This is a genomic window from Mycobacterium sp. NPDC006124, assembly GCF_040614235.1.
Classification (GTDB): Bacteria; Actinomycetota; Actinomycetes; order Mycobacteriales; family Mycobacteriaceae; genus Mycobacterium.
Genome location: NZ_JBEXUA010000013.1, coordinates 1 through 57542, shown reverse-complemented (window position 1 = coordinate 57542; position 57542 = coordinate 1). Strand labels below are relative to the sequence as shown.

Here is a 57542-nt window from a genome sequence, read left to right as displayed (position 1 = left end):
GTCGTCATCGACGCCGAGGGTGCCGTGGAGGTCACCAAGGAACGCATCGCCGCACTCGCCCGCGACGTCATCGAAAGGCGTTCCCGTGATGAATCTTTCGGTATCGATGACGGGACGGTAGAGCTGTGAGCTTCCCGTACTTCATCTCGCCGGAACAGGCGATGCGCGAGCGGTCCGAGCTCGCGCGCAAGGGCATCTCCCGCGGTCGCAGCGTCATCGTGCTGGCCTACTCGGGCGGGGTGTTGTTCGTTGCGGAGAACCCGTCGCGCTCGCTGCAGAAGGTCTCCGAGCTGTATGACCGCGTCGGCTTCGCCGCGGTGGGCCGGTTCAACGAGTTCGACAACCTGCGTCGCGGCGGCATCCAGTTCGCCGACACCCGCGGTTACGCCTACGACCGTCGCGACGTCACGGGCCGTCAGCTGGCCAACGTGTACGCCCAGACCCTCGGCACCATCTTCACCGAGCAGGCCAAGCCCTACGAGGTCGAGCTGTGCGTCGCCGAGGTGGCGCACTACGGCGAGACCAAATCGCCTGAGCTGTACCGGATCACCTACGACGGATCGATCGCCGACGAGCCGCACTTCGTGGTGATGGGTGGCACCACCGAGCCGATCATCACGGCGCTGAACGAGTCGTTCACGGAGAACGCCAGCCTGAGCGAGGCGGCCAAGATCGCCGTCGACGCGCTCAAGTCGGGCATCGCGGCGGCCGCAGGCAACGGCACGGAGACCCGCACCCTGGGCCCGGCCACCCTCGAGATCGCCATCCTGGACGCCAACCGTCCGCGTCGGGCATTCAGACGCATCACGGGCTCGGCGCTGGAGGCGCTACTCCCGGTGGAGGAGCCCTAGACGATCTCGTCGAGATCGTCGCCGCGGCCGGTGGCGATCTCCTTGATCTTGTGGGCCGAGTGGGTGGCGATGTCCATGGAACTGGACACGATCCCCTCGACGCCGGCGGTGAGGTCGCCCTTGAGGATGTGACCGGCGATGTCGACGATGTCTGCGGACCGCTCGACGGCGTTCGTCGCGATGTCCTTGACCGACTCGATCGCGTCCCTGGGGTTGAAGCCCATCAGATTCTCCTCGTTCACGACGGCATTTCGCCCCTACCGTAGCCCTTCGCGGCGACGCCGCAGCCCATGGTCGCCCCGCCTGCGACGCACAACCCGTAAGCTCGACTACGTGCAGCGGCGAATCATGGGCATTGAGACCGAATTCGGTGTGACGTGCACGTTTCACGGTCACCGAAGGTTGTCTCCCGACGAAGTTGCCCGCTATCTGTTCCGACGCGTGGTCTCGTGGGGTCGAAGCTCCAACGTGTTCCTCCGCAACGGCGCCAGGTTGTACCTCGACGTGGGATCGCACCCGGAGTACGCGACGGCCGAGTGTGACAGCCTCATCCAGCTCGTCACGCATGACCGCGCTGGTGAGCGCGTGCTGGAGGACCTCCTCGTCGACGCCGAGCAGCGGCTGGCCGACGAGGGCATCGGCGGCGACATCTACCTGTTCAAGAACAACACCGACTCGGCGGGCAACTCCTACGGGTGCCACGAGAACTACCTGATCGTGCGCGCCGGCGAGTTCTCCAGGATCTCCGACGTGCTGCTTCCGTTCCTGGTCACCCGCCAATTGATCTGCGGCGCGGGCAAAGTGCTCCAGACGCCGAAGGCGGCGACCTTCTGCCTGAGTCAGCGCGCCGAGCACATCTGGGAGGGCGTCTCGAGCGCGACCACCCGCAGCAGGCCGATCATCAACACCCGCGACGAGCCGCACGCCGACGCCGAGAAGTACCGCCGTCTGCACGTCATCGTCGGGGACTCCAACATGTGCGAGGCCAGCACGATGCTCAAGGTGGGCACCGCCGCGCTGGTGCTCGAGATGATCGAGGCCGGCGTTCCGTTCCGGGACTTCTCGCTGGACAATCCGATTCGCGCGATCCGCGAGGTCAGTCACGACCTCACCGGCCGCCGCCCGGTGCGCCTGGCCGGTGGACGCCAAGCCAGCGCGCTCGACATCCAGCGCGAGTACTACAGCCGTGCCGTCGAGCACCTCCAGACCCGTGAGCCCAACGCCCAGATCGAGCAGGTGGTGGACCTGTGGGGGCGTCAACTCGACGCCGTCGAGAGCCAGGACTTCGCGAAGGTCGACACCGAGGTCGACTGGGTGATCAAGAAGAAGCTCTTCGAGCGCTACCAGGACCGCTACGACATGGAGCTCTCCGATCCGAAGATCGCCCAGCTCGACCTGGCCTACCACGACATCAAGCGCGGTCGCGGCGTGTTCGACCTGCTGCAGCGCAAGGGGCTCGCCGCGCGGATCACCACCGACGAGGACATCGACGCCGCGGTCGACGAACCGCCGCAGACCACCAGGGCCAAGCTGCGCGGTGAGTTCATCAGCGCGGCACAGGCTGCCGGCCGGGACTTCACCGTCGACTGGGTGCACCTCAAGCTCAACGACCAGGCGCAGCGCACCGTGCTGTGCAAGGACCCGTTCCGTGCCGTCGACGAACGCGTGAAGCGACTCATCGCGAGCATGTAGACCCGCGGGCATCCGGCGAGCGGTGCAGGGCCCGGTCGGCATTAAGCTCGCCGGGTGGGGATCTCCAAAGTCGAGCGCTTGATGAACCTCGTCATCGCGCTGCTGTCGACTCGTTCGTTCATCACGGCCGAACGCATCCGCGAGACGGTCTCCGGGTATGCGGAGAGCCCCAGCGACGAGGCGTTCTCGCGAATGTTCGAGCGCGACAAGAACGAATTACGGGACCTCGGCATCCCACTGGAGACGGGCCGCGTGTCCACCCTGGACCCGACCGAGGGCTACCGCATCAACCGCGAGGCCTACGCGTTGGCGCCGGTGGAGTTGACCGCCGACGAGGCCGCCGCCGTCGCCATGGCGACGCAGCTGTGGGAGTCCCCGGAGATGGTGACGGCCACCCAGGGTGCGCTGCTGAAGTTGCGGGCCGCCGGGGTGGACGTCGACGCACCGGAGTCCGCGGTCGCCATCACCACGACCGCTGCACTGCCGGGATTGCGTGGCTCGGAGGACGTGCTGGGAATACTGTTGGCGGCGATCGACTCTGGGCAGGCCGTGCAGTTCAAGCACCGGGCCTCGCGCAGCGACCCCCACACCGAACGCACCGTCGAACCCTGGGGTGTCATCACCTATCGCGGCCGCTGGTACCTGGTGGGCCACGACCGCACTCGGGAGGCCACCCGGACGTTCCGGTTGTCCCGGATCGACGCCGACGTGCGCGCGATCGGACCGCGGCACGCGGTGCGCCGCCCCGACGGCGTCGACCTGCGCCACATCGTGCACCTCGCGGTCTCCGTCGCCGACGCACCGGTGGGCGCGGAGGCCCGGGTGTGGGTCGCCGAGGGCCGCGGCACGGCATTGCGGCGCCAGGCCGTCACCACGACGCCGCGCACGTTGGGCGGGCGCGCGGGCGACGAGATCGCGTTCGACTTCGGCCGCGAGGATCAACTGGCCCGCGACGTCGCGAGCTGTGGGGCCGACGCCATCGTGCTGGAGCCGGCGTCGCTGCGCGACAACGTCGTCGGGCGACTGCGGGCCCAGGCGGGGGATCGCTCGTGAGTAGCGTCTCCACGCGGCTGGTGCGGCTGCTGAACATGGTCCCGTACTTCCAGGCCAACCCCAGGATCACCCGCGCCGAGGCCGCCGCCGAACTCGGGGTGAGCGAGTCTCAGCTCACCCAGGATCTCGACCAGTTGTGGATGTGCGGGCTTCCGGGATACGGCCCCGGCGACCTGATCGACTTCGAGTTCACCGGCGACACCATCGACGTCACCTTCTCGGCGGGGATGGATCACCCATTGCGACTGACCTCCCCGGAGGCGACCGGAATCCTGGTGGCGCTACGGGCTCTGCTCGAGGTCCCCGGCATCGTCGACCCCGAAGCCGCGCGCAGTGCGATCGCGAAGATCGAGTCGGCCGCGGGCACCGCAACCGGGGCCCGGGTGGGGTCCGACGCCGCCGTCGAGGAGCCTGCTCCCATCGAGAGCGGGATCGCCGCCGCCGTCCGTGGCGCGGTCCGCGACGGCCGCGCGCTGGCCATCGACTACTACTCGGCCAGCCACGACACGCTGTCGAGTCGCGTGGTCGACCCGATCCGGGTGGTGCTGGTCGCCGACCACACCTATCTGGAGGCGTGGTGCCGCACCGCCGACGCCGTACGGCTCTTCCGCTTCGACCGCATCGTCGACGCGCGGGTGCTCGACGAGCGGTCCGCACCGCCGGGGCCTGCCGTGGCCGCAGGCCCGGACACCTCGTTGTTCGACGCCGACCCGTCGCTACCCGCGGCGACGTTGTCGATCGACCGGTCGGCGGCGTGGATGTTCGACTACTACCCGCTGCGCGTGGTGCGCGAGCACCCCGACGGTTCGGTCGAGGCGGCGCTGACCTACGCCTCGGAGGGGTGGATGGTGCGTCTGGTCCTCGGTTTCGGCTCCGCGGTGCGCATACTGGAACCGCGGGCGTTGGCCGAGCGGGTCCGGGACTCGGCGGCGGCCGCACTGGAGGCCTACGAGACGATGGGCCACAACGCGGACGGGTAGACTCGTCCGCAACACTTGGAGGTGTTGAAATTGGGTGGTCTACAGCCGTGGCACTGGTTGATCGTCATCGCGGTGTTCGTCTTGCTGTTCGGCGCGAAGAAGCTTCCGGACGCTGCGCGTTCGCTCGGCAAGTCGATGCGAATCTTCAAGTCCGAGATCAAGGAAATGCAGTCCGACGGCAAGGAGCCCGAGGGCACGGAGGCGGCCAAGCCCGCCACGTCCCCGACGCCGATCTCCTCGGAGCGCGTCGAGCCCTCGCCGGCGCCTGCGCCCCACACCACCGAGCAGCGACCGGCCTGATCGGCTCCTACCCCCGGCGCGCCGCGAGGCAGCGCCAGTAACTGGCGTCCAAACACCCCGTGCGCACTCCCGAAATCCTCAAACGGCTCGATCCCCGTCGTCGGCGATCGCAAGCCAATCCCGACGGCACCATGTCGTTGGTCGACCATCTGCACGAGCTGCGCAACCGCGTACTCATCGCGGTGGCGGCAATCCTGCTGACCACGATCTTCGGCTTCGTCTGGTACAGCCACGGTTTCTTCGGTCTGCCCAGTCTCGGTGACTGGCTCAGGGCGCCCTACTGCTCGCTACCGGCGTCGTCGCGGGCCGACATCGCCCCCGACGGGCAGTGTCGCCTGCTCGCGACCGCCCCGTTCGACCAGTTCATGCTGCGCTTCAAGGTCGCCCTGACCGCCGGTGTCGTGCTGGCATGCCCGGTGTGGCTGCAGCAGCTGTGGGCGTTCATCACCCCGGGGCTTTATCAGAAGGAGCGCCGGTTCGCCTCGGTGTTCGTCGCCTTCGGCGCGGCGCTGTTCATCACCGGCGCGATCCTGGCCTACGTCGTGCTGTCGCAGGCGTTGGCCTTCCTGCTGACCGTCGGCAGCGACGTGCAGATCACCGCGCTCAACGGTGACCAATACTTCGGGTTCCTGATCAACCTGCTGCTGGTGTTCGGCATCAGTTTCGAGTTCCCGCTGCTGATCGTGATGCTGAACCTGGTCGGCATGCTGCCGTACGAGAAGTTGCGGTCGTGGCGGCGCGGCCTGATCTTCGGGTTGTTCGTCTTCGCGGCGTTCGCGACGCCGGGTTCGGACCCGTTCTCGATGCTGGCTCTTGCGCTGGCGTTGTCGCTGTTGTTGGAGTTCGCGATCCAGATCGCCCGGTTCAACGACAAGCGCAAGGCGCGTCGGGCCGCACTGGAGGAGGTGCCCGACGACGAGGCGGCCCCGATCGGGGTGGCGGAGTCCATCGAGGCGCCCAGTGCCGTACCGACCCCGTCGCGGCTGGGCATCGATGACCAAGCCACCTGAGACACCGCAGCTCGACGACTTCACCGCGGGATTGCCCTTCAGCCTCGACCCGTTCCAGATCCGCGCCTGCCGGGCGCTGGAGAACGGCCACGGCGTCCTGGTCTGCGCCCCGACCGGTGCGGGCAAGACCGTCGTGGGGGAGTTCGCGGTGCACCTCGCGCTCGCCGCGGGCCGAAAGTGCTTCTACACCACGCCCATCAAGGCGCTGAGCAACCAGAAGCACAACGACCTGGTGCAGCGGTACGGCGCCGAGCGCATCGGGCTTCTGACCGGTGACCAGAACGTCAACGGCGACGCCCCGATCGTCGTCATGACCACCGAAGTGCTGCGCAACATGCTCTATGCGAACTCCGATGCGCTGCAAGGCCTTTCCCACGTCGTGATGGACGAGGTGCACTTCCTGGCCGACCGGATGCGCGGCGCCGTCTGGGAGGAGGTCATCCTGCACCTCTCCGAGGACGTGCGGCTGGTGAGCCTGTCGGCGACGGTGAGCAACGCCGAGGAGTTCGGCGGCTGGATCCAGACGGTTCGCGGTGACACCACCGTCGTGGTCGACGAGCACCGGCCGGTTCCGCTGTGGCAGCACATGATGGTCGGCAAGCGCGTGTTCGACCTGTTCGAGGGCGCCGAGGTCAACGGCGACCGCAGCCTCGTCGACCCCGAGCTGATCCGCCACATCTCGCACCGACGGGAGGCAGACCGGCTCTCGGACTGGCAGCCGCGCGGCAGGCAGGGGCGCGGCCGCGACGGTCAGCGCCACGGGGGTGGCGGCCGGCCCACCATCTACCGACCACCGGCGCGGCCCGACGTCATCGGCGTCCTCGACCACGAGGGGCTGCTGCCGGCGATCACGTTCGTGTTCTCCCGGGCCGGCTGCGATGCCGCGGTCAAGCAGTGCCTGCGGTCGTCGTTGCGCCTCACCGACGACGCCGAGCGGGCCCGCATCGCCGAGGTGATCGACCGCCGGTGTGCCGAGCTCGACGACGCCGACCTGGTGGTCCTCGGGTACTACGAATGGCGCGAGGGGTTGCTCCGCGGCATCGCCGCGCACCATGCTGGACTGCTGCCGGTGTTCCGGCACACCGTCGAGGAGTTGTTCACCGCAGGGTTGGTCAAGGCGGTGTTCGCCACGGAGACATTGGCTCTGGGCATCAACATGCCCGCGCGCACCGTCGTGCTGGAGCGGCTGGTCAAGTTCAACGGCGAGCAGCACGCCCCGCTGACGCCGGGGGAGTACACCCAGCTGACGGGGCGCGCCGGTCGGCGCGGCATCGACGTCGAGGGCCACGCCGTGGTGCTGTGGCACCCCGACGTCGAACCCGCCGACGTCGCCGGACTGGCGTCGACGCGTACGTTCCCCCTGCGCAGTTCGTTCGCGCCGTCGTACAACATGACGATCAACCTGACCAACCACATGGGCCCCGAGCAGGCGCATCAGCTGTTGGAGCGGTCCTTCGCGCAGTTCCAGGCCGACCGCTCCGTCGTCGGCCTGGTCCGCGGAGTGACGCGCGGGGAGAAGATGATGGACGAGATCGCCGCGGAGTTCGGCGGTCGCGACGCCCCGATCCTCACCTATGCTCGGCTGCGCGCCACGATCGCCGACCGCGAACGCGCACAGTCCCGGGCCTCTCGGGTGCAGCGCCGGCAGGCGGCCAACGACGCGCTGGCCGCGTTGCGCCGCGGCGACATCATCACCATCGGGCAGGGCCGACGCGGCGGACTCGCGGTCGTCCTCGAACCGGCCGGTGACCGCGACGATCCCCGGCCCCTGGTGCTCACCGAAGATCGTTGGGCGGGCCGCATTTCGTCGACGGACTTCTCCGGGTCCTCGCTGCGGGTGGGGTCGATGACGTTGCCCAAGCGCGTCGAGCACCGCCAACCCCGGGTACGCCGCGACGTCGCGTCGGCGTTGCGCTCGGCCGCGGCGGGGTTGCCCGTGCCCGCCACGCGGCCCAAACGTGGTCAGCCGGGCCAGGATCGGGAGCACGACGTGGATCCCGAACTCGCCGGTCTGCGCGAACAGATGACGGCCCATCCCGCTCACCAGCTCGCCGACCGAGACGAACGGGTCCGGCTCGCCGAGCGGTTCCTGCGCATCGAGCGGGACAACGCGGACATCCAGAAGAAGGTCAACACCGCGACCAACTCGCTGGCCCGCACCTTCGACCGAATCGTGTTGCTGCTCATCGGCCGTGGCTTCATCGAGCGGACGGCGGACGGCGATCTCAAGGTCACCGACGACGGGCGTCTGCTGTCGCGGATCTACAGCGAGAGCGATCTGCTGGTCGCGGAGTGTCTGCGCAGCGGCACCTGGAACGGTCTCGACGCGGCCGAGTTGGCCGGGGTCGTCTCGGCGGTGCTGTTCGAGTCGCGGGGCGACACTCCGGGTGCGTCAGCGCTTGTCGAGGGTGCGACACCGGGCATGCGGCGGGCACTGTCGCAGACCCGCCGGTCGTGGGCGGAGATTCGGGCCGAGGAACAGCAGCACCGGCTACCGGCGAGTCGCGAACCCGACGTCGGTTTCGTGGCCGCAATGCACCGGTGGACGACTACGGGTGACCTGTCGGCGTCATTGGCCGCATCGGACGCCTCGGGTAGCGGATCACCATTGTCGGCAGGCGATTTCGTGCGCTGGTGCCGTCAGGTCCTCGATCTGCTCGACCAGGTGCGAAATGCCGCCCCGACACCGGCGTTGCGGACCACGGCGAAACGCGCGATCGAGGCCATTCGGCGCGGCGTCGTGGCCGTCGACGCGGGGTAGGGTGTGGCAGGCGTTTCGACGTCGACGGCAGACGCAACCAAGGAGAGACGATGAGTGGACCCCAGGGATCCGATCCCACCCACCCGTGGGCGGGTCAGCAGCCGGCCGATCCCGCGTGGCAGCCGCAGGCTCCCGAACAGGCGCAACCGGAGCAGTCGCCCTGGGGTCAGCAACCTCCGGCCTACGGTCAGCAGCCGCCGGCGTACGGCGGACAGCCCCAGTACGGGCAGCCCACCTACGGGCAGCCGCAGTACCAGCAGCCCGACCAGTACGGGCAGCAGCCGACCGCATACGGTCCGTCGTCGTACCCGCAGCAGCCGCAGTACGGACAGCCGCCCCAGTACGGTCAGCAGCCGCAATACGGTCAGCCCCAGTACGGCCAGTACGACCCGAATCAGCAGCAGTTCTCGCCCTACTCCTCGACCGACGCGGGATCAAAGAAGTCGAGGGGCCTCATCCTCGGCGTGGTGGGTGCGCTGGTGGCGGTCGTCGTCGTCGTGGTCGGCATCCTCGGCTTCTGGAAGCCCGGCTTCTTCATGACCACCAACCTCGACGTCAAGGCCGCCCAGTCGGGTGTGCAGCAGATCCTCAGCGACTCGACCAACGGCTACGGCGCCAAGAACGTCCAGGACGTCTCGTGCAACAACGGCGCGAACCCGAAGGTCGTCAAGGGCGCGACGTTCGACTGCGAGGTCAGCATCGACGGCACCAAGCGACAGGTCACGGTGACGTTCCAGGACGACAGCGGAACCTACGAGGTCGGCAGGCCCCGCTAGCGCCTAGCGCGACGGCAGGCCGTCGAGCGCCTTCTGCAGGCGTCCGATCGACGACGTGACGCCGTATTCGCCGGCGAGTTCGGCGACCCGGCGGGGGTCGCGGGCACTCAGGGGCAGCACGTCGGAGTCGGTCGAGCTGGTGACCTCGGCGTCGGTGGCCACTCGCACCACCTTCTCCGCCGCCGCGACGTAGTCCGTGGCCGCCACGAGCTTCTTGCGTTGCGCGGCAGGCATCTTCGACGACGGGTCACCGGCTGCGGCCATGATCCGCTCCAGCGAGCCGTACTGCCCGAGCAGGGTCGACGCCGTCTTGTCGCCGATGCCCCCGACGCCGGGCAGACCGTCGGAGGGGTCGCCGCGCAGCAGGGCCAGCTCGGCGTACGCGGCGCCGGCGCGCTGCAGGGTCACCCCGTACTGCTCGGAGACCTCGCGGGGTCCGAACAGCGTGGCCTTGGCCAATCCACGTCCGATGTAGAGCACTCTGACCTGAACGGGGTCGTCGGCCACCAGTTGAAGTAGGTCGCGGTCCCCGCTGACCACGACGACCGGGTCGACGCGCTCCCGGGCGGCCAGCGTGCCGAGGACGTCGTCTGCCTCGAATCCGCGTGCGCCCGCGGTGGCGATGCCGAACGCGTCGAGCATCGCCATGATCATGTCGACCTGCGGGGTGAGGTCGTCGGGCACCTCTTCGACGTCGGGCTCACCGGAAGCGCGTTCCTCCTCCACCCGATGCGCCTTGTACGACGGGATGAGGTCGACCCGCCACTGCGGTCGCCAGTCGAGGTCCAGGCACACCACCAGTCGACCCGGGCGGTGGTTGGCGACCAACGTGGCCACCGCGTCGAGGAAGCCGCGCAGGGCGTTGACGGGCCGGCCGTCCGGGGCGGTGATGGAGGACGGCACGCCGAAGAAGGACCGGAACCACATGCTGGCGCCGTCGAGCAGCAGGACGGGTGGGGTCGGCATCGATTGACAGTAGCGTGCGGTATTCATGGAGCCATGGGCTTGTCCGTGGACCGCATCGATCACGTCGTCGTGAACACCGCCGACGTCGACCGCACCGTCGAGTGGTACGTGCGCGTGCTCGGCATGACGCGCGAAGTCTTCGGCGAGGGCCGGGTCGCGTTGCGGTTCGGCGAGCAGAAGCTCAACGTTCGGCCGACCGGCGCGCCTAACTGGGAGACGGGGGCCACCGACGCACCGGGCGCCCTGGATCTGTGCTTCATCGTCGATACCGAGGCCGACGTGGTCGGCGACCATCTGCGGGCGTGCGGCGTCGAGGTCACGCAGGGACCGGTCACCAAGACGGGCGCGCTGGGGCCGATGACGTCGCATTACTGCCGAGACCCGGATGGCAACCTGATCGAGGTCGCCACCTATCGGTGGGCCGATTAGCCTCGACGGCATGGACACCGGCAGATTCGGGACGGACGTGTACGCGGGACGCTTGCGGGCGGCGACGGCTGCGGCCGTCGAGGCTGGCCTGGCCGGGCTGGTCATCACGCCCGGTTACGACCTGCGCTACCTCGTCGGGTCGCGGGCACAGACCTTCGAGCGGCTGACGGCGTTGGTGCTGCCCGCCGACGGTGAGCCGACGGTGGTGGTGCCGCGCATGGAGTTGGCGGCGCTCAAGGATTCCGCGGTGATGGAACTTGGCCTGCGAGTGCGGGATTGGGTGGACGGTGAGGATCCGTACGCGCTGGTCGCGGAGGTCTTCGGCGGCGGCCCGGTCGCCACGGCGGTCACCGATGCGATGCCGGCGCTGCACCTGCTGCCGCTGGCCCAGGTGTTGGGCACCGTGCCGGTGCTGGCCACCGCCGTGCTGCGGCGGCTGCGGATGATCAAGGACGCCGCCGAGGTCGACGCGCTGCGCAAGGCAGGGGCGGCGATCGACCGCGTGCACGCGCGGGTGCCGGAGTTCCTGGTGCCTGGGCGCAGCGAGGCCGACGTGGCGGCCGACATCGCCGAAGCCATTGTCGCCGAGGGGCATTCGGAGGTGGCGTTCATCATCGTCGGGTCGGGCCCTAATGGCGCCGATCCGCATCACGAATGCTCCGACCGTGTACTGCAGGCTGGCGACGTCATCGTCGTGGACATCGGTGGGCCGTATGAGCCTGGCTACAACTCGGATTCGACGCGGACGTACAGCATCGGCCAGCCAGCCGACGACGTCGCGGGCCGCTACGCGGTGCTGCAGCGGGCCCAGCAGGCGGCAGTGGCCGCTGTGCGCCCCGGCGTCACCGCCGAGCAGATCGACGCCGCCGCGCGCGACGTGCTCGCAGCCGAGGGCCTGGCCGACGCCTTCGTGCACCGCACCGGCCACGGCATCGGCCTGTCGGTGCACGAGGAGCCCTACATCGTCGCGGGCAACGACTTGCCGCTGGAGGAGGGCATGGCCTTCAGTATCGAGCCGGGAATTTACTTCCCCGGCTCGTGGGGCGCTCGTATCGAGGACATCGTGATCGTCACCAGCGACGGCGCGCAGTCGGTCAACGATCAACCCCGCGACCTGGTCGTGGTTCCCGTCTGACGCTCCCGGTGAACCCGGTCGGCCCGCTCGTGGGCGCGTCTTGAGCAGGTGGTGTCGACGGCATGGGCATGTGAGGTTGGATGCCGTGGTAGGTCCGTGGGGCCAGGGGATGGTGTGGTCTATGTCGGTCTGGGTGGCGGGCACGCGGCAGCCGGGGAAGCGGCAGGTCATGTCGCGGCAGCGAACGAAGTCAGCCAGCTTCTTCGACGGTCGGTACCGGTTCTCCGGTGGGGCCTGTCCGGGGTGCACGATCGGGGTGATGGTCGCTCCGATGGTGGCGCGGCAGGCGATCGCCCCGGGCAGGAATTGGCCGCCCATCAACGCTGCGGGGCGCAGGTTGGCCAGCCTGCCGGGACTGGGGGTCATGGCCGCGGTCAGGGTGAGGTCGCTTAGCGGCGTATCGAATAGCGGTGGTTGGTCGCCGTCGAGGGCGGCGCGCTCGTCGGCGGGCGGGGTCTCGGGCGTCGGCTCAGGCGTCTCGGGCGCCGGCGGTGTCGGCGGTGTCGGCGGTGGCGGTGCGGGAGTCTCGGGTTCGGGGTCGGTCAGTGTCTCTTCGCTGGCGATGACGTAGACCACCACTCCCGACGCGGGTGGGTTCTGCGCGGCGGGGCAGTCATCGGTGCCGCAGAGGCAGGCCATGCGGTCGTTCCCACCAGCGCCGAAGGCGTCGGCGCGGAGTTGATCAGCGGTCCTCGGATCAGCCGGGCACACCGTGGCGGCCAGGGCTCGTAGCCGGGCCTGCAACGCCTTGGCGTCGTGGGCGAACAGGGTGGCGTACAGGGTGGCCAGGCCGCTGCCGTCCTCGTCGATGGAGATCTCCACCGACCGACTCCGCGCCTTGGTCTCGGTTCGCCGGACGGCTTGCGGGTCGACCTGCGCCACCAGCGCGTCGATCGTCTTCTCGGTCTTGTCCACCGACATCGGCTCCCACTCACCAAACGCCTCGGCCAACGATGCGTCCAGGGTCCGCAGCGCGTCGGGGTCGACGACCAGGGCGGCCCGCGTCACCACGGTGCGGACCAGCTGGTAAGTGATCAATCCTTCGGCGAAGACCGCGGCCACCTTCGGGAACCGTTCGTGCAGTGCGACCGCGATCAGCAGTTGATTGCCCGCTGCGCCGGGGGTGATGCGTTGGGCGGCGCCGATGTGGGCGGCGACGGCGTCGAAATTGTCCAGACACCATTGGTCCCGATCCGCGGACCCGGACAAGGCGTGCGCCTCGTCGAGCATGGCGGCCATCGTCGCCACCCGACGGGCGCACGCCGCGTTCTCCACCCGCGACCACGACCACAGCGCCCCGGCACCGCGGGTGCTGGTCGTGACGTCCACCAACTGATCGAACATGTGTTCGATTCTATCGGTCGACACCGATGCTTGACAGACGGCGAGTCAGGCCTGTGGATAACGTGAAAGCACCTTCGCCGCAGGCGAAGAAGACTACGACTCAGTCGTCGTGGCTGCGATCGAGCAACTCCGACGACCCGAGCACTCGCTCGATCCGCACCTCGATGACCACGCGGCGAGGGTTGACCCGCGGAGTCCGATAACGCTGGGCGTAACGAAGCTCGGCGTCGCGCACGGCTTCGGGTTCGGCGCTCACCGTCGAGCTTCCCTCCAGGGACAGCCACCGGGCGCCGTCGACCTGGCTGAGCACTGCGACGCCGCGCTGGTCGGCGTTGACCGCCTTTTGCGAGCCGCCCGTGGTGATGACCCGGGCGATGTGCGTCTTCGGGTCGAAGGTGAATCCGACGGCCACGACGTGCGGGGAATTGTCCGATCGCAAGGTGGTCAGCATGGCGAGGTGTCGTTCGGTCAGGAACGCCAGCGCATCGTTCGTCAGTCGCGTAGTTGCCTTCGCCATCGGGGTCCAACCTAGCGCAGGACATAATCGCTCCCATGGAGGACACGGCGGACAACCGCCTGGTGGTCGTATTCGGCGGACGAAGCGAGATCGGGATCGAGCTGGCGACCCGGTTGGCCAGTGGCGCGACGGTGGTGCTGGCGGCGCGCGGCGCCGATCGGTTGTCCGGTGAGGTGGCTGCCGTGACGAAGGCCGGGGCCGCTGCGGTCCACGTCAGGGAGTTCGACGCCGACGCGCTGGATTCGCACACCCCGCTCGTCGAGTCCCTCGTCGCGGAGTTCGGGCCGATCGACACCGCGGTGGTGGCCTTCGGCATCCTCGGTGACCAAGCCCGCGCCGAGACCAATCCCGCTCACGCCGCCGCGATCGTGCACACGGACTACACCGCTCAGGTCAGTCTGCTGACCGTGCTGGCCTCGACGATGCGCTCGGCGGGCACGGGCACCATGGTGGTGTTCTCGTCGGTGGCCGGGGTGCGCCCGCGGCGGGCCAATTATGTGTACGGCTCGGCGAAGTCGGGTCTCGACGCGTTCGCCCGCGGGCTCGCCGACGCCCTCCACGGCTCGGGCGTGAGGCTGCTGCTCGTTCGCCCGGGGTTCGTCGTCGGCCGGATGACCGAGGGCATGTCGCCTGCTCCGCTGTCGAGCACCCCGGCTCAGGTGGCCGAGGCGGTGGCGACGGCTTTGGCCAAGGGGCGCAACGAGATCTGGGTACCGCGATCGCTGGCCGTGCTCGTCCTCGCCTTCCGGCTGATGCCGAGGCCGTTGTGGCGGAGGTTGCCTCGATGATCGTCGTCGTGGGAATCGGGGCCGACGGGATGTCGGGTCTTCCCACCGCATCTCGCACCGAATTGTCAAGGGCGACGGTGATCTACGGGTCACCGCGCCAGTTGGACATGCTCGACGGCTCCGTGTCGGGGCGTCGGCGGGCGTGGCCGTCCCCGCTGCTGCCCGCCCTGCGTGCTCTGCTCGACGACGCGGATGGAGTCCACGACATTCATGTCGTCGCCAGCGGCGACCCTCTGCTACACGGCATCGGCAACACGTTGATCCGGATGTACGGCGCCGAGCGGGTCGCGGTCCTGCCGCACGTGTCGTCGGTGACGTTGGCGTGCGCGCGGGTCGGCTGGGCGGTGCAGGACACCGAGATCATCAGCCTCGTCACCGCCAAGGTGCACACCGCCGTGCGACGTGGCGGCCAGGCCGTGGTGTTGTCGCGCGACGCCGACAGTCCTGCCACGTTGGCCCGTCTCTTGGCCGAGACCGGCCGCGGTGACTCCGAACTCACCATCCTCGAGCAGCTCGGCGGCCCGTTGGAACGTCGCCGCTCGGCCACCGCCCGGGAATGGGCGGGCCGCCCGCCGCACGACGTCGACAAGCTGAACGTGATGGCCGTGCGATATCTGCCCGACGAGCGGGTCGGCCAGGCGTTGCCCGACGACGTCTTCGCCCACGACGGTCAGATCACCAAGCAGTCGGTGCGGGCGGTCACCCTCGCGGCGCTGAGCCCGCGTCCCGGCGAATTGCTGTGGGACGTCGGGTCCGGCTCCGGGAGCATCGCCGTCGAGTGGTGCCGCAGCGCATCCGGTTGTGCGGCAGTCGCGTTCGAGCGGGATGACGTCCGTCGGGCGCGCATCGAGGGCAACGTGACCGCCTTTGGCGCCGCAGTCGACGTGCGGGGGGCGGCGCCGGCCGACTTCGACGGCGCCGCCGAGCCCGCCGCGGTGTTCGTCGGTGGCGGCCTCACCCGACCCGGGGTGCTCGAGGGTTGCTTCGACCATCTGCCGGTGGGCGGCCGACTGGTCGCCAACGTCGTCACTGTCGAGTCCGAAGCCGTGGTGGCGCAATGGTATTCGCGACTGGGTGGGACGCTGCGCCGATTCCAGCACTACCACGGCGAGCCCGTCGGCGGCTTCACCGGGTGGCGCGCCGCGATGCCCGTGACCCAGTGGGTGGTGACCAAGCCATGACCGTTTACTTCATCGGCGCCGGACCGGGCGCGGCCGACCTGATCACCGTCCGCGGGGAACGCCTGCTGCGGCGGTGTCCGGTGTGCCTCTACGCGGGTTCGATCATGCCCGATGACCTGCTGGCGCTGTGCCCGCCGGACGCCAAGGTCGTCGACACCGGCCCGCTCACGCTGGAGCAGATCATCGCCGAGCTCGCCGACGCCCACGCCGCCGGTCTGGACGTCGCCCGCCTGCATTCGGGGGACCCGTCCATCTACAGCGCGCTGGCCGAGCAGTGCCGCCGGCTCGACGCGGCCGGCGTCGACTACGAGGTGGTGCCCGGGGTGCCCGCCTTCGCGGCCGCCGCGGCTGCCCTGGGTCGCGAGCTTACCGTGCCCGGCGTCGCGCAGACCGTGACCCTGACCCGGGTCGCGACGCTGTCGACGGCCATGCCCGAGGGCGAGGATCTGCAGACCCTGTCGCGGCCCGGGGCCACGCTGGTCCTGCACCTGGCGGCCGCCCAGGTCGACGCCGTCGTCCCCGACCTGCTCGCCGGTGGCTACGACACCGAAACACCCTGCGCCGTGGTCGCATTCGCGTCCTGGCCGCAGCAACAGGTGCTACGCTGCAGCCTGGGGGAGCTGGCCGAGCGAGTTCATGCCGCCGGCATCACGCGCACGGCCGTCATCGTCGTGGGCGACGTGCTGGCCGCCGACGGCTTCTCCGACAGCTACCTGTACTCGTCGGGCCGCCGGCGCGGAAGCCGGCACTGATGCGGGTGCTCATCCTCGGCGGCACCGCCGAGGCGCGGGCACTGGCGGCCGAACTGAATCCCGATGTCGCAGTGATCAGTTCGCTCGCAGGCCGCGTCCCGAATCCGGCGCTACCGGTGGGTGAGGTGCGGATCGGTGGCTTCGGGGGAGTCGAGGGATTGGTGCGCTGGCTCCGCGAGGAGCGCATCACCGCCGTCGTCGACGCCACCCACCCGTTCGCCGCCCAGATCACGGCCAACGGAACCCGCGCCTGCCGTCAGGAAGGGCTGCCGCACGTCGTCCTGGCCAGGCCGGCGTGGCCGCCGGGTGACGCGATCCACGTCGGGTCCGACGTCGAGGCCGCCGAGGTCGTGGCCCGCCTCGGCTATCGCCGAATCTTTCTGACCACCGGGCGTTCCGGCAGCGCCGCGTTCACCGGCGTCGACGCGTGGTTCCTGATCCGCGCGGTCACGCCGCCGGACGACGTCGAGTTGCCGCCGCGGCACGAGCTGCTGCTCTCCCGTGGCCCGTACCGCTACGACGACGAGCGAAAGACATTGGAACAGTACGGCATCGACGCACTGGTGACCAAGAACAGCGGCGGGGACATGACGCGGGACAAGGTCACCGCCGCCACCGATCTCGGCATCCCGGTCATCATGGTGCAACGGCCGCCCTTGCCCGCGGGCGTCGACGCCGTGACGACGGTCGGTGACGCCGCGGCGTGGGTCAGAGCCCTCTGATCAGATCCAGACTGCCGAGCTCGCGGATGGCCTGGCACCCACGCGCCATCATCGTCAGCATCATGTCGTCGCCGCGTTCGGTCGACACGGAGAACGCACACCCCAGCACCGACAGGAACGGCACCTGCACCATCCCGATCCGGTAGTCGTGCCAGCACGTGTCGAGGTCGTAGTCGGTGATGCCGTACCCGGACAGTTCCACGAAGTAGGCCTCGACGAGGTCGTGGTCGACGACGGACCGCAGCTCGGGCATCAGGCTGGTGCCGGTGAAGTAGGCCAGGTCGCGGGTGGGCGACCCGACGCCCAACGTCTGCCAGTCCACCACGGTGACGTGCCGTCGGTCGGGAGTGAAGAGCAGGTTGTCGAGGCGATAGTCGCCGTGCATCAGCGCGAAACGGTCCCGGGTGGCCACGAGCCAGGGCGCCACCAGCGACGTCGACTCGGTGATCGTGTCGCGATCCTCGGCCGTCATCCGGGATCCCAAGCGGTCCAGGGTCATCTGGGCGGCCAGCACGGCGACATCGCCGAGGCCCTTCATGGCATCCTCGGTGGCCGTCGACATCACCAGACCCTCGAACTCGGGCCACCGCGGGTCACACCACGTCGGGCCGTGCAGGCCGGCGAGCGCGCGGACGGCCAGCTCGGCCTCCTCGGCTGGGCACCCGGCGATCTGGTCGCCCTGGACCGCTGGCGCCATGTCGGCGAGCAGGAGCACGAAATCGCCGCCGTCAGAGGAGATCTCGCAGTGGAAGTGGGTGGGAATGGGCACCCGGACGACGTCGGCGACCTCGGTGTAGAAGGCGTGTTCGGAACGGTACCCGAGGGCCACCCGCTCGCGGACGGCGTCGTCCTGGGAGGAGAGCTTGATTGCAAAGCTGCGTGGCAGGTCCGGCACGTCGGCCGCGTATCGCACCGCGAGCCGGTAGGTCGCGCCGGTCTGACCCGTGCCGATCGGCGTGACGTCCACCGAGCGAATCTCGGTGGCGAGTACGGATTCGACCCACTGCGGCGTCACGTCCAGCGGACTGCGGGGGATCGAGACGGCCGGCGGGATGCGCCCAGTCATGAGGCCGGACACTAACCGGCCCACTGGACACTTGTCCAGTAGGTGTCTACTCGCGCTCGGTCGCGACGGCGTTGACGGCGGCCGCGGCCATCGCGCTGCCCCCCCGCCGCCCGGTCACGACCAGGTAGTCCATCCCGCGCGGACGGTCGACCAACTCGTCCTTGGACTGCGCGGACCCCACGAAGCCGACGGGTCCGCCCAGGACCGCAGCGGGTACGGGAGCGCCCTGGTCGATGAGTTCGAGCAGCCGGAACAGTGCGGTCGGCGCATTGCCGATGGCGACGACGGCACCGCCGAGGCGGTCGGCCCACAGGTCGAATCCCGCCGCGGACCGGGTGTTGCCCATCGTCGCCGCGAGATCGGCGGCCCGGGGGTCGGCGACCAGCGAGACGACCTCGTTGTCGGCGGGCAGCCGGGACCGGGTGATGCCCGCGGCGACCATCGACGAGTCGCACAGGATGGGTGCGCCGGCCGCCAACGCGCCGTGAGCGGCCTCGACCACGCCCGGGCTGAAGGCGACGTGCTGGGCGACGTCGACCTGACCGCAGGTATGGATCAGCCGCACGACCACGCGTGAGACGTCGTCGGGAAACCTCGCCAGGTCTGCCTCGTCGCGGATCATCGCGAACGATTGACGGTAGATCTCGGCAGCGTCGCGGGTGTAGTCGAGCACTCGATCACCCTACGGGCGGCGTGGCTGATAGCCGTCCGCGGTGGCGACCAGGACCTCGCCGACCGGGGGGCTGCCGCAGGCCCGGTCACATCCCACGAAGTGCCGATGCCCGCCGTCGGATTCGTCGTGGACGGCCGCGGCGGCGTCGCGCCGGACGTCGGCCGCGGAATGCGCACACCCCGGGCTCCCCGTGCAGGAGCTGACGTCGAGCCAGGGCGAATTCTCGTCGAAGACGAGGCCCAACGGGGCCAGGACGCGCAGCGATGCATCGGCGACGTCCTCGTCGAGGTCGAACACCAGTACCGATCGCCACGGCGTGATCACCAGCGGCGAGCCGACCGCCGCGAGGTACTCCGCGACCCTCGTCCGCAGGACGCCGAGGGGGACGCCGGCGCCGAGGGTGACCCGACCGTCGTCCTGCTGGATCCAGCCCACCGGGGGACGGATCACGGGCGGCCAGGCCGCGCCCGCATCGGCGGTCGGCGTCAGACCGTCGAGCAGCGGGGTCACGTCGTCGAGTTCGGCCGTCCGCCAGGCCTTTCCGCGAATCGCGTCGAAACGCCGCGCCACCTCGATCAGCACCGCCACGCCGTCGCGGGTGCGCACCCCCGTGTCGACGCCGGCGATCAGCAGGGCGGCGGTGTCGTCGTCGACGAAGTGCAGGCCGACGTCGGCACCGAGCCCGGAGACGTCACCGCGGCCGTCGTCGAGGGCGAACATGAAACGACCCGGCAGGCGGGCCAGCGCGTCGTGGCTCTGGATGGCGGCGTCCAGCGCCCGCACCAGCCGACGCACGTCGGCGATTCCGTCGCGGCGACCCGTCAACGGCGAGGCGACGACGTTGCGCACCCGTTCGTGGGTGGGAGAGGGCAGCAGGCCCGCGTCGGCGATCGCGCCGGCAAGGGCGTCGGCGTCGGTGATCCCGCGAATCTGGACGTTGCCACGCGAGGTCAGTTCCATTGCCGGCGAACCGAACCGGGCGGCGGCCAGGGCCAGCGCCTCGAGCTGCGGCGCCTCGATCATGCCGCCGGGCAACCGGACCCTGGCCAGAGCGCCGTCGGCGGCCTGGTGCACGGCGAGCGCGCCGGGGCACGCGTCCTCGTCGCGGGTTCTGGCCATCCCCCTACGGTACGGCGACCAGCCGGGCCGGCGCCACGACCTCCGAGTAGTGCGACGCATCGCCGGTGATCACACGGCTGGGCGTGCCGTTGACGTCGACCGGCACGTCGCCGGCCAGGGTCACCCGGCTCAGGCGGCGGTACTGGTCGTCGTAGTCGGACACCGCATAGTGCTGGGTGGAACGGTTGTCCCAGATGGCCAGGTCGCCCGGGCTCCAATTCCACCGAATCGTGTTCTCCAGCTTCGTCACCCGGGCCTGCAGCAGTTGCAAGAGCGTCGTCGACTCGTTGGTCCCCAGGCCGACGAACCGCTTGACGAAGTGTCCGAGGAGCAGCACGCGCCGGCCCGTCTCGGGGTGCACGCGGACCACGGGATGCTCGGTCTCGAAGCGCTCGGAGACGAACTCCTCGCGGTATTGCCGGACCGTGGCGGCGTCGCGCTCGTCTGCGGTCTCTGCGAAGTCCTTGACGTAGTCGTAGTCGTTGGTGTGAATGGCCCACAGGTTCTCGGCCAGGGCCGCCAATGGAGGCGGCAGCTGCTCGTAGGCGGCCCGGGTGGACGCCCACGCCGTGGTGCCGCCGTACTCGGGCAGCGTGATCGCCCGCAGAAGCGACGCCTTGGGGATCCGGTCGACGAAGGTCACGTCGGTGTGCCAGGAGTTGGCCTTGTCGTACCGCGAGTCGATGGGCAACACGTCGGCACCACGCGAGGTCACCGTGGGATGGGCGATGGTGGGCGTGCCCAGGGCCCTGGCGACGTCGAGTTGGCCTTCGTCGTCGAGGTGGTGCTGGTTCCGGAAGAAGATCACCTGGTGTTCGACGAGGGCGGCGTTGATCGTCTCGACGGTCGACGACGGGAGGTCGCCCGACAGCCGTACGCCGTCGACGCGGGCGCCGATGTTCGCGCCGAGCTTCACGATCACGGGGGAGTTGGCCATGGGCCCATTGCCTCACGGTCGACCGGCCGAGGAAAGCGTTCGACTACCGACGATTCGAATTGCGGTGACGCTCGTCACATCATCGACGGGCCTGTCTGCTCCCGCACCAAACCCGTCGAACCGGTACCGCCGGTACTACCTTCAACTCGACTGATCGGCTTCGACTCGACTGATCGGCTCGACGCAGGAGGAAGACGATGCTGGGACTCATCACGTTCACGGCGGTGGTGCTCGGAATACTGGCGCTACTGGGACGTCCGTACCAACAATCGTGGTACGGCCGTTGGGGGAACTCCGACCGGTAACCCACATGCGGTACGAATGGTAGGTGCACCAGCCCACCGTTCTCCTGCTGTCCACGTCGGATACCGACCTGATGACGGCGCGCGCCAGTGGTGCGCGGTACCGCTGGATGAACCCCAGCCGCCTCGTCGACGGTGAGCTCGACACCCTGCTCGACGGCGCCGACGTCGCCGTCATCCGGATCCTCGGCGGATACCGCAGCTGGCAGGACGGCATCGACGCCGTGGTCGCCAAGGGCATCCCCACGGTCGTGATCAGCGGCGAACAATCCCCGGACGCCGATCTGATGAGCCACTCGACGGTGCCCGCCGGCGTCGCCCTGCAGACCCACGTCTACCTGGCCCAGGGTGGTGTCGCGAATCTTCAGCAGCTGCATGCCTTTCTGAGCGACACCCTGCTGATGACGGGGTTCGGCTTCTCGCCGCCCGAGGCAACCCCGACCTGGGGAGTGCTGCAGTGCCCGGCCGGCCACGTCGCCACCAACGACGGCCCTCGCGTGGCGGTCCTCTTCTACCGAGCCCAGCATCTGGCCGGCAACACTGCCTACGTCGGCGCGCTGTGCCACGCGATCAATGCCGCGGGCGGCCGACCGGTCCCCGTCTACGCCGCCTCGCTGCGCACGCCGGAACCCGAACTGCTCGAACTCCTGAGCACCGTCGACGCGCTGGTGACCACGGTGCTGGCGGCCGGCGGCGCCGTTCCGGCGACGGTGACCGCCGGTGGTGCCGACGACACCTGGAACGTCGCGCACCTCGCGGCACTGGACATTCCGATCCTGCAGGGACTCTGCCTGACCAGTTCGCGCCAGCAGTGGAGTGACAACGACGACGGGATGAGCCCGCTCGACGTCGCGACCCAGGTGGCCGTGCCGGAGTTCGACGGTCGCATCATCACCGTGCCGTTCTCGTTCAAGGAGATCGACGACGAGGGGCTGATCTCGTATGTGGCCGACCCGGAGCGCTGCGCGCGGGTCGCGGGCCTCGCCGTCCGCCAAGCTCGGCTGCGGCGCATCGCGCCCGCCGACAAGCGGGTGGCGCTGGTGTTCTCCGCATACCCCACCAAGCACGCGCGCATCGGCAACGCCGTCGGACTCGACACCCCGGCCAGCGCCGTCGCACTGCTGCACGCGATGCGTGACGCCGGCTACCAGATCGGCGAGGTGCCCGGCGTCGACGCCGGCGACGGTGACGCGCTCATCCACGCCCTGATCGAACGCGGTGGGCAAGACCCCGACTGGCTGAGCGAAGAACAGCTGGCCCGCAACCCGATCAGGGTGTCGGCCAAGGACTACCGGGCCTGGTTCGCCACGCTGCCCAACGGACTGGCCGATGCCGTCGTCGAACACTGGGGGCCGCCGCCCGGGGACCTGTTCGTCGACCGCACCCACGATCCCGAGGGCGAAATCGTCATCGCCGCAATGCAATCGGGCAACGTCGTGATCATGGTGCAGCCGCCCCGCGGGTTCGGCGCCAATCCGGTCGCGATCTACCACGACCCCGACCTGCCGCCCAGTCACCACTACCTGGCCGCCTACCGATGGCTCGACGCCGAGTTCGAGAGCGGGTTTCGGGCCGACGCGGTCGTGCACCTCGGCAAGCACGGCAACCTGGAGTGGTTGCCCGGCAAGACACTTGGCATGTCGTCGACCTGTGGCACCGACGCCGCGCTGGGCGACCTGCCGTTGATCTACCCGTTCCTGGTCAACGATCCGGGAGAGGGTACCCAGGCCAAGCGCCGGGCCCACGCGGTGCTGGTGGACCACCTGATTCCGCCGATGGCGCGCGCCGAGAGCTACGGCGACATCGCCCGCCTCGAGCAGCTGCTCGACGAGCATTCCAACATCGCGACGCTGGACCCGGGCAAGCTGCCGGCCATCCGCCAGCAGATCTGGACGCTGATGCGGGCCGCGAAGATGGACCACGACCTCGGTCTGGAGGACCGCCCCGACGAGGACGTCTTCGACGACATGCTGCTGCACGTCGACGGGTGGCTGTGCGAGATCAAGGACGTCCAGATCCGCGACGGTCTGCACGTACTCGGCCAGGCGCCCGTCGGGGACGCCGAGCTGGACCTGGTGCTGGCGATCCTGCGGGCGCGCCAGCTCTTCGGCGGCGAACACACCGTGCCGGGCCTGCGGCAGGCACTGGGCCTGGCCGAGGACGGCACCGACGTCAGGGGCGCCGTCGACGCAGCCGAGGAACGCGCCCGGGGTCTGGTCGCGGCCCTCGCCGAGGCCGACTGGGACGCCGCCGCCGTCGAGCGCATCGCCGAGACCCCGGAGGTGGCCAGCGTGCTGCGCTTCGCGGCCACCGAGGTCGTGCCGCGGCTGCGCCAGACCAACGGTGAGATCGCCCAGATCCTGCACGCCCTCGACGGCGGCTTCATTCCCGCCGGCCCCTCGGGCTCGCCGCTGCGAGGGTTGGTCAACGTGCTGCCCACGGGCCGCAACTTCTACTCCGTCGACCCCAAGGCCGTGCCGTCCCGATTGGCGTGGGAAACCGGTGTGGCGCTGGCGGATTCGCTGGTCGAGCGGTACCTCGCCGACAAGGGCGAGTATCCCCGCTCGGTCGGCCTGTCGGTGTGGGGCACCTCGGCGATGCGCACCTCGGGCGACGACATCGCCGAAGTGCTGGCGCTGATCGGGGTGCAGCCGATCTGGGACGACGCGTCGCGGCGGGTCGTCGACCTGGAACCCATCGACCTCGACGAACTCGGACGCCCGCGCATCGACGTGATCGTCCGGATCTCGGGGTTCTTCCGCGACGCCTTCCCGCACGTGGTGGCGATGATCGACGACGCCGTGACCATGGTGGCCGAACTCGACGAGAGCGACGAGCAGAACTACGTCAAGGCCCACGCCAGGGTCGACTTCGCCGATCACGGCGATCAACGCCGCGCGACGACGCGGATCTTCGGGTCGAAGCCGGGCACCTACGGGGCGGGCCTGCTTCAGCTCATCGACAGCAAGAACTGGCGCGACGACGCCGACCTCGCCGAGGTCTACACCGCCTGGGGCGGTTTCGCCTACGGCCGCGGCCTCGACGGCGCCGCGGCCAGCGACGACATGAACCGGCAGTACCGCCGAATCGCGGTCGCGGCCAAGAACATCGACACGCGCGAGCATGACATCGCCGACTCCGACGACTACTTCCAGTACCACGGCGGCATGGTTGCGACCGTCCGCGCGCTGACGGGCAAGGATCCCGAGGCCTACATCGGGGACAACACCCGGCCCGAGGCCGTGCGCACCCGGACGCTGTCCGAGGAGACCACCCGCGTGTTCCGCGCGCGGGTGGTCAACCCGCGCTGGATGTCGGCGATGCGCAGGCACGGCTACAAGGGCGCCTTCGAGATGGCCGCCACCGTGGACTACCTGTTCGGGTACGACGCGACCGCCGGCGTGATGGCCGACTGGATGTACGAGCGTCTCGCCGGGGAGTACGTGCTCGACGAGGAGAACCGCAAGTTCATGAACGAGTCCAATCCGTGGGCGCTGCACGGAATGGCGGAGCGGCTGCTGGAGGCCGCCGGGCGTGGAATGTGGGCGCAGCCGGAGTCGACGACCCTCGACGGGCTGCGGCAGGTGCTGCTCGAGACCGAAGGCGACCTGGAGGGCTGAGTTAGATTGGCGACATGCCCGCCACGTTCGCCGAGGTCGCGAAGTCCGAGTACGTGTTGTTGACGACGTTCACCAAGGACGGTCGCCCCAAGCCGACCGCAATCTGGGTCGCGCCCGACGCCCGAGGTCGCGTCGTGGCGATCACCCAGGAGAAGTCCTGGAAGGTCAAGCGCATCCGCAACACCCCGCGGGTGACCATCGCCGAGTGCGACCGTGGCGGCAAGCCCAAGGGCGAGGCCGTCGAGGCCGTGGCAGCGATCCTCGACAAGTCCGAGACGCAAACGGTCTACGACGCGATCAGCAAGCGCTACGGCATCGTGGGCAAGCTGTTCAACGTCTTCAGCAAGCTTCGCGGCGGCATGAAGAACAACGTCGGCATCGAGCTGAAGGCCATCTAGGTGCCGAGCTTCGAGGACGTCTACCGCGAGAAGTACCTGCTGCTGACGACCTTCACCAAGGACGGCAGGCCCAAGCCGACGCCGATCTGGGGCGTGCCCGAGGGTGACAAGCTGTTGATCAGCACCGACAAGGGATCCTGGAAGACCAAGCGCATCAACAACACTCCGCGCGTGACGATCCAGAAGTGCGGCGTCCTCGGCAAGGTGAAGGGTGAACCGGTCGAGGCCGTGGCCCGGATGCTGCCCGAGTCGGAGACGCGCCGCGTGTTCGACCTGGCGACCAAGCGATTCTGGTATCACGCCTGGTGGTGGATTCCGCAGGCGCTCATCCGTGGTGGTGTGGACAAGGTGCACGCCGCGATCGAAGTCCGCGCCGTCGACTCATCCGCTTCGGCGGGTTAGGAACCGCGACGTCCTGCGAGACGTTGACCAGACATGGCAATGCGGCTCTTCTTGATCTACGTCGTCGTCGAGTTGGCGGTCGTGGTCGCCCTGGTGTCCACGATCGGGTTCGGGTGGACGTTCCTGCTGGTCGTCGGCACCTTCGTGGCGGGTCTGGTGTTGGCCGGTTCGCAGGTCAAGAGCCAGATCCAACGGCTGCAGCGGGGACTCGCCGAGCCCAGGGGCGCGGTGTCCGACGGTGCCCTGGTCGCGTTGGGCGGCGTGCTGACCGTGGTACCCGGCCTGGTCACCTCGGTGTTGGGGCTGTTCTTGCTGCTGCCGCCGACGCGCGCCCTGGCCCGCCCGGTCGTGGCGGCCGTCGCCGCCCGTAGCCTCGGTCGAATGCCAGTCATCGTCACCACGACCGGCGGTGCGCCGTTTCGCGCCCCCCGGAGCACCGAATACGTCGACGGCGAAGTGGTCGACGTGACCGACGTGCAGCAGGCGCGCCTGCCCCGGCATCCCGACGTCGCTTGACGACGCTCCTGCTCGGCGGTCGCGTCTACAACACGGCCATGCCGGACGCCACGGCGATCGCGATCAGCGACGGGCCCGACGGGGTTGTCGCCTGGCTGGGGACCGACGACGTCGGCCTCAGGCAGTTCCCCGACGCCCGGGTGGTGGACCTCGACGGTGGCTTCATCACCCCGGCCTTCGTCGACGCCCACGTCCACGTCACCGCCACCGGGCTCGCGCTGGTGGGCCTGGACCTGCGACCCGCGACGTCGCGGAAGCACGCGCTGCGTCTCGTTGGCGACTACGCCCTGCGTCATCCCGACGGACCCATCTGGGGCCACGGCTGGGACGAGTCGCGCTGGCCCGAACCCGCGGCGCCGACCACCGCCGACCTCGACGGCCTGCTGGGCGACCGCCCCGCGTACCTAGCGCGCGTGGACGTGCACTCGGCGGCCGCGACGACGGCGCTGCGCAGGACCGTTCACGGGTTGACCGACGCGACCGGCTACCACGACCAGCTGCCGCTGACCGCCCACGCCCACCACCTGGTGCGCGCCGCCGCCCGCTCGTCGCTGACCCCCGCGCAGCGGCGGCACGCCCGGGTGGCGGCGCTAGATGCGGCGGCCAGCCTCGGCATTGCCGCCGTGCACGAATGCGCCGGCCCCGACATCGGCGGGGTCGACGACTGGCGTGAACTCCGCGCGCTACCGCACGGTGTCGAGGTCGTCGGCTACTGGGGCGAGGCGGTCGCCACCGCCGCACGCGCTCGCGACCTGGTCGAGGAGCTCCAGGTTCGCGGGCTTGCCGGTGACCTGTTCGTCGACGGTGCCCTCGGGTCACGGACCGCATGGCTGAGCGAGCCCTACGACGACGCCCCGGGGTGCGTCGGCAACGCCTACCTCGACGGCGAGGCCGTCGAGGCCCACCTGAACGCGTGCACCGAGGCGGGGATGGCCGCCGGCTTCCACGTCATCGGCGACGCGGCCGTCACCACCGTGGTGGACGCCGTCGCCCGGGTGGTCGAGCGGCACGGCGCCCCGGCCGTCGCCCGGTGCGGCCACCGGCTCGAACACCTCGAGATGGTGTCCGAGGTGCAGGCCGCCCAGCTCGGCAGCTGGGGCGTGATCGCCAGCGTCCAACCCAACTTCGACGCTCTCTGGGGTGGCGTCGACGGCATGTACGCCCGGCGGTTGGGAGCCCGACGAGCCGGTCGGCTCAACCCGCTGGCGCTGTTAGCATCCCAAGGCGTGCCCCTCGCCTTCGGTTCCGATTCGCCGGTCACCGGCATGAACCCGTGGGATACCGTCCGGGCCGCGACCACCCATCACACCGTGGGAAGCGCGCTGTCGGCGCGGGCCGCGTTCGCCGCCGCCACCCGTGGCGCGTGGCGAGCCGGTGGCGTCCGCGACGGCGTGGCCGGCACGTTGGCTCCCGGTGCGCCCGCGACCTACGCGGTGTGGGACGTTCCCGGCGGCCTCGACGCTCTCGAGGTGGCCACTCCCGCCGACACCGTGGCGCGGTGGTCCACCGACCCACGGTCACGAATCCCCGCCCTGCCGCGGCTCGCCCCGGATGCGCCCCTGCCGACCTGTCGTCAGACGGTGCACCGGGGTGTCACCATCCATGGCTGAGCGTGCCTTCGTCGCGCGCCTGCGGGGTGCTCTGCAACCGCGGGCGGTGCGCCTCGCCGCGACGATTGCCGCCGGGATCCTGGTGTGCGTCAGCTTCCCGCCGTTCGGCTGGTGGCCCACGAGCTTCGTCGCGTTCGGACTCCTGGCGTGGGTGCTGACCCGACCGGCCACCACGACGGCCGGAGGGTTCGGTTACGGATTCCTGTTCGGGTTGGCGTTCTACGTGCCGCTGCTGCCGTGGATCAGCGGGTTCGTCGGAGCCGTGCCGTGGTTGGCGCTGTCGGCGATGGAGGCGCTCTTCCCGGCCATCTTCGGACTCCTCGCGGTCGTGGTGCGGAAGCTGCCCGGCTGGCCGGTGTGGTTTGCCTGCCTGTGGGTGCTCGCCGAATGGCTCAAGTCGACCGTCCCGTTCGGCGGATTTCCCTGGGGGGTGGTCGGCTACGCGCAAGCCGACGGCCCCCTGCTCGTCGTCGCCCACTTCGGCGGCGTCCCGCTGGTGTCCTTCGCCGTGGCACTCGTCGGCTTCGGCCTCGGAGCCATCGTCTTGGAGGCCGCCCGCTGGTGGCATACCGACCACCACGCCGGTCGGGTCGACCTGCCGGCGATTCTGGTGCCCGGGGCCAGCGTCGCGCTGGTGCTGGTCGTCGTCGCCCTCGGCACGCCATACGTGCGGCAGTCCGGCGTGGGTGCCGGCGACGACCCCACCACGACCGTCGCCGCCGTGCAGGGCAACGTCCCGCGACTCGGCCTCGACTTCAACTCCCAGCGCCGTGCCGTGCTCGACAACCACGTGCGGGAGACGCTGCGCCTGGCCGAGGACGTCCGAGCCGGCCGCGCGCCCCGGCCCGCCGTCGTGGTGTGGCCCGAGAACTCCTCGGACATCGACCCGATCGTCAACCAGGACGCCGCCGACCAGATCGCCAGCGCCGCCGATGCCATCGGGGCGCCCATTCTGGTCGGAGCGGTCGTCGCGGCACCGGGGTACACCCCGCAGGACCCGCAGGCGACCAACACGGTGATCGTCTGGGACCAGGCGACCGGGCCCGGCGAGCGTCACGACAAGAAGATCGTTCAGCCGTTCGGCGAGTACCTGCCCTGGCGCAGCTTCTTCCGGAAACTGTCGTCCTTCGCCGACCGCGCGGGTTACTTCGTGCCCGGCGACGGCAATGGCGTCGTCCATGCCGCGGGCATCCCCATCGGGGTGACGACGTGCTGGGAAGTCATCTTCGACCGCGCCGCCCGGGAGTCGGTGCTCAACGGCGCGCAGTTCCTCGCCGTCCCCACCAACAACGCGACGTTCGACGAGTCCATGAGCGTCCAACTGCTGTCGTTCGCGCGGCTGCGTGCCGTCGAGCACGACCGCTTCGTCGTCGTCGCAGGCACCGTCGGAATCAGTGCGGTGATCAGCCCCGACGGTCGCGTGCTGGACCGCACCGACTTCTTCACGCCGGGCTACCTGGACTCCCAGATCAGGCTGAAGTCCACCCTGACGCCCGCCACGCGCTGGGGGCCGATCGTGCAGGGCGTGATCGTGATCGCCGGTGTTGCCGGTCTCGCCTGGGCAATGCTGCACAATAGGTCGCTGGCGGATATGTTCGCGCGGTGCCGACAGAAGGCGTCGGCAGCGGCGAAGTCCAAGACGAAGGAGTGACATGACCGACGAGCGGGCCCGCGCATGATGCCGGGTGGCGACCGCCCCAGTCAGCGCACGCTGGTCATCATTCCGACCTACAACGAGCGCGAGAACCTTCAGTTGATCGTCGGCCGGGTGCACGCCGCCCGCCCGGACGTGCACGTCCTGGTGGTCGACGACGGCAGCCCCGACGGCACCGGGGAACTGGCCGACGAACTGTCGCTGGCCGACCCGGACCGCATTCACGTGATGCACCGCACCGCCAAGAACGGTCTTGGTGCGGCGTACCTGGCGGGCTTCGCCTGGGGGCTTGGCCGGGCGTACTCCGTGCTGGTGGAGATGGACGCCGACGGCTCCCACGCGCCCGAGGAGCTCTACCGCCTGCTGGACGCGGTCGACGCGGGCGCCGATCTGGCCATCGGCTCCCGCTACGTGGACGGCGGCACCGTGCGAAACTGGCCGCGGCGGCGAATGGTGTTGTCCCGCACGGCAAACGGATACTCCCGCATCTCACTGGGAGTGGACGTCAACGACATCACCGCCGGCTACCGCGCCTACCGTCGCGAAGTCCTCGAGAAGATCGACCTGGCGGCCGTGGACTCGAAGGGCTACTGCTTTCAGGTCGACCTGACCTGGCGCACGATCAGCGCCGGGTTCATCGTCAGGGAAGTGCCCATCACGTTCACCGAACGCGAGTTGGGAAAGTCGAAGATGAGCGGTTCGAACATCCGCGAGGCCATCTTCAAGATCGCCGAGTGGGGCATCCGCGGGCGCATCGATCGCGCCCGCGGCGTCATCCGCTAGCTGCTGGCTCCGCGGCGCCGAGTCTTGATGATGTCGAGGCGCTCCTTGAGCAGTTCGTCGAGTTCCTCGACCGAACGTCGCTCCAGCAGCATGTCCCAGTGGGTGCGCGGGGGCTTGACCTTCTTGGGCTCCGGCACGTCGCCGTCGATCAGCGTGCCCTCCATGCCGTTACGGCAGGGCCACGTGCCGGGGATCTCGGCCTCGTCGGCGAAGGGGACCTCGAACTCCTCGCCGTTGTCGGTCCGGTAGCGCGCCATCTGCCTGGGCGCCAGGTCGTGGTTGCGGTCGGTCTCGTAGCTCACGGCTCCGAGTCGACTACCTCTCAAGACACGATCAGCCATAGTCACCACTCCTCTTCCGACAAACGTTCCCGGGGATGACAACGCAGCCGTATGGCACGAAGTTCCCGACGCAGGTGTCCATGATACCGGGGTCACGGGCGGGAGCCGTTTACAGTCGAGTGCCGTGGCACCAGAAACACGACGGCGACGCCGAGTCCAACCGTGCCGTTGGTGTGGCCGCGAGGTTCCCGACGCGGGAATGGGCCGGCGCCGCCAGTACTGCCGGCAGTCGTGCCGCCAACGCGCCTACGAGCAGCGCGCCATGGTGAAGGGCACCTCGCTGGCTCCCGATTCGGTGGTGCTGACCGCCGACGAGGCCGCTCAGCTCTCCGATCGCGTCTACCAGGTCCGGTGTGCCGCCGAGGACGTGGCCACGGCGCTGGAGGAGGGTGCCGACGGGTCGGAACTCCGCGATCTCTGCGATGCCCTGATGCGGGCCGCGAAGGCGGCCGACGGCTGGCGCTGAGAATTCGTGGCGATCCGACTGAACCATTGGTCGGGTTCGCCCGTCGTTCCTCCTGACAGCGCCTCCAACGGGCGCGACGCCAGAAGGGAAACACCGTGACCGTGCTATCGCCGCTTCCGTCGGCTGACTCCGCGATCGAACCCGCCGTGTGGTGCTTCGGTGACTTCGTCCTCGACCTGCCCCGATACGAACTGCGGCGCGACGGGGTCTCCGTTCCCGTCGAGCCGCAGGTGTTCGACGTCCTGACCCAGCTGGTGAAGCACCACCACCGGGTCGTCACCAAGATCGAGCTGTTCGACGCCGTCTGGGGCGGACGGTTCGTGGGGGAGGCCGCCCTGTCCAGCCGCATCAAGGCGGTCCGGCGGGCGCTCGGAGACGACGGCGTCTCCCAGCACGTGATTCGCACCGTCCGCGGACGGGGATATCAGTTCGTCGGGGTGCTGCACGGCGACGACGAGCCCGCAGCGACGGCCGACGCGACCGACCACGTCGGCTCGGAACTGGTGCTCGACATGCGATGCCTGCGGTCGCGCCGCGTGCGCGGCCACGGCAACCGGTACCGCGTCGCACGGTCGACGCGGCGACGTGAGTTTCACGGGCCGCCGCGGTGACGACCGGGTCGCAGCACGCATCGTAGGACCTGGAATCAAACGGGAAGGTGGGTATGTTTCACGGACGGACGTCGCCGCGACGCGCAGCGTTAGCCGTCAGCCGCGTGAACCACGGACCGACAGAGGAACTAGCTCACGATGACGGACTCTTCACCCGAGCCGCGGCAGACGGACGATCCGGCGAACGCCGAATTGCTGCGGTTCATCCACGACGAGCACGGGCCCGGGTTGAACCGGTTCGTCCTGCGCTTGACCCGTGGCGACCGCGAATTCGCCGAGGACGTCGTCCAGGAGTCGCTTCTGCGGCTCTGGCAGAACGGCACCATCCTCGGCACCTACTCGCAAGACTCGACGCGGGCGTGGCTGCACACCGTCGCCAGGAACCTGGTGATCGACGACCGGCGGAGCTCGCGGTACAAGCGCGAATTCCAGACCGACACCGTCCCCGAACGCAGCGCGCCGGACATGTTCGGCCCCGCGGTCGACAAGTGGGTCGTCTCCGATGCCCTGCGCTCGTTGAGTCCTGAGCATCGGACCGTGCTCGTGCGCGCTCACTATCTGGGACAAACCGCCGTCGAGATCGCCCGTCACGAAGGCATCCCGCCGGGAACGGTCAAATCGCGGCTGCACTACGCACTGCGCGCGCTCCGCGTCGCCTTGGAGGAAAGGGGTGTCGTCCAATGACCTCCGAACGCGACATGGCCGAATGGGATGCCGCCTACCTGCTGGGCGCACTCTCGGCCGAGGAGGCCGCCGAATACGAGCGGTACCTCGCCCGTTCGCCCGAACCCACCGGCCTGCGGGACTCCGCCGACCTCCCCGCGATCCTCGACGTGCTGTCGCCGGAGGAGGCCATGGCCCTGCTCGCCGACGAACCGGGCGAGCAGCGTGACGGGGCCGCTTCCGCACCAGCGTCGTTCGCCGACGCGACTCGGCGACGCCACGATCGTGTCCGTGGCTCCCGCCTGATGACGATGCTGGCCTCCGCGGCCGCCTTCCTGCTCATCGGCGGCCTGGTCGGGTACGCGGTCATCCCCCATCCGTCCTCGGACGGCGTTGCGCTGCAAGCGATGGCAGCCGGTCAGCGAGAAGGTGTGACGGCCTCTCTGGCCCTGTCCGACGAGCCGTGGGGCACGCGCTTGGATTGGGAGTGCCAGTACACCAAGGACTGGGCGGTCAAGGCGACCGGCTACGACCTGGTGGTCACCACGAAGCAGGGATCGGAGACCACCGTCGCCTCCTGGCGCCCGTCGGGCGTCGAGAAGCGGGCGTCGAATCTCGCTGCAGCCACGGTCATTCCGAAGTCCGACATCCGCACCGTCACGATCCGGGAGGCCGGATCGCCGACGCCGCTGGCGGTCTCCAACTTCACCTGAGCCGACGCTCGTCGCGCTGTTGGCACTCGTGACCCTCGGCGTCCTCTCGGCCTGCTCCGGCGGATCAACCCCGCGGCCTTCGAGTCAGCGCGAGCGGAAGCCTTCCTCGTCGCCCCCGGGCTCCGTAGCGTCGTGCCATCGTGACCACCATCGTCGTCCCACCAGCGCCCCCCAGCCGTGTGAAGCGGCGACGGTGGGGGCTGATCCGGTTGGCCTCGCCGATCGTCCTGCTCGCGCTGTGGCAACTCGGCAGCGCGCTTGGACTGATCCCTCAGGACGTCCTGCCCGCACCGTCCCTGATCGTCGAGGCGGGCGTGGAGCTCGTCAGGAGCGGCGAGCTGGCCGACGCTCTGGCCGTATCGGGGGTCCGGGTGATCGAGGGCTTGCTCCTCGGTGGCGTGATCGGCGTCGCCCTCGGCACCGCCGTCGGGCTGTCGCCCTGGTTGGAGGCCACCGTCGACCCGCCCATGCAGATGGTGCGCGCGTTGCCCCACCTCGGTCTGATTCCGCTGTTCATCCTGTGGTTCGGCATCGGCGAACTGCCCAAGGTGCTCCTGGTCGCCCTCGGCGTCAGCTTTCCGCTGTACCTCAACACGTTCTCCGCGATCCGGCAGGTCGACCCCAAGCTGTTCGAAACCGCTCAGGTGCTTGGCTTCTCGTTCGGGCAACGCTTCCGCAGCATCATCGTTCCCGGGGCCGCACCGCAGGTGCTGGTCGGGTTGCGTCAGTCCCTCGCAATTGCCTGGCTGACGCTGATCGTGGCCGAGCAGATCAACGCCGACAAGGGCATCGGCTACCTCATCAACGACGCCCGCGACTTCCTCCGCATCGACGTGATCATCTTCGGGCTCGTCGTCTACGCCATGCTCGGCATCGGCACCGACGCGATCGTGCGCGCCGCCGAACGCCGCGCGTCGAGGTACCGGTCGTGACCCTGACCTCCGAACGGCGAACCGGAGTCGCCGGCGAACTGCGCGGCGTCGACAAGTGGTACGGCGAACGTCACGTCTTGGCCGACGTCTCGGTGCGGATCGGACGGGGAGAGATCGTCGCGCTCATCGGCCGCAGCGGCTCCGGCAAGTCGACCGTGCTGCGCGTCATGGCCGGGCTGTCCACCGATCACACCGGCGAGGCAGTGGTGACCGGCCCGCCGGCGTTGGCCTTCCAGGAGCCGCGGCTCTTCCCGTGGCGCGACGTGCGAACGAACGTGGAGTACGGGTTGACGCGAAGTCGACTGTCAAAGGTGCGGAGGGTGATTCGCGTCGATAAGGCCTTAGCCGACGTCGGTCTGGGCGATCGTGGCGCGGCCTGGCCCCTGACGTTGTCCGGCGGACAGGCGCAGCGGGTGTCGTTGGCGAGGGCGCTGGTGGCCGAGCCGGAGCTGCTGCTGCTCGACGAGCCGTTCGGTGCCCTCGACGCACTGACACGGTTGACGATGCGGGCGCTGCTGCTCGACCTGTGGCGCGAACACCGCTTCGGCGTGCTGTTGGTGACCCACGACGTCGACGAGGCGGTCGCCCTGGCCGACCGGGTGCTGGTTCTCGACGAGGGCCGCGTGTCCCACGAGCTCGTCGTCGACGACGTGCGGCGTTCGCCGTCGGATCCCTCGCCGCTCACCGCCCGCTACCGCGCCGAACTGCTCGAGCAGCTCGGCGTCGAAGTCTGACCAACGTGCCGTCGATTCACGAGGGGGAACCGTCATGCCCACATCCAGACGAATGATCGGCCTGCGGGTCGCGGCCGTCCTGGCGCTGGTCGCACTGCTCGCGGGATGCGTCTCCCGCCAGGAGAACTCCGGTGCCCAGCAGGCGCCGGCCACGGTGCCGCTGTCCGAACTGTCGGACGTGACGCTGCAGATCGGTGACCAGAAGGGCGGCACGGAGTCCCTGCTGAACGCCGCGGGTGTCCTGAACGACCTGCCGTACCGGATCGTGTTCTCCACCTTCACCTCCGGGCCACCGCAGATCGAAGCCGCGACCGCAGGCAAGATCGACTTCGCGATCACCGGCAACACCCCGCCGATCTTCGGCGCCGCCTCCAACGCCCGAGTCAAGGTGGTGACTGCCTACGAGAACGGCGGCGACGGCGACCGCGTCCTGGTGCGCTCCGACTCACCGATCACCTCCGTCGCCGACCTGCGCGGCAAGAGCGTGGCCGTCGGCAAGGGCAGTTCGGCCCACGGGCACATCCTGGCCCAGCTGCAGAAGGCCGGTTTGACGCCCGCCGACGTCAAGCTGGTGTTCCTGCAGCCCGCCGACGCGTTGACCGCCTTCACCAGCGGACAGGCCGACGCATGGGCCATCTGGGACCCCTACACCGCCCAGGTCGAGCAGCAGGTGCCGGTGCGCAGCATCGCCCAGGCCACCGGGGTCACCAACGGGGCCGGTTTCGGCATCGCCTCGGACGCCGCGCTCGCCGACCCGAAGCGCAACTCGGCTCTCGGTGATCTGCTGGTGCGCTACGCCAAGGCGACCCGCTGGGCGACAGACCACCCCGACGAGTGGGCGGCCAAGTACTCGGCGGCGGTCGGTCTCGCACTGCCCGTCGGGACCGTCGCCCAGGGTCGCAGTCTGCGGTCGTCGGTCGCGCTGTCGGACCAACTGGTCGACTCCGAGCAGAAGCTGGCCGACCTGTTCGCCGAGACCAAGCAGATCGCGACGGCGCCGACCTTCGCCGACTGGGTCGACCACCGCTACGACGCCGTGCTCAAACCCCTTGCGACGAACGGAAGTTGAGAATGGCGCGCGCGAAGTTCTTCTGGTTCCTGCCCACCAGCGGCGACAGCCGCTCGATCGTCGCGTCGTCGCATGCGTCGGCGAACCAGGTCCTGCCGCCGAACTACCGTCCCCCGACCCGCGGGTACCTCGCCGAGGTGGCACGCGCGGCCGACCGGCTCGGTTACGAGGGCGTGCTGACGCCGACCGGAACATGGTGTGAGGACGCGTGGTTGACCACGGCGGCCCTGCTGGCCGAGACGGAGCGGCTGAAGTTCCTGGTCGCCTTCCGGCCCGGACTGGTGCCGCCCACGTTGGCCGCCCAGCAGGCGGCGACGCTGCAGCGCTTCTCCGGCGGGCGCATCCTGCTCAACATCGTCACCGGCGGCGACGACGTCGAGCAGCGACGCTTCGGTGACTGGCTCGACCACGACGAACGCTATGCCCGCACCGGCGAATTCCTGCACATCGTCGACTCGATCTGGCGCAACGGCCCGCTGGACTTCCAGGGCGAGCACTACCGCGTGGCGAACGCGATGGTGTCCGCTCCGCCGGACCCGTTGCCGCAGTTCTACTTTGGTGGCTCGTCCCCGGCGGCCCTGCCCATCGCGGCCCAACACGTCGACGTGTACCTGACGTGGGGCGAGCCGCCGGAGGCCGCAGCCGCCAAGATCGAGAAGGTGCGCGAACTCGCCGCGGCGCGGGGGCGCACGCTCAGATTCGGCATTCGTCTGCACACGATCAGCCGGGACACCTCGGCGGCCGCGTGGGCGGTGGCCGACGAGCTCGTCGCCGGGCTCAGCGAAGACCAGATCGCCAAGCAGACTGCGCTACACGCCAGTTCGCAATCGGAGGGGCAGCGTCGGATGACGGCGCTGCACGGTGGCCGGCTCGACGGGCTGGAGATCTACCCCAACCTGTGGGCCGGGGTGGGCCTGGTGCGTGGGGGAGCGGGCACGGCGCTGGTGGGCAGCACGAGGAAGTCGCCAACCTCATCGTCGAGTACCACTCCCTGGGGTTCGACGAGTTCATCCTCTCCGGCTACCCCCACCTCGAGGAGGCGCACTGGTTCGCCGAGGGCGTGCTGCCGCTGCTCGTGCAGAAGGGTGTCGCCTGAGGGTCGGTTGGCTACCCTCCAGGGGTGGACGAGTGGTTTGAACACAGCCCCTTCGTCGGGTTCGTGCCGTGGATCATCTACTGGGTGGTGGCCGAGGGGCCCAGCACGTGGATGTTCGGCGCACTGTGTGCCGTGCTGTCGGCGATCATCCTCGGCATCTCCATGGGTCGCGGGGGACCGAGGCTGCTCGAGATCGTCACGATCGTGTTCTTCGTCGTGGTGACCGCGGTCGGGATCGTGCTCGGAGCGAAGGACCGGGACTGGATGGACACCTACGCGACGACGCTGTCCAGTGGCGTGCTCGCGGTGATGGCCCTCGGGTCGATGGCGTTCACTCCCTTCACCGAGCAGTACGCGAAAGTCGACCGGCCCCTGCAGGATTGGGAGAAGGCGGCCTTCCGGCAGACCAACAAGGTCCTGACGTTGATGTGGGCGCTGGTGTTCGCGCTGATCTCCGTGCTGGGCTACTACGCCGCCCGGGTTCCGCAGACAGTCGACTGGACCAACTGGGTGATCCCGGTCGTCGTCATCGTCGGCGCGGTGGGCATGACGCAGACCTATCCGACACGGGTTCGCGAACGGGCCCGACCCACGGCGTAGCCAGAGGGTAGCGCGGCTCACACGTCACCCCTGGCTATGATCGCCGGGTGGTAAATCAGCCGGATTCGTCGGGACTTTCGCAGGAAGCGCTGGCCACCGCCGTCAGTGCGGCCCGCCAGGCCTTCGAGCTGGCGGCTGACCTCGACGCCCTGGCACGCGCCAAGACCGAACACCTCGGCGACAAGTCGCCCATCGCGCTGGCCCGCCAATCTCTCGGCGCGCTCGACAAGGCCGAACGAGCCGAGGCCGGGCGCCGCGTCAACGTGGCGCGCACCGGTGCGCAGGAAGCCTTCGACGCCCGCATCGAGGTGCTGCGCGCCGAGCGTGACGCCGCCGCCCTGGTTGCCGAGCGCATCGACGTCACGTTGCCGTCGACGCGGCAGCCGGTCGGCGCCCGGCACCCCATCACCATCCTCGCCGAACACGTCGCCGACGTCTTCGTCGCGATGGGGTGGGAGCTGGCCGACGGGCCCGAGGTCGAGACCGAGCAATTCAACTTCGACGCTCTGAACTTCCCGCCAGACCATCCCGCCCGCAGCGAGCAGGACACGTTCCAGATCGCCCCGGACGGGTCCCGCCAGGTGTTGCGCACCCACACCTCCCCGGTGCAGATCCGGGCACTGCTCGAACGCGAGCTGCCCGTCTACATCGTCTCCATCGGTCGGACGTTCCGCACCGACGAACTCGACGCGACCCATACGCCGGTCTTCCATCAGGTCGAGGGCATGGCCGTCGACCGCGGTCTCACGATGGCCAACCTGCGCGGCACGCTGGATGCGTTCGCGCGCGCGGAGTTCGGGCCGGAGGGTCGCACTCGACTGCGTCCCCACTTCTTTCCCTTCACCGAACCCTCGGCCGAGGTCGACATCTGGTTCGAGGGCAAGAAGGGCGGACCGGGCTGGGTGGAGTGGGGTGGCTGCGGGATGATGAACCCCAACGTCCTGCGCGCCTGTGGCATCGACCCCGACGAGTACTCCGGGTTCGCGTTCGGCATGGGCTTGGAGCGAACCCTGCAGTTCCGCAACGGTATTCCCGACATGCGGGACATGGTCGAGGGTGACGTCCGGTTCTCGCTTCCGTTCGGGGTGGGTGCCTGATGCGCGTTCCCTACAGCTGGTTGCGTGACGTCGTACGCGCCGGCACTCCAGGCTGGGACGTGTCTCCCGAGGAACTCGAGCGTGCGCTCATCGCCATCGGCCACGAGGTCGAGGAGATCATTCCCGTCGGCCCGGTGTCGGGGCCGCTGACCATCGGTCGGGTCGCCGACATCGAAGAGCTCACCGAGTTCAAGAAGCCCATCCGGGCCTGCAAGGTCGACGTCGGCGAGGACGAGCCGCGCGACATCGTCTGCGGCGCAACCAACTTCGCCGTCGGCGACCTGGTCGTCGTGGCGTTGCCCGGCACCACGTTGCCCGGTGACTTCACCATCGCCAAGCGAAAGACCTACGGCCGCACGTCCCACGGCATGATCTGTTCGTCCTCGGAGCTCAACCTCGGCAGCGACCACGCCGGAATCCTGGTCCTGCCGGAGGGCACGGCCGAGCCGGGGGATGCCGCGGCCGAGGTCCTCGGCCTCGACGACGTGGTATTCGACCTTGCCATCACCCCGGATCGTGGTTACTGCCTGTCGATCCGCGGCATGGCGCGCGAGCTGGCCTGTGCCTACGACCTCGACTTCGTCGACCCGGCCGACGTCGCCCCCTTGCCCGTCACTGGTGAGGCATGGCCGCTGAAGGTCCAATCCGGCACTGGCGTACAACGATTCGGGCTCCGTCCGGTCGTTGGCATCGACCCGACTGCGGTCTCGCCGTGGTGGATGCAGCGTCGGCTGCTGCTCAGCGGCATCCGCGCCATCTCGCCCGCGGTCGACGTGACGAACTACGTCATGCTCGAACTCGGTCACCCGATGCACGCGCATGATCGCAGCCTGATCACCGGCGGCTTCGACGTTCGGTTCGCCGAGCCGGGGGAGAAGGTCGTCACCCTCGATGACGTGACGCGCACCCTCGACCCGGGTGACGTCCTGATCGCCGACGACGTGGCAACGGCTGCCATCGGCGGCGTGATGGGTGCAGGCACCACCGAGGTGCGGGACACCACCACCGACATCCTGCTCGAGGCGGCCGTCTGGGATCCGGCGACGGTGTCGCGTACCCAGCGGCGTCTGCACCTGGTGTCCGAGGCCAGCCGGCGCTACGAACGCACCGTCGATCCGGCCATCTCCATTGCCGCGCTCGACCGCAGTGCCGTCCTGCTGGCCGAGATCGCCGGCGGCGCAGTCGAACCCACGCTCACCGACTGGCGCGGTGACCCGCCACGCGAGGACTGGTCGCCGCCGGCGGTCAGCATGCCGGTCGACCTGCCCGACCGCTTGGCCGGTGTGGCCTACCCGGCGGGTGCCACCGTGCGGCGGCTGACGCAGATCGGGTGTCGCGTCACGGAGTCCGAGGGCATCGTCACCGTCGTCCCGCCGAGCTGGCGGCCCGACCTCAAGCAGCCCGCCGACCTCGTCGAAGAAGTGCTGCGCCTCGAAGGACTCGAGAAGATCCCGTCGGTCTTGCCGACCGCTCCCGCGGGACGGGGTTTGAGTGCCATCCAGAAGCGCCGTCGTGCCGTCGGAAAGTCGTTGGCGCTCAACGGCTACGTCGAGGTGCTGCCGACGCCGTTCCTGCCCGCGGGCGTCTTCGACGCCTGGGGGCTGCCCGTCGACGATCCCCGTCGCGCCACCATGACCGTGCTCAACCCGCTCGAGGCCGACCGGCCTCAACTCGCCTCGACTCTTCTGCCCGGCCTGCTGGAGGCGTTGACGCGCAACGTCTCCCGCGGTGCCACCGACGACGCACTCTTCGGCATTCAGCAGGTGGTGTTGGCGACGCCGGAGACCAAGGCGATCGAACGGCTCCCCGTCGACCGCCGCCCCACCGAGGCCGAGATGGCGCTGATCGACGGCTCCCTGCCGCGGCAACCGTTGCACGTCGGCGTGGTCCTGTCCGGCCTGCGCCAGCCCGCCGGCCCGTGGGGGCCGGGCCGACCGGTCGACGCGATGGACGCCTTCGAGGCGGTGCGCGTCATCGGACGGGCCTGCCACGTCGAGTTCGAGTTCCGCGTCGCTCGACAGCTGCCGTGGCACCCGGGTCGGTGCGCCGAGATCGTCCTCGACGGGGCCGTCATCGGATATGCCGGTCAGTTGCATCCCGCGGTCATCGAGCGGTCCGGTCTGCCGAAGGGCGTCTGCGCCCTCGAGCTCGACCTCAGCGCCGTGCCGGTCGTCGAGCCGCTGCCCGCTCCTGCCGTGTCGCCGTTCCCCGCGGTGTTCCAGGACGTCAGCCTGATCGTCGCCGACGACGTGGCCGCCCAATCGGTGGTCGACGCGGTCCGCGACGGGGCGGGGGATCTGCTCGAGGACGTCCGCATATTCGACGTGTACACCGGCCCGCAGGTGGGCGAGGGGCACAAGTCGCTGGCCTTGGCGCTGCGGTTCCGAGCCCCCGACCGGACGCTGACCGAGGACGAGGCAAGCGCGTCGCGCGACGCCGCCGTCGAGGTCGCGGCCGCCCGGGTCGGCGCCGTCCAACGCCGCTGATAAATGAATTTGCACCGGCACGCATAAACATGCAGAATCGCTGCATGACCTCAGTGGCGGTGGCCGGTGCGAGCGGCTATGCGGGCGGCGAGATCCTCCGACTCCTCCTCGGTCACCCCGCCCTGGCGGACGGACGCCTCGTCATCGGCGCGTTGACGGCGGCGGCCAGCGCAGGCACCGGGGTCACCGAGCATCACCCCCACCTACTTCCGTTGGCCGACAGGGTGCTCGAGCCGACCGACGTCGACGTGCTGGCCGGGCATGACGTGGTGTTCCTCGCGCTGCCGCACGGGCATTCCGCGGCACTCGCCGAGCAACTCGGGCCCGACACCCTGATCGTGGACTGCGGCGCCGACTTCCGGCTCACCGACCCTGCGGCTTGGGAGCGGTTCTACGGCTCGGCCCACGCGGGTAGCTGGCCCTACGGACTGCCCGAGCTACCGGGTGGCCGCGACGCGCTGCGCAGCACCAAGCGCATCGCGGTGCCCGGCTGTTACCCGACGGCCGCCCTGCTCGCCCTGCTGCCCGCACTCGCCGAGGATCTCGTCGAGCCCGCAGTGACCGTCGTCGCGGTCAGCGGCACCTCTGGGGCTGGCCGCGCGGCCAAGGTCGACCTGCTCGGCTCCGAGGTCATCGGCTCGGCGCGGGCCTACAACGTCGGCGGCGCCCACCGCCACACCCCGGAGATCGCCCAGGGGCTCAGGACGGTCACCGACAAGGACGTCACCGTGTCCTTCACCCCGGTGCTGATTCCCACCTCCCGCGGCATCCTCGCGACGTGCACCGCCAAGACCAAGGCCACGGTGTCTGAGATCCGGGCCGCCTACGAGAAGGCCTATGGCGGCGAGCCATTCGTCCACCTTCTTCCCGAGGGACGACTGCCGACGACCGGCTCGGTGATCGGCAGCAACGCCGCGCAGGTGGCCGTCGCCGTCGATGCGGACGCCGGGGTCCTGGTGGCGCTGTGCGCGATCGACAACCTCGTCAAGGGAACCGGAGGGGCGGCCGTGCAGTCGATGAATCTGGCGCTGGGCTGGGCTGAAACGGAAGGACTTTCGATCGTGGGGGTGGCGCCGTGATGTTCGGTGGGCAGGAGCGAAGCGACTCGGGAATCGGCAACATGACGCGCAATCAGGGCGTCACCGCGCCGTCGGGCTTCCGGGCGACCGGCATCGCCGCGGGCATCAAGGCCTCCGGTAAGCCCGACCTGGCCCTGGTGGTCAACGAGGGTCCCGACCTCGCCGCGGCCGCGGTCTTCACCCGCAACAAGGTCAAGGCCGCGCCGGTGCTGTGGACCCAGCAGGTGATGACCACCAAACGGTTGCGCGCGGTCATCCTCAATTCCGGGGGCGCCAACGCCTGTACCGGCCCGCTCGGCTTTCAGGACACCCACGCCACGGCCGAGGCCGTCGCCGACGCACTGTCGAACTGGGGCACCGAGACCGGCGCGATCGAGGTCGCGGTCTGCTCGACCGGGCTGATCGGGGACCGGCTGCCCATGGACAAGGTGCTCGGTGGCGTCAAGGACGTCGTGCAGGAGATGGCCGGCGGGTTGACCGGCGGCGCCGAAGCGGCCCAGGCCATCATGACCACCGACACCGTGCCGAAACAGGTTGCGCTGCATCACCACGGCGACTGGACGATGGGCGCGATGGCGAAGGGCGCCGGCATGATGGCGCCGTCGCTGGCGACGATGCTCTGCGTGATCACCACCGACGCCGTCGCCGACTCCGACGCCCTCGACCGGGCACTGCGCGCCGCGGCGGGACGCACCTTCGACCGGCTCGACATCGACGGTAGCTGCTCCACCAACGACACCGTGTTGCTGCTGGCGTCGGGCGCCAGCGAGATCACGCCCACGCAGGACGAACTCGACGCCGCCGTGCTGGCCGTCTGCGACGACCTCTGCGCGCAACTGCAGGCCGACGCCGAGGGCGTCACCAAGCGGGTGTCGATCACCGTCACCGGCGCGGCCGACGAGACCGACGCGGTCACCGCCGCCCGGGTCGTCGCCCGCGACAGCCTGGTCAAGACGGCGCTGTTCGGCTCCGACCCCAACTGGGGTCGGGTGCTCGCCGCGGTGGGCATGGCCCCCGTCGACATGGCGGCCGACCGAATCAGTGTGTCGTTCAACGGCACTCCGGTGTGCGTCGACGGTGCCGGCGCCCCGGGTGCGCGCGACGTGGACCTCTCCGACGCCGACGTGTCCGTCGTGGTCGACCTGGCCGTCGGGACGGGGCGGGCCACCGTGCGGACGACCGACCTCTCCCACGCCTACGTCGAAGAGAACTCGGCCTACAGCTCGTGACGACCTCGACCCGGACCAAGGCCGCCGTGTTGGCCGAGGCGCTGCCGTGGCTCAAGCAACTCCACGGCAAGATCGTCGTCGTCAAGTACGGCGGCAACGCCATGACCGACGACACCCTGAAGGCGGCGTTCGCTGCCGACATGGTGTTCCTGCGCAACTGCGGCATCCATCCGGTCGTCGTGCACGGCGGCGGCCCGCAGATCAGCGCGATGCTCGCCAAGCTGGGCATCGCCGGAGACTTCAAGGGCGGGTTCCGCGTCACAACGCCCGAAGTGCTCGACGTCGCCCGGATGGTGCTCTTCGGTCAGGTCGGCCGCGAACTCGTCGGCCTGATCAACGCCCACGGTCCATACGCGGTCGGCATCACCGGAGAGGACGCCCAGCTGTTCACCGCGGTGCGGCGCAGCGTCCTCGTGGACGGGGTGGCGACCGACATCGGACTCGTCGGTGACGTCGCCAAGGTCGACGTCACCGCCGTCATGGATCTCATCAACGCCGGGCGCATTCCGGTGATCTCCACCATCGCCCCCGACGTGGCCGGGGTGGTGCACAACGTCAACGCCGACACCGCCGCGGCCGCCCTGGCCGAGGCCCTGGCTGCGGAGAAGCTGCTGATGCTCACCGACGTCGAGGGTCTCTACACCAGCTGGCCAGACCGCACCTCGCTGGTCAGCGAGATCGACGCCGTCACCCTGACGGGGTTGATGCCGTCCCTGGAGTCGGGCATGGTGCCCAAGATCGAGGCCTGCCTGCGGGCGGTGGCCGGCGGGGTACCCAGCGCACACGTGATCGACGGCCGCGTCGCGCACTGCGTGCTGGTGGAACTGCTCACCGACGAGGGCTCCGGAACCAAGGTGACCCAGGGCGAGCGGAGCGACGGGAAGGGTGGGACGGCATGACGAACACCGAAGCCCTGCAAGCGCGTTGGCGGGCCGTGATGATGGACAACTACGGCACGCCGGCGGTGGCCCTGGTCAGTGGGGACGGTGCCGTCGTCATCGACGCCGACGGCAAGTCCTACGTCGACCTGCTCGGTGGCATCGCGGTCAACGTGCTCGGCCACCGGCACCGCTCCGTCATCGACGCCGTCACCACCCAACTCGAGACCCTCGGGCACACGTCGAACCTGTACGCCACCGAACCCGGTGTCGCGCTGGCCGAGGCGCTCGTCGCGCACCTCGGTGGCGACGTGGCGGCGCGGGTGTTCTTCTGCAACTCCGGCACCGAGGCCAACGAGGTCGCCTTCAAGATCTCCCGGCTGACCGGTCGCACCAATCTGGTGGCCGCCGAGAACGCCTTCCACGGCCGCACCATGGGGTCGCTCGCACTCACGGGCCAACCCTCCAAGCAGGCGCCGTTCGCGCCACTGCCCGGCAACGTCACCCACGTGCCGTACGGCGACGTCGACGCATTGGCCGCCGTGGTGGACTCGTCGACCGCGGCGGTGTTCCTCGAACCGATCATGGGGGAGGGCGGGGTCGTCACGCCGCCTCCCGGCTACCTGGCCGCGGCCCGCGAGCTCACCACCAGGCACGGCGCGCTGCTGATCCTCGACGAGGTCCAGACGGGTGTGGGTCGGACCGGAACGTTCTACGCCCACCAGCACGACGGCATCACACCCGACGTCGTCACCTTGGCCAAGGGTCTTGGCGGCGGCCTGCCCATCGGCGCCTGCCTGGCGATCGGCGAGGCGGCCACCCTGTTGACGCCGGGCCTGCACGGCAGCACCTTTGGCGGCAACCCGGTCTGCGCGGCCGCTGCCCTCGCGGTGCTCCGGACGCTGGCCGAGGAGGACCTGGTGACGCGCGCCGACGTGCTCGGAAAGGTCATCAGCCACGGCGTCGAGGCCATCGGTCACCCTCTCGTCGACCACGTCCGCGGCCGTGGCCTGCTGCGCGGCATCGTGCTGACCGCACCAAAGGGCAAGGCGGTCGAGGCCGCGGCGCGCGACGCCGGTTTCCTGGTCAACGCCGCGGCACCCGACGTCATCCGACTGGCGCCACCGTTGGTCGTCACCGACGCCCAGATCGACGCGTTCCTCGCCGCGCTGCCCGCCGTCCTCGACACCGCCCAGGAGAGCTCGTGACCGTCCGGAACTTTCTGCGCGACGACGACCTGTCGCCCGCCGAGCAGGCCGAAGTGCTCAGTCTCGCAGCGGAACTGAAGAAGGCGCCGTTCAGCGCCCGCCCGCTGGAGGGTCCGAGGGGCGTCGCTGTCATCTTCGAGAAGAACTCCACCCGCACGCGGTTCTCCTTCGAGATGGGCATCGCCCAGCTCGGCGGTCACGCAGTCGTGGTGGACGGCCGCAGCACCCAGCTGGGCCGCGAGGAGACGCTGGAGGACACCGGTGCGGTGCTCTCGCGCTACGTCGACGCCATCGTCTGGCGAACCTTCGCCCAGGAACGCTTGACCGCGATGGCCACCGGTGCCACCGTCCCGATCGTCAACGCGCTGTCCGACGAGTTCCACCCCTGCCAGGTGCTCGCCGACCTGCAGACCCTCGCCGAGCGCAAGGGGGAGCTGAAGGGTCTGCGCATGACCTACTTCGGCGACGGCGCCAACAACATGGCGCATTCGCTGATGCTGGGCGGCGTGACGGCCGGTATTCACGTGACCATCGCCGCGCCAACGGGTTTCGAACCGGCGAGGCAGTTCGTCGCCGCCGCCGAACGTCGGGCTGCCGAGACCGGGGCCAGCGTGACCGTCACCTCCGACGCCACGGCCGGCGCCAAGGGTGCCGACGTCCTGGTGACCGACACCTGGACGTCGATGGGCCAGGAGAACGACGGCCTGGACCGCGTGCGGCCGTTTCGGACGTTCCAGGTCAACGACGCGCTGCTCGCGCAGGCCGACCCGGATGCGGTGGTGCTTCACTGTCTGCCCGCCCACCGCGGTCACGAGATCACCGACGACGTCATCGACGGTCCGCGCAGCGCCGTATGGGACGAGGCGGAGAACCGGCTGCACGCGCAGAAGGCGTTGCTGGTGTGGCTGCTGGATCAGTCGTGACCACCGCGACCAGGGCGGGCCGACAGGCTCGCATCGTCTCGCTGCTGTCGTCGCACTCGGTGCGCAGCCAGAGCGAGCTCGCGGCGATGCTGGCCGCCGACGGCATCGAGGTCACCCAGGCGACCCTGTCGCGTGACCTCGAAGAGCTCGGGGCGGTGAAACTGCGGGGCGTCGACGGCGGCACCGGGGTGTACGTCGTCCCCGAGGACGGCAGCCCCGTGCGCGGTGTGTCCGGCGGCACCGAAAGGGTCACCAAGCTGCTCGGCGAGCTGCTGGTGTCCACCGACGCCAGCGGCAACCTCGCGATCCTGCGCACCCCGCCGGGAGGGGCGCACTACCTGGCCAGCGCCATCGATCGCTCGTCGCTGCCCTACGTCGTGGGCACGATCGCCGGGGATGACACCATTCTGGTCGTGGCACGCGAACCCATGACGGGCGCTGAACTCGCCAGCACCCTCGAACGACTTCAGTAACGGCCCGAGAACCTAACAAGGAGAACGATCTACATGTCCGAACGCGTCATCCTGGCCTACTCCGGCGGACTGGACACGTCCGTCGCGATCAGCTGGATCGGCAAGGAGACCGGGCGCGAGGTGGTGGCCGTTGCCATCGACCTCGGTCAGGGCGGAGAGGACATGGAGGTCGTCCGGCAGCGCGCGATCGACTGCGGTGCGGTCGAGGCCGTGGTGGTCGACGCCCGCGACGAGTTCGCCGACGAGTACTGCCTGCCGACCATCCAGAGCAATGCGCTCTACATGGATCGCTACCCGCTGGTGTCGGCCATCAGTCGGCCGCTGATCGTCAAGCACCTCGTGGCGGCCGCGAAGGACCACGGCGGCGGCATCGTCGCGCACGGTTGCACCGGCAAGGGCAACGACCAGGTGCGCTTCGAGGTCGGATTCGCCTCGTTGGCACCGCATCTCGAGGTGCTGGCCCCGGTGCGCGACTATGCCTGGACCCGGGAGAAGGCCATCGCGTTCGCCGAGGAGAACGCCATCCCGATCAACGTCACGAAGCGCTCGCCGTTCTCGATCGACCAGAACGTGTGGGGCCGCGCGGTGGAGACCGGATTCCTGGAGCATTTGTGGAACGCCCCGACCAAGGACGTCTACGACTACACCGAGGACCCCACGGTCAACTGGAGTTCACCCGACGAGGTCGTCGTCGGCTTCGAGAAGGGCACGCCGGTCTCGATAGACGGCCGCCGGGTGTCGGTGCTCGAGGCGATCGTCGAACTGAACCGGCGGGCCGGCGCGCAGGGTGTGGGTCGTCTGGACGTGGTGGAGGATCGATTGGTCGGCATCAAGAGCCGCGAGATCTACGAAGCCCCGGGCGCCATGGTGCTGATCACCGCGCACACCGAACTCGAACACGTGACGTTGGAGCGCGAACTCGGCCGGTTCAAGCGCCACACCGACCAGAAGTGGGGTGAACTGGTCTACGACGGACTCTGGTACTCGCCGCTCAAGCGCGCCCTGGAGTCCTTCGTCGCCGAGACCCAGGAGCACGTGACCGGTGAGATCCGCCTCGTGCTGCACGGCGGCCACATCGCCGTGAACGGGCGGCGCAGCGCGGAGTCGCTCTACGACTTCAACCTCGCCACCTACGACGAGGGCGACACCTTCGACCAGTCCAGCGCCAAGGGCTTCGTCCACGTGCACGGGCTGTCGTCGAAGATCGCCGCCCAGCGCGACCTCGCTGGCAAGTGAGCACCACCAACGAGGGCTCGCTGTGGGGTGGCCGGTTCGCCGACGGCCCGTCGGATGCGCTTGCCGCACTGAGCAAGTCGACCCACTTCGACTGGGTGCTCGCGCCGTATGACGTGCGGGCGTCCAAGGCCCACGCGCAGGTGCTGTTCCGTGCCGGGCTGCTGAGCCAGGAGCAGCGTGACGGGTTGCTCGCCGGGCTGGATGACCTGGGCTCCGACGTCGACGACGGCAGCTTCGAGCCGCTGTCGTCCGACGAGGACGTGCACGGCGCCCTGGAACGCGGTCTCATCGACCGAACGGGTGCCGACCTCGGCGGGCGGCTTCGTGCCGGACGGTCGCGAAACGACCAGGTGGCCACCCTGTTCCGGATGTGGCTGCGCGACGCCATGCGGGCCGTCGGCGCCGGCGTGCTCGACGTCGTCGGGGCGCTGGCCACTCAGGCCGCCGCCCATCCCACCGAGATCATGCCCGGCAAGACGCACCTGCAGTCGGCTCAGCCGATCCTGTTGGCGCACCATCTGTTGGCCCATACGCACCCGCTGCTGCGCGACGTCGACCGGATCATCGACCTCGACGACCGCACCGCGGTGTCGCCGTACGGCTCTGGTGCGCTGGCCGGTTCATCGCTGGGTTTGGATCCCGACGCGATCGCCGCCGATCTGGGTTTCACCGCCGCCGCCGACAACTCACTCGACGCGACGGCCTCGCGCGACTTCGCGGCCGAGGCCGCGTTCGTACTGGCGATGATCGCCGTCGACCTGTCCCGGTTGGCCGAGGACGTAATCCTCTGGAGCACAACGGAATTCGGCTACGTCAAGCTGCACGACTCGTGGTCGACGGGCAGTTCGATCATGCCGCAGAAGAAGAATCCCGACATCGCCGAACTGGCCCGCGGCAAGTCCGGGCGGCTGATTGGCAACCTGACGGGGCTGCTGGCCACGCTCAAGGCGCAACCGTTGGCCTATAACCGCGACCTGCAGGAGGACAAGGAACCGGTCTTCGACTCGGTGGCCCAGCTGCGGCTGCTGCTGCCCGCGATGGCGGGCCTGGTCGCCACGCTGACCTTCGACGCCGAGCGGATGGCCGCGCTGGCCCCGCAGGGCTACACGTTGGCCACCGATGTCGCGGAATGGCTCGTCCGCCAGGGTGTTCCGTTCCGTGTCGCCCACGAGGCGGCCGGCGCCGCCGTCAAGGCGGCCGAGGCGCGCGGCGTCGGTCTCGAGGAACTCACCGACGACGAGCTGGCGGGCATCCACCCAGGGCTGACGGCCCAGGTGCGCGAGGTTCTGACCGTCGAGGGGTCGGTCAGCTCGCGCGACGCCCGTGGTGGAACCGCGCCGGTGCAGGTGGCCAAGCAGCTGAAGGTGGTGCGCGACACGGCAGATCGCCTTCGCGTCTCGCTTGGATCCGACGTCAGCCGATCTGCTCGTTGAGCTCGAGCCACCGTTCCTCCAGGGTGCCGACCTCGGCCTCCAACTCGCGCAGGCTGGCGGCCAAGCCCCTGAGCCCCTCGTAGTCGCCCTGGTCGTGTTCGGCCTGACGCTGCTGCGCGCCCTTGATCTGATCGTCGAGCTTGGTCAACTTGCGTTCGATGGCCGCGATCTCCTTCTGCGTCGACCGCAGATCGGCACCCGCGAGGACGGCGGGTCCCTTCGGAGTCGACTTGGCGGCCGCGCCGGTCGTGTCCGCGTGTGCGTTGCGCAGCCGCAGATATTCGTCGACGCCACCGGGTAGGTGCCGCAGGTGTCCGCCGAGAATCCCGTACTGCTGATCGGTGACCCGCTCCAGGAAGTACCGGTCGTGGCTGACCACGATGAGAGTGCCGGGCCAGGAATCCAGCAGATCCTCCATCGCGGCCAGCATGTCGGTGTCGAGGTCGTTGGTCGGCTCGTCCAGGATGAGCACGTTGGGTTGGTTGAGGAGGATGAGCAGCAACTGAAGCCGGCGGAGCTGCCCGCCGGAGAGATCCTTGACCGGAGTCGACAGCTGGGCGCTGGCGAAGCCGAGCCGCTCCAGCAGCTGTCCGGGCGTCAGTTCCTGAGACTTGGAGCCCGACCCGAACGTGTACGTGGTGGCCAACCGGCTCAGCACGATGCGGACCGGCTCGTCGAGATGGTCGGCCAGTTCGTCGACGCCCTGGGTGAGGGTCGCGATCTGCACGGTCTTGCCGTGCTTGACCCGGCCCTCGCTCGGCTCCACGGATCCGTCGACGAGGCCCAGGAGCGTCGACTTGCCGGCGCCGTTGACGCCGAGGATGCCGGTGCGCTCGCCCGGAGCGATCCGCCATTCGACCTGCTTGAGCACCTCTCGCTCGCCGTAGCGCACCGACACGTCGAGCAGGTCGACGACTTGCTTGCCCAGTCGGTTCACCGCCAGTGACTGCAGCGCCACCTTGTCGCGAATCTCGGGCACGTCGGCGATCAACGCGTTGGCGGCGTCGATGCGGAACTTGGGCTTCGACGTGCGTGCGGGCGCGCCGCGTCGCAACCAGGCCAACTCCTTGCGCGCCAGATTCTGGCGGCGGGCCTCGCTGGAGGCAGACTGCCGGTCACGTTCGACCCGCTGGAGGATGTAGGAGGCGTACCCGCCGTCGAAGGGTTCGACGATGCGGTCGTGGACCTCCCACGTCGTCGTGCAGACCTCGTCGAGGAACCAGCGGTCGTGGGTGATCACCAGAAGACCCGCTGACGACGGCGACCAGCGCCGCTTCAGATGCTCCGCCAGCCAGGTGATCCCCTCGACGTCGAGATGGTTGGTCGGCTCGTCGAGCGCCAGCACGTCGTGGTCACCGGAGAGCAGCTGGGCCAGCGCGACCCGACGGCGCTGTCCACCCGACAGCGTCCGGAGTTCCGCGTCCCAGGGCAGGCCTCCCAGCAACCCGGCGACCACGTCGCGCGCGCGAGGGTCGCCGGCCCACACGTGTTCGGGAACGTCGCCGACGACGGCGTGCCCGACGGTGTCGTCGTCGTCGAGGGTGTCGGCCTGGTCCAGCACGCCGACGCGTACCCCGCCGCGCACGGTCACGCGCCCCGAATGCGGGGTGACACGGCCGGCCAGCATCGCCAACAGGCTGGACTTTCCGTCGCCGTTGCGGCCGACGATGCCGATCCGGTCGCCCTCGTTCACGCCCAGGGATACCGAATCGAAGACGACTTTCGTCGGGTATTCGAGATGGAGGGCTTCAGCCCCCAGAAGATGTGCCATGTCCCCACCAGGCTAGGCCGAGAGGCGGCGTACCTTTACAGCGGCCGACCAGCAACGCTGTGCCATGATGTCGTGGCGTTCGGGGGATCGGGTTCACAGTCAGGGAGCGACCGTTGGTGCACATTCCGTTGATCACCAGTCCGGTGAGCCGTCTCCTGGCGACTGCCCAGAACGGTTTGGAGGTGCTGCGGTACGGCGGGTTGGAGACCGGCGCGGTGCCGTCGCCGTTCCAGGTCGTCGAGAGCGTGCCGATGTACCGGCTGCGCCGCTACTTCCCACCGGACAGCAGGCCGGGCGCGACACCGCCCGGTGCGCCGGTTCTGATGGTGCACCCGATGATGATGTCGGCGGACATGTGGGACGTCACCCGCGACGAAGGCGCGGTCGGCATCTTGCACGCCGCCGGTCTCGATCCCTGGGTCATCGACTTCGGTTCGCCCGACGAGGTCGAGGGCGGCATGCAGCGCAACCTGTCCGACCACGTCGTCGCGTTGAGCGAGGCGATCGACACCGTGAAGAAGGCCACCGACCGCGACGTCCACCTGGCCGGTTACTCCCAGGGCGGCATGTTCGCCTACCAGACCGCGGCCTACCGGCGGACCAAGGACGTGGCGAGCATCATCGCGTTCGGCTCGCCGGTGGACACCCTGGCGGCGCTGCCCATGAACCTGCCTGCCGGCCTCGCGGTCGGGGCCGCCGACTTCATGGCCGACCACGTCTTCAGCCGCCTCGACGTGCCCGGCTGGCTGGCCCGCACCGGCTTTCAGTTGCTCGATCCGGTCAAGACCGCACAGTCACGGCTCGACTTCGTCCGACAGCTGCACGACCGCGAGGCCCTGCTGCCCCGCGAGCAGCAGCGCCGCTTCCTGGCGTCCGACGGTTACATCGCCTGGTCGGGACCGGCCATCGCGGAACTGCTCAAGCAGTTCATCGCGCACAACCGGATGATGAGCGGCGGGTTCTCCATACGCGGTGACCTCGTCACCCTCGCCGACATCGACTGCCCCGTGCTGGCGGTCGTGGGCGAGGTCGACGACATCGGCCAGCCCGCCTCGGTGCGCGGCATCAAGCGGGCCTCTCCTCAAGCCGACGTCTACGAATACCTCATTCGCTCCGGCCATTTCGGGCTCGTCGTGGGCTCCAAGGCGGCCACCCAGACTTGGCCGACGGTCGCCGCGTGGGTGAAGTGGCTCAGCGGCGAGGGCGACACCCCCGACGGGGTCGTCCCGATGCCGCTCAAACCCTCACAGACCAGTGACACCGGTGTCCCAATGGCGTTGCGCATCGCGCACGGCGCCGGTGCGGCGGCCGAGATGACCTTCACCGTCGCGAAGTCGGCGGCCAACACCCTGCTTGCCGCCAACAAGTCGGCCCGCGCGTTGGTCGCCGAGACCGCGCGCACCCTCCCGAGGCTGGCGCGGCTGGGTCAGGTCAACGACCACACCCGTATCTCCTTGGGCCGCATCATGACCGAGCAGGCGCGGGCGACGCCGGACGGCGAATTCCTGCTGTTCGACGGCCGGGTGCACACCTACGAGGCGGTTGATCGGCGTGTCAACAACGTCGTCCGTGGTCTCATCGACGTCGGCGTCCGTCAGGGCGCGCACGTGGGCGTGCTGATGGAGACCCGGCCCAGTGCGCTGGTGGCGATCGCGGCGCTGTCTCGGCTGGGTGCGGTCGCGGTGTTGATGCCGCCGGACGCCGACCTGCTCGAGGCCGCCCGCCTCGGCGCCGTCTCCGACGTCATCGCCGACCCCCTGCACCTCGAGGCGGCGACGGCCCTTCCGCTGCGGGTACTCGTGCTCGGTGGTGGCGAGTCGCGCGACCTCGACCTGCCCGAGGATGCCGACGTCGTCGACATGGAGAAGATCGATCCCGACGTCGTGGCCCTTCCCGGTTGGTACCGCCCGGATCCCGGTTTCGCGAAGGACTTGGCCTACATCGCCTTTGCGACCGTCGGCGGGGAACTCGTCGCGCGCCAGATCACCAACTTCCGGTGGGCGCTGTCGGCCATCGGCACCGCGTCCGCGGCCAACCTGGGCACGGGCGACACCGTCTACTGCCTGACGCCGTTGCACCACCAGTCCGGCCTGCTCGTCAGTCTCGGCGGGGCGGTCGTCGGCGGTACCAGGATCGCGCTGTCGCGCGGACTGCGCCCCGACCGGTTCGTCCACGAGCTGCGGCAGTACGGCGTCACCGTGGTGTCCTACACGTGGGCGATGCTGCGTGAAGTGATCGACGATCCGGCCTTCGTGCTCAACGGCACTCATCCGGTTCGGTTGTTCATCGGTTCCGGCATGCCTACGGGGCTGTGGAAGCGCGTCGAAGGGGAATTCGCACCTGCCCACGTCGTCGAGTTCTTCGCCACGACCGACGGGCAGGCGGTGCTTGCCAACGTCGCGAGCGCCAAGATCGGCAGCGAGGGCCGGCCGCTGCCCGGGGGTGGCCACATCGAACTCGCCGCATACGACGCCGACGACGACTTGATCCTCGAGGACGAGCGCGGCTTCGTCGCGCTTGCGGCCACCAACGAGGTCGGCGTCCTGCTGGCCCACCCGCGGGGTCCGGTGGACCCGACGGCGTCGGTGAAGCGCGGCGTCTTCGCCCCCGCGGATCTGTGGGTGTCGACCGAGTACCTGTTCCGGCGTGACGAGGACGGCGACTACTGGCTCGTCGCCAACCGCGGTTCGGTGATCCGCTCCCCGCGTGGCCCGGTGTTCGGCGACGCGGTGAACGACACGCTCGGCCGGATCGACGCCGTCGACCTCGCGGTCACCTATCGCGTCGCGGTCGGGGAGCGCGAGCTCTCGGTCTCGGCGCTGCAGCTGCGGCCCGGCGGCAGCGTGACGACGGCCGATCTCAACACGGCGATCGCCAGGTTGCCGGTGGGGGCGGCGCCCGACGTGGTGCACGTGGCCTCGGAGATGACGCTGTCCGCCAGCTATCGGCCGCTGTTGGGGCCGTTGCGAGCGGCCGGAGTCCCCAAGCCGTCCCGACACGCGTGGCACCTCGACGAGGACGGGACGTACAAGCGGCTGACGGCGGCGACCCGTGCGGAGCTCACCGGCTCCGAGGAGTGACGCAGAGCGATGCGAGTGAAGCGAGTGACATGCTGCCGCGCTCGCCCGGCTTTGTTAGGCTCCGCCTGGCTGTACGTGGCCACCCGGGTCGGGCCGGATACACGTGGACGCTCGACGATGGAGGATTGATGGCCGAACGAATCAGCACCAGCCGCTGGCGTCGCGCCGTGGTGGGCGCCGCAGCCAGTGCTGCTCTGGCAGCTGGATTGGTTACCGGCGTGAGCTCGGCGACGGCCGGGGCCGACCCGGCCGCGGATGCCGCGGCGAGCAGTGACGCCGCTCCCGAGATGACCGCCGACCAGGCGCTGGCGATCATTGCCACGGACTACGACACCGGTTCTGGCGGCGGCCAGATCTCCAACTTGATCGAGAAGATCATGAAGCTGCGCGCGGCGGGCTTCCGGCCGTCGACGTCCAACCGAGAGGCCATCGTGGCGGCGCTGGACAAGCGGCCGAACCAGGGACCGTTGGTCGAGGCCCTCGAGGCCACGCTGTCCTATCAGATGCGGCAGGCGTCCCGGCAAACCGGCGGTGGCCCCGTGCTGAACCCGCCGACCATCGGCATCGGTGGCAACGGCGGCGGAGCTCCGGTCCCCAACAGTGGCGGCGGCGTCAACATCCCGCTCGGCTGAGACCGTGATCGACCAACGCCTCCGCAGCCTCCTGGTGTGTCCAGAGGACCGTGGCCCCCTGCTGCTGGTGGGCGACGAGTTCCTCTACAACCCGCGGCTTCGCCGTGCCTATCGCATAGAGGCGGGCGTGCCCGTCCTGCTGATCTCCGAAGCGGTCGCGATCACCGACGACGCCGAGCACGAGAGTCTGCTGCAGCGCGCCGAGCCGTGATCAGCCCCAACCAGACCGGCGGGCAGAATCGTGGTGATGAGTGCCCAACGGTTGGCCGTCGACCCGGTGTCAGCGGCGCAAGCGCTGCTCGGCGCCACGCTGACCTCGCGCGGAGTGGTCGCGACGGTGGCCGAGGTCGAGGCCTACGGCGGGCCTGACGACGGCCCGTGGCCGGACGCCGCCTCGCATTCGTTTCGTGGCCGTGGCGGGCGTAATGAGGTCATGTTCGGGCCGGCGGGGCGGATGTACACCTATCGCAGCCACGGCATCCACGTGTGCGCGAACGTGGTGTGCGGCGACGTCGACGTGGCCGCGGCGGTCCTGCTGCGCGCCGCGGTGGTGACCGACGGCTTCGGCGTCGCCCACGGCAATCGTGGTCCCGTGCTCACGGCGGCGTTGGCCCGCGGGCCGGGGAACCTTTGCTCGGCGCTCGGAATCACCATGCAGGACAACGGAATCGACCTGTTCGACGCCGACGGCCCCGTACGTTTGACCCTCGGTGAGCCCCGCGCCGCGGTCAGCGGGCCGAGGGTGGGGGTCAGCAAGGCCGCCGACCGGCCATGGCGGTTCTGGTTGGCTGAGCATCCCGAAGTCTCTGCCTACCGGCGCAGTCCCCGGGCACCCGCGCCGGGCGAGAGTGACTGATGCGAGAGGATTGACGGCGTGACTTCTCCGGGCGCCGGCATCCTCGACGAACTGGACTGGCGCGGCTTGATCGCCCAGTCCACCGACCGCGACGCATTGGCCGCTGCGGCGACAGCGGGACCGCTAACCCTCTACGCCGGCTTCGACCCGACGGCACCGAGTCTGCACGCCGGGCACCTGATCCCGCTGTTGACGTTGCGTCGCTTCCAACGCGCCGGCCACCGACCGATCGTGCTGGCAGGCGGGGCGACGGGGATGATCGGCGACCCTCGCGACACGGCCGAGCGCACGCTGAACACCGTCGACGTCGTCGCCGAGTGGTCTGAGCGCATCCGCGGCCAGCTGGAGCGGTTCGTCGAATTCGACGAGTCGGCGACCAGCGCCGTCGTTGAGAACAACCTGACCTGGACCTCGCAGCTGTCGGCCATCGAGTTCCTCCGCGACCTCGGCAAGCACTTCTCGGTGAACGTGATGCTCGACCGCGACACCATTCGCCGGCGCCTCGAGGGCGACGGCATCTCCTACACCGAGTTCAGCTACATGCTGTTGCAGGCCAACGACTTCGTCGAACTCCATCGCAAGCACGGGTGTTCGCTGCAGATCGGCGGTTCCGACCAGTGGGGCAACATCATCGCCGGCGTGCGACTAGTGCGCCAGAAGCTCGGAGCCACGGCTCATGCGCTGACGGTGCCGCTGGTGACGTCCGCCGACGGCAAGAAGTTCGGCAAGTCCACCGGCGGCGGAAACGTGTGGCTGGACGCCGAGCTGACCACGCCCTATGCCTGGTACCAGTACTTCGTCAACACCGCCGACGCCGACGTCGTGCGGTACCTGAGGTGGTTCACGTTCCTCCCGGCCGAGGAACTCGCGGAGCTGGAGGTCGCGACCACCGAACGCGCGCACGAACGCGCCGGCCAGCGCCGACTGGCCCAGGAGCTCACCACGCTGGTCCACGGTGAGCAGGCGACCGCGTCGGTGGAGCTTGCCAGCCAAGCCCTGTTCGGACGGGGTGAGTTGGCCGACCTCGACGAATTCACACTGGGCGCCGCTCTGCGGGAGACGTCTGTCGCAGAACTCGGACCGGGTGCTGCTGACGGCATCGGGGACCTGCTCGTGGCCACGGGGCTGTCGAAGAGCAAGGGGGAGGCGCGGCGGACGTTGTCCGAAGGCGGTGTGTACGTCAACAACGTGCGCGTCGACGCCGACGACTGGACGCCACGGCAGAGCGATTTCCTGCACGGCCGGTGGCTGGTGTTGCGGCGTGGAAAGCGCAATGTGGCGGGGGTCGAGCGGGTGCTCGGGGCCTGAACTTCTGCCAGACACGCCTCTGACCAGGCGATTTGACTCTCCGTTATCCGGCACGTAACTTTATCCAAGTCGTCAGCGACGCGGTCAAGCCGCTGAGCGCGACGACATCCCAGAGGGAAGTTCACTTAGGTGGCTTCACTCTACTGTCCGCAAGAGGCTAGCGGCTTTTCGCCGCAAGGTCGTCGTGCGAGCAGGTGGGTGTGTTGTTTGAGAACTCAATAGTGTGTTTGGTGGTTTTTGTTTGTTGTTTTTGGCCATCTTGGTGGGGGACTTCCCGTCTTCCTGCTGTTG

The 57542-nt window shown here is 69.4% G+C and carries 52 protein-coding genes and 5 pseudogenes (1 of these 57 running past the window's edge); 47 read left to right on the top strand and 10 right to left on the bottom strand.

Translation table 11 applies throughout. The features are described 5' to 3' along the window. Positions 1-129: the 3' end of a proteasome subunit beta gene (gene prcB, locus ABZ195_RS22755; RefSeq protein ID WP_355221765.1), read on the top strand. 786 nt of this gene lie to the left of the window's left edge; the window shows 129 of its 915 coding nt (coding positions 787-915); its start codon lies off the left edge, out of view; it ends in the stop codon at positions 127-129. Continuing rightward, positions 126-851 carry a proteasome subunit alpha gene (prcA, locus tag ABZ195_RS22750; protein WP_355221763.1) on the top strand — a complete coding sequence of 242 codons (726 nt, stop codon included), beginning with the start codon at positions 126-128 and terminating at the stop codon, positions 849-851. The genes prcB and prcA overlap by 4 nt, the downstream gene beginning before the upstream one ends. Here prcA and ABZ195_RS22745 read toward each other — a convergent pair. Then, entirely contained in the window at positions 848-1075 is a 228-nt protein-coding gene (locus tag ABZ195_RS22745; RefSeq protein ID WP_355221895.1) for a hypothetical protein, read from the bottom strand. The genes prcA and ABZ195_RS22745 overlap by 4 nt on opposite strands. Positions 1076-1184: 109 nt before the next feature. On the opposite strand from ABZ195_RS22745, the gene pafA reads away from it, so the two are divergent. The 7 genes from pafA to ABZ195_RS22710 are packed head-to-tail and all read left to right on the top strand — an operon-like array spanning position 1185 to position 9423. Next, complete coding sequence (gene pafA, locus ABZ195_RS22740; RefSeq protein ID WP_263998548.1) at positions 1185-2543, top strand: Pup--protein ligase; 1359 nt, start codon at positions 1185-1187, stop codon at positions 2541-2543. A 54-nt stretch (positions 2544-2597) separates the two neighbouring features. Next, entirely contained in the window at positions 2598-3596 is a 999-nt protein-coding gene (locus tag ABZ195_RS22735; RefSeq protein WP_355221761.1) for a YafY family protein, read from the top strand. Further along, complete coding sequence (locus ABZ195_RS22730) at positions 3593-4576, top strand: YafY family protein (protein ID WP_355221759.1); 984 nt, start codon at positions 3593-3595, stop codon at positions 4574-4576. The genes ABZ195_RS22735 and ABZ195_RS22730 overlap by 4 nt, the downstream gene beginning before the upstream one ends. A 30-nt stretch (positions 4577-4606) precedes the next feature. Next, positions 4607-4876: a Sec-independent protein translocase subunit TatA gene (gene tatA / locus ABZ195_RS22725; RefSeq protein WP_355221757.1), complete on the top strand. Its 270-nt coding sequence runs from the start codon at positions 4607-4609 to the stop codon at positions 4874-4876. A gap of 59 nt (positions 4877-4935) precedes the next feature. Beyond that, entirely contained in the window at positions 4936-5886 is a 951-nt protein-coding gene (gene tatC / locus ABZ195_RS22720) for a twin-arginine translocase subunit TatC (RefSeq protein WP_355221755.1), read from the top strand. Continuing rightward, positions 5870-8647, top strand: a complete 2778-nt coding sequence (locus ABZ195_RS22715; protein WP_355221753.1) for an RNA helicase — start codon at positions 5870-5872, stop codon at positions 8645-8647. Before tatC ends, ABZ195_RS22715 begins: the two co-directional genes overlap by 17 nt. 50 nt (positions 8648-8697) lie before the next feature. Further along, complete coding sequence (locus ABZ195_RS22710) at positions 8698-9423, top strand: DUF4333 domain-containing protein (protein ID WP_355221751.1); 726 nt, start codon at positions 8698-8700, stop codon at positions 9421-9423. Between the two features lie 3 nt (positions 9424-9426). Here ABZ195_RS22710 and ABZ195_RS22705 read toward each other — a convergent pair whose 3' ends face one another. Continuing rightward, on the bottom strand, positions 9427-10389 hold the full coding sequence (locus tag ABZ195_RS22705; RefSeq protein ID WP_355221750.1) for a 5'-3' exonuclease: 963 nt from the start codon (positions 10387-10389) through the stop codon (positions 9427-9429). A gap of 33 nt (positions 10390-10422) precedes the next feature. On the opposite strand from ABZ195_RS22705, the gene ABZ195_RS22700 reads away from it, so the two are divergent. From ABZ195_RS22700 to ABZ195_RS22690, 3 genes are all read left to right on the top strand, one after another. Beyond that, complete coding sequence (locus ABZ195_RS22700) at positions 10423-10818, top strand: VOC family protein (RefSeq protein WP_355221748.1); 396 nt, start codon at positions 10423-10425, stop codon at positions 10816-10818. Between the two features lie 10 nt (positions 10819-10828). Continuing rightward, on the top strand, positions 10829-11953 hold the full coding sequence (locus tag ABZ195_RS22695) for a Xaa-Pro peptidase family protein (protein WP_355221747.1): 1125 nt from the start codon (positions 10829-10831) through the stop codon (positions 11951-11953). Between the two features lie 121 nt (positions 11954-12074). Next, positions 12075-12524, top strand: a complete 450-nt coding sequence (locus ABZ195_RS22690) for a hypothetical protein (RefSeq protein ID WP_355221745.1) — start codon at positions 12075-12077, stop codon at positions 12522-12524. Positions 12525-12556: 32 nt separating this feature from the next. Here the strand turns inward: ABZ195_RS22690 and ABZ195_RS22685 are convergent. Both ABZ195_RS22685 and ABZ195_RS22680 read right to left on the bottom strand, forming a co-directional pair. Next, positions 12557-13183 (bottom strand): annotated as a pseudogene (locus ABZ195_RS22685) (DUF222 domain-containing protein); the annotation flags it as partial. Between the two features lie 214 nt (positions 13184-13397). After that, entirely contained in the window at positions 13398-13814 is a 417-nt protein-coding gene (locus tag ABZ195_RS22680; protein WP_355221743.1) for a F420-dependent biliverdin reductase, read from the bottom strand. Positions 13815-13849: 35 nt separating this feature from the next. Here ABZ195_RS22680 and ABZ195_RS22675 point away from each other — a divergent pair, with 35 nt between their 5' ends. From ABZ195_RS22675 to ABZ195_RS22660, 4 genes are read left to right on the top strand one after another with little or no spacing between them, the layout of a single operon-like run. Continuing rightward, on the top strand, positions 13850-14602 hold the full coding sequence (locus ABZ195_RS22675; protein WP_355221741.1) for an SDR family NAD(P)-dependent oxidoreductase: 753 nt from the start codon (positions 13850-13852) through the stop codon (positions 14600-14602). After that, positions 14599-15783: a precorrin-6y C5,15-methyltransferase (decarboxylating) subunit CbiE gene (gene cbiE, locus ABZ195_RS22670; RefSeq protein WP_355221739.1), complete on the top strand. Its 1185-nt coding sequence runs from the start codon at positions 14599-14601 to the stop codon at positions 15781-15783. Before ABZ195_RS22675 ends, cbiE begins: the two co-directional genes overlap by 4 nt. Further along, complete coding sequence (gene cobM / locus ABZ195_RS22665; protein ID WP_355221737.1) at positions 15780-16535, top strand: precorrin-4 C(11)-methyltransferase; 756 nt, start codon at positions 15780-15782, stop codon at positions 16533-16535. Before cbiE ends, cobM begins: the two co-directional genes overlap by 4 nt. Beyond that, a complete protein-coding gene (locus ABZ195_RS22660; protein ID WP_355221735.1) occupies positions 16535-17257 on the top strand; it encodes a cobalt-precorrin-6A reductase in 723 nt (240 codons plus the stop codon). Before cobM ends, ABZ195_RS22660 begins: the two co-directional genes overlap by 1 nt. On the opposite strand, the gene ABZ195_RS22655 is transcribed toward ABZ195_RS22660, so the two are convergent. The 4 genes from ABZ195_RS22655 to ABZ195_RS22640 are packed head-to-tail and all read right to left on the bottom strand — an operon-like array spanning position 17244 to position 21052. Then, positions 17244-18323, bottom strand: coding sequence for an aminoglycoside phosphotransferase family protein (locus tag ABZ195_RS22655; RefSeq protein ID WP_355221733.1), 1080 nt, complete (start codon positions 18321-18323; stop codon positions 17244-17246). The genes ABZ195_RS22660 and ABZ195_RS22655 overlap by 14 nt on opposite strands. 46 nt (positions 18324-18369) lie before the next feature. Then, positions 18370-18996 (bottom strand): precorrin-8X methylmutase, encoded by a 627-nt coding sequence (locus tag ABZ195_RS22650; protein WP_355221731.1) that lies wholly within the window; start codon positions 18994-18996, stop codon positions 18370-18372. A gap of 9 nt (positions 18997-19005) precedes the next feature. Further along, positions 19006-20115 carry a precorrin-3B synthase gene (gene cobG, locus ABZ195_RS22645; protein ID WP_355221730.1) on the bottom strand — a complete coding sequence of 370 codons (1110 nt, stop codon included), beginning with the start codon at positions 20113-20115 and terminating at the stop codon, positions 19006-19008. Positions 20116-20119: 4 nt separating this feature from the next. Continuing rightward, complete coding sequence (locus ABZ195_RS22640; RefSeq protein WP_355221728.1) at positions 20120-21052, bottom strand: TauD/TfdA family dioxygenase; 933 nt, start codon at positions 21050-21052, stop codon at positions 20120-20122. A gap of 328 nt (positions 21053-21380) precedes the next feature. On the opposite strand from ABZ195_RS22640, the gene cobN reads away from it, so the two are divergent. The 7 genes and pseudogenes from cobN to ABZ195_RS22605 all read left to right on the top strand — a co-directional run. Continuing rightward, positions 21381-24974, top strand: a complete 3594-nt coding sequence (cobN, locus tag ABZ195_RS22635; protein ID WP_355221726.1) for a cobaltochelatase subunit CobN — start codon at positions 21381-21383, stop codon at positions 24972-24974. Between the two features lie 14 nt (positions 24975-24988). Beyond that, the gene (locus tag ABZ195_RS22630) at positions 24989-25372 is read left to right on the top strand and encodes a PPOX class F420-dependent oxidoreductase (protein WP_355221725.1); all 384 of its coding nucleotides are present in this window, start codon (positions 24989-24991) and stop codon (positions 25370-25372) included. Then, positions 25373-25774: a PPOX class F420-dependent oxidoreductase gene (locus ABZ195_RS22625; RefSeq protein ID WP_355221723.1), complete on the top strand. Its 402-nt coding sequence runs from the start codon at positions 25373-25375 to the stop codon at positions 25772-25774. Positions 25775-25807: 33 nt separating this feature from the next. Continuing rightward, a complete protein-coding gene (locus tag ABZ195_RS22620; protein ID WP_355221721.1) occupies positions 25808-26290 on the top strand; it encodes an FxsA family protein in 483 nt (160 codons plus the stop codon). Then, a complete protein-coding gene (locus ABZ195_RS22615; RefSeq protein ID WP_355221720.1) occupies positions 26287-27900 on the top strand; it encodes an amidohydrolase family protein in 1614 nt (537 codons plus the stop codon). The genes ABZ195_RS22620 and ABZ195_RS22615 overlap by 4 nt, the downstream gene beginning before the upstream one ends. Then, on the top strand, positions 27893-29551 hold the full coding sequence (gene lnt, locus ABZ195_RS22610) for an apolipoprotein N-acyltransferase (protein WP_355221718.1): 1659 nt from the start codon (positions 27893-27895) through the stop codon (positions 29549-29551). The genes ABZ195_RS22615 and lnt overlap by 8 nt, the downstream gene beginning before the upstream one ends. 36 nt (positions 29552-29587) lie before the next feature. Beyond that, positions 29588-30310: pseudogene (locus ABZ195_RS22605) on the top strand (polyprenol monophosphomannose synthase); the annotation flags it as partial. A 23-nt stretch (positions 30311-30333) separates the two neighbouring features. Here ABZ195_RS22605 and ABZ195_RS22600 read toward each other — a convergent pair. Beyond that, positions 30334-30678: an RNA polymerase-binding protein RbpA gene (locus ABZ195_RS22600; RefSeq protein WP_263998518.1), complete on the bottom strand. Its 345-nt coding sequence runs from the start codon at positions 30676-30678 to the stop codon at positions 30334-30336. A gap of 124 nt (positions 30679-30802) precedes the next feature. Between ABZ195_RS22600 and ABZ195_RS22595 the strand changes: the two genes are divergently transcribed. From ABZ195_RS22595 to argH, 19 genes and pseudogenes are all read left to right on the top strand, one after another. Further along, positions 30803-31144, top strand: a complete 342-nt coding sequence (locus tag ABZ195_RS22595; protein WP_355221715.1) for a hypothetical protein — start codon at positions 30803-30805, stop codon at positions 31142-31144. A gap of 146 nt (positions 31145-31290) precedes the next feature. Beyond that, positions 31291-31581, top strand: a pseudogene (locus tag ABZ195_RS22590) (transcriptional regulator); the annotation flags it as partial. Positions 31582-31893: 312 nt separating this feature from the next. Continuing rightward, entirely contained in the window at positions 31894-32439 is a 546-nt protein-coding gene (locus tag ABZ195_RS22585; RefSeq protein ID WP_355221713.1) for a sigma-70 family RNA polymerase sigma factor, read from the top strand. Further along, positions 32436-33131 (top strand): hypothetical protein, encoded by a 696-nt coding sequence (locus ABZ195_RS22580; RefSeq protein ID WP_355221711.1) that lies wholly within the window; start codon positions 32436-32438, stop codon positions 33129-33131. Before ABZ195_RS22585 ends, ABZ195_RS22580 begins: the two co-directional genes overlap by 4 nt. 188 nt (positions 33132-33319) lie before the next feature. After that, positions 33320-34063 (top strand): annotated as a pseudogene (locus ABZ195_RS22575) (ABC transporter permease); the annotation flags it as partial. Further along, complete coding sequence (locus ABZ195_RS22570) at positions 34060-34797, top strand: ABC transporter ATP-binding protein (RefSeq protein WP_355221709.1); 738 nt, start codon at positions 34060-34062, stop codon at positions 34795-34797. The pseudogene ABZ195_RS22575 and the gene ABZ195_RS22570, both read left to right, overlap by 4 nt. A 34-nt stretch (positions 34798-34831) precedes the next feature. After that, positions 34832-35866: an ABC transporter substrate-binding protein gene (locus tag ABZ195_RS22565; protein WP_355221707.1), complete on the top strand. Its 1035-nt coding sequence runs from the start codon at positions 34832-34834 to the stop codon at positions 35864-35866. 2 nt (positions 35867-35868) lie between these two features. Beyond that, positions 35869-36962 (top strand): annotated as a pseudogene (locus ABZ195_RS22560) (LLM class flavin-dependent oxidoreductase). A gap of 24 nt (positions 36963-36986) precedes the next feature. After that, positions 36987-37562: a hypothetical protein gene (locus ABZ195_RS22555; RefSeq protein ID WP_355221705.1), complete on the top strand. Its 576-nt coding sequence runs from the start codon at positions 36987-36989 to the stop codon at positions 37560-37562. A 47-nt stretch (positions 37563-37609) separates the two neighbouring features. Further along, entirely contained in the window at positions 37610-38659 is a 1050-nt protein-coding gene (pheS, locus tag ABZ195_RS22550; protein WP_264040235.1) for a phenylalanine--tRNA ligase subunit alpha, read from the top strand. Further along, positions 38659-41145 (top strand): phenylalanine--tRNA ligase subunit beta, encoded by a 2487-nt coding sequence (gene pheT / locus ABZ195_RS22545; protein WP_355221703.1) that lies wholly within the window; start codon positions 38659-38661, stop codon positions 41143-41145. Before pheS ends, pheT begins: the two co-directional genes overlap by 1 nt. 29 nt (positions 41146-41174) lie before the next feature. After that, a complete protein-coding gene (gene argC, locus ABZ195_RS22540; protein WP_355221701.1) occupies positions 41175-42224 on the top strand; it encodes an N-acetyl-gamma-glutamyl-phosphate reductase in 1050 nt (349 codons plus the stop codon). Next, positions 42224-43453 (top strand): bifunctional glutamate N-acetyltransferase/amino-acid acetyltransferase ArgJ, encoded by a 1230-nt coding sequence (gene argJ, locus ABZ195_RS22535; protein ID WP_355221894.1) that lies wholly within the window; start codon positions 42224-42226, stop codon positions 43451-43453. The genes argC and argJ overlap by 1 nt, the downstream gene beginning before the upstream one ends. Further along, positions 43450-44352, top strand: coding sequence for an acetylglutamate kinase (argB, locus tag ABZ195_RS22530; RefSeq protein WP_355221699.1), 903 nt, complete (start codon positions 43450-43452; stop codon positions 44350-44352). Before argJ ends, argB begins: the two co-directional genes overlap by 4 nt. Further along, positions 44349-45539, top strand: coding sequence for an acetylornithine transaminase (locus ABZ195_RS22525; RefSeq protein WP_355221698.1), 1191 nt, complete (start codon positions 44349-44351; stop codon positions 45537-45539). Before argB ends, ABZ195_RS22525 begins: the two co-directional genes overlap by 4 nt. Beyond that, on the top strand, positions 45536-46462 hold the full coding sequence (gene argF / locus ABZ195_RS22520; RefSeq protein ID WP_355221696.1) for an ornithine carbamoyltransferase: 927 nt from the start codon (positions 45536-45538) through the stop codon (positions 46460-46462). The genes ABZ195_RS22525 and argF overlap by 4 nt, the downstream gene beginning before the upstream one ends. After that, positions 46441-46935, top strand: coding sequence for an arginine repressor (locus ABZ195_RS22515; protein WP_355221694.1), 495 nt, complete (start codon positions 46441-46443; stop codon positions 46933-46935). Before argF ends, ABZ195_RS22515 begins: the two co-directional genes overlap by 22 nt. Before the next feature lie 33 nt (positions 46936-46968). Then, positions 46969-48171, top strand: a complete 1203-nt coding sequence (locus ABZ195_RS22510) for an argininosuccinate synthase (protein WP_355221692.1) — start codon at positions 46969-46971, stop codon at positions 48169-48171. Further along, positions 48168-49604: an argininosuccinate lyase gene (gene argH / locus ABZ195_RS22505; protein ID WP_355221691.1), complete on the top strand. Its 1437-nt coding sequence runs from the start codon at positions 48168-48170 to the stop codon at positions 49602-49604. The genes ABZ195_RS22510 and argH overlap by 4 nt, the downstream gene beginning before the upstream one ends. On the opposite strand, the gene ABZ195_RS22500 is transcribed toward argH, so the two are convergent. Beyond that, positions 49585-51375, bottom strand: coding sequence for an ABC-F family ATP-binding cassette domain-containing protein (locus tag ABZ195_RS22500; RefSeq protein ID WP_355221689.1), 1791 nt, complete (start codon positions 51373-51375; stop codon positions 49585-49587). The two genes, argH and ABZ195_RS22500, sit on opposite strands and share 20 nt — an antisense overlap. 113 nt (positions 51376-51488) lie before the next feature. Between ABZ195_RS22500 and ABZ195_RS22495 the strand changes: the two genes are divergently transcribed. The 5 genes from ABZ195_RS22495 to tyrS all read left to right on the top strand — a co-directional run bounded on the left by ABZ195_RS22495 (position 51489) and on the right by tyrS (position 57251). Continuing rightward, complete coding sequence (locus ABZ195_RS22495; protein ID WP_355221688.1) at positions 51489-54455, top strand: acyl-CoA synthetase; 2967 nt, start codon at positions 51489-51491, stop codon at positions 54453-54455. 128 nt (positions 54456-54583) lie between these two features. Then, complete coding sequence (locus ABZ195_RS22490) at positions 54584-55087, top strand: hypothetical protein (protein ID WP_355221686.1); 504 nt, start codon at positions 54584-54586, stop codon at positions 55085-55087. A 4-nt stretch (positions 55088-55091) separates the two neighbouring features. Further along, the gene (locus tag ABZ195_RS22485) at positions 55092-55298 is read left to right on the top strand and encodes a Trm112 family protein (RefSeq protein ID WP_355221684.1); all 207 of its coding nucleotides are present in this window, start codon (positions 55092-55094) and stop codon (positions 55296-55298) included. Positions 55299-55331: 33 nt separating this feature from the next. After that, entirely contained in the window at positions 55332-55943 is a 612-nt protein-coding gene (locus ABZ195_RS22480) for a DNA-3-methyladenine glycosylase (RefSeq protein ID WP_355221893.1), read from the top strand. A gap of 39 nt (positions 55944-55982) precedes the next feature. Beyond that, the gene (tyrS, locus tag ABZ195_RS22475) at positions 55983-57251 is read left to right on the top strand and encodes a tyrosine--tRNA ligase (RefSeq protein WP_355221891.1); all 1269 of its coding nucleotides are present in this window, start codon (positions 55983-55985) and stop codon (positions 57249-57251) included. Positions 57252-57542: the final 291 nt, after the last annotated feature.

Bases quoted from the DNA above. Each gene is read 5' to 3' on its own strand.
- argJ (WP_355221894.1), top strand. From the start codon at position 42,224: ATGTTCGGTGGGCAGGAGCGAAGCGACTCGGGAATCGGCAACATGACG.
- lnt (WP_355221718.1), top strand. From the start codon at position 27,893: ATGGCTGAGCGTGCCTTCGTCGCGCGCCTGCGGGGTGCTCTGCAACCG.
- ABZ195_RS22600 (WP_263998518.1), bottom strand. From the start codon at position 30,678: ATGGCTGATCGTGTCTTGAGAGGTAGTCGACTCGGAGCCGTGAGCTAC.
- ABZ195_RS22710 (WP_355221751.1), top strand. From the start codon at position 8,698: ATGAGTGGACCCCAGGGATCCGATCCCACCCACCCGTGGGCGGGTCAG.
- ABZ195_RS22580 (WP_355221711.1), top strand. From the start codon at position 32,436: ATGACCTCCGAACGCGACATGGCCGAATGGGATGCCGCCTACCTGCTG.
- ABZ195_RS22525 (WP_355221698.1), top strand. From the start codon at position 44,349: ATGACGAACACCGAAGCCCTGCAAGCGCGTTGGCGGGCCGTGATGATG.
- ABZ195_RS22640 (WP_355221728.1), bottom strand. From the start codon at position 21,052: ATGGCCAACTCCCCCGTGATCGTGAAGCTCGGCGCGAACATCGGCGCC.
- ABZ195_RS22510 (WP_355221692.1), top strand. From the start codon at position 46,969: ATGTCCGAACGCGTCATCCTGGCCTACTCCGGCGGACTGGACACGTCC.
- ABZ195_RS22695 (WP_355221747.1), top strand. From the start codon at position 10,829: ATGGACACCGGCAGATTCGGGACGGACGTGTACGCGGGACGCTTGCGG.
- cobG (WP_355221730.1), bottom strand. From the start codon at position 20,115: ATGGCCAGAACCCGCGACGAGGACGCGTGCCCCGGCGCGCTCGCCGTG.
- ABZ195_RS22585 (WP_355221713.1), top strand. From the start codon at position 31,894: ATGACGGACTCTTCACCCGAGCCGCGGCAGACGGACGATCCGGCGAAC.
- ABZ195_RS22745 (WP_355221895.1), bottom strand. From the start codon at position 1,075: ATGGGCTTCAACCCCAGGGACGCGATCGAGTCGGTCAAGGACATCGCG.
- argC (WP_355221701.1), top strand. From the start codon at position 41,175: ATGCAGAATCGCTGCATGACCTCAGTGGCGGTGGCCGGTGCGAGCGGC.
- ABZ195_RS22660 (WP_355221735.1), top strand. From the start codon at position 16,535: ATGCGGGTGCTCATCCTCGGCGGCACCGCCGAGGCGCGGGCACTGGCG.
- ABZ195_RS22705 (WP_355221750.1), bottom strand. From the start codon at position 10,389: ATGCCGACCCCACCCGTCCTGCTGCTCGACGGCGCCAGCATGTGGTTC.
- ABZ195_RS22620 (WP_355221721.1), top strand. From the start codon at position 25,808: ATGGCAATGCGGCTCTTCTTGATCTACGTCGTCGTCGAGTTGGCGGTC.
- ABZ195_RS22490 (WP_355221686.1), top strand. From the start codon at position 54,584: ATGGCCGAACGAATCAGCACCAGCCGCTGGCGTCGCGCCGTGGTGGGC.
- cobM (WP_355221737.1), top strand. From the start codon at position 15,780: ATGACCGTTTACTTCATCGGCGCCGGACCGGGCGCGGCCGACCTGATC.
- cbiE (WP_355221739.1), top strand. From the start codon at position 14,599: ATGATCGTCGTCGTGGGAATCGGGGCCGACGGGATGTCGGGTCTTCCC.
- ABZ195_RS22675 (WP_355221741.1), top strand. From the start codon at position 13,850: ATGGAGGACACGGCGGACAACCGCCTGGTGGTCGTATTCGGCGGACGA.
- pheT (WP_355221703.1), top strand. From the start codon at position 38,659: ATGCGCGTTCCCTACAGCTGGTTGCGTGACGTCGTACGCGCCGGCACT.
- ABZ195_RS22500 (WP_355221689.1), bottom strand. From the start codon at position 51,375: ATGGCACATCTTCTGGGGGCTGAAGCCCTCCATCTCGAATACCCGACG.
- ABZ195_RS22680 (WP_355221743.1), bottom strand. From the start codon at position 13,814: ATGGCGAAGGCAACTACGCGACTGACGAACGATGCGCTGGCGTTCCTG.
- ABZ195_RS22690 (WP_355221745.1), top strand. From the start codon at position 12,075: ATGTCGGTCTGGGTGGCGGGCACGCGGCAGCCGGGGAAGCGGCAGGTC.
- ABZ195_RS22700 (WP_355221748.1), top strand. From the start codon at position 10,423: ATGGGCTTGTCCGTGGACCGCATCGATCACGTCGTCGTGAACACCGCC.
- ABZ195_RS22630 (WP_355221725.1), top strand. From the start codon at position 24,989: ATGCCCGCCACGTTCGCCGAGGTCGCGAAGTCCGAGTACGTGTTGTTG.
- ABZ195_RS22715 (WP_355221753.1), top strand. From the start codon at position 5,870: ATGACCAAGCCACCTGAGACACCGCAGCTCGACGACTTCACCGCGGGA.
- ABZ195_RS22565 (WP_355221707.1), top strand. From the start codon at position 34,832: ATGCCCACATCCAGACGAATGATCGGCCTGCGGGTCGCGGCCGTCCTG.
- ABZ195_RS22655 (WP_355221733.1), bottom strand. From the start codon at position 18,323: ATGACTGGGCGCATCCCGCCGGCCGTCTCGATCCCCCGCAGTCCGCTG.